Origin of the sequence: Methanobrevibacter sp. (assembly GCF_015062985.1) — an archaeon.
GTDB lineage: Archaea > Methanobacteriota > Methanobacteria > Methanobacteriales > Methanobacteriaceae > Methanocatella.
The window spans coordinates 99,074-155,697 of record NZ_SUTI01000002.1 but is presented as its reverse complement, the minus strand read 5'-3'; the positions used below and the strand labels follow the sequence as shown (position 1 = coordinate 155,697).

Below are 56,624 nucleotides of genomic sequence, written 5' to 3'. Positions count from 1 at the left end.
GAAACTGTATTTTGGATGAGTTTGGCCGGAATTTTTAAATACTGTAAACTTCTAGCGATTCTATGATTATATTGGCCCTTATTGTTAACTACTATAATTGTCATTTTATACTCCATGAAAATATAATGATATTATTTTTGGTTTTTTTATTTATTATAGTTAACTAAGTATTTTTAATTCTGATTAAATAAGTAATATTTTTAATGAATTCCAGTTGTCGATTCAGAAATATCTGAAAAATTGTAACTTAACAAACCACTTATATACTACATTGAATAAATGAATATTACATGGAAATTAAAGATTTGATATTTATAATAGGTGCTATATTAATAGCCGTCGTATTGCTTAAACTGTTCATGTGGCTTTTGCCAGTAATTGTAGTCTTGATTATTGCATTCTTTATTTATGTTTTCCTGCAAGAACGTTATAATCAGCCTTGAAGGTCTTCAAATGCGGAAGTTGCAGCGACTGCACCTTCTCCGCAAGCCACAACCCACTGTTTCAATCCAATACAGACATCACCAATGGCATATACATAATCAATATTTGTTTTCTGGTTCTTATCTATGATTATGTGTCCGGAGTCATCCAATTCGACTCCCAATTGTTTTGCAAGTTCAGTGTGGGGTATGTATCCTACGCTTACGAACACTCCGTTTGTCGGGATTTCTTTAAGCTCTCCTGTTTGTGTGTCTTTCAAGACAACTGATTCAACGAGCATTTCTCCCTTTATCTCTTCAACGGTAGCATTCAGGATGGTGTTGATTCCCGCTTCTTTTATCATGTTCTGGAGGTGCTTTTGGGCTCTGAATTCATCCCTTCTGTGGACTAAAGTAACATTTGCTCCAAGATTTTTGAGATATAACGCTTCCTGAAGTGCACTGTTTCCCCCGCCTACCATGATGATGTCGCGGCCTGCAAAGAAGAAACCGTCGCATGTTGCGCAGTAGCTTACGCCCTTTCCCTTGAACTCCTCTTCGCCTTTTGCATCCAATTGTCTGTGTGAGCTTCCTGTTGCTAAAATGATGGTTTTGCTTTGATATTCATCCTTGTCTGTTTTGACTGTAAAGCGGTATTCGCCGCCTGTCTGTTTAATTTCTGTTACTTCTTCCATTTCGTTGAGTTCGCAGTTTATGGTTGCCTGTGCCTTCATTTTCTCAACCAGCTCAAGGCCTGAAATCCTGTCGAATCCCGGATAGTTTTCCATTTCCGGAACTTCACGGCCCAAGCCTCCTGCAAGGTCACGGTCTATAATCAGGTTTTTTGTTCCCTGACGGCCTGCATAGATTCCTGCAGTAAGGCCCCCCGGCCCTGCTCCTATGATAATGATGTCGTAGTGATTCATTTTTAAACCTCTTTTTTAATTATAATGAAAAAAGAAAATGTTATGCATCCTGTAGGATGCATATATTTTTATTGATAGTCGATTCCAATGGTTTTTGCAGTTTTTCTACCGTTGAACACATCAATGTCCAGAGCCATGTTTTTGAATGAAACGATTAATGTGCAGATTGCATCTCCGGTGACGTTTACGGCGGTTCTGAACATGTCCAGGATATGGTCTATTCCGAAAATCATTCCGATTGCTTCAACCGGCAATCCTACTGAATTGAATACCATGGTTAAAGTGACCAGTCCAACTGAAGGAACGCCTGCGGTTCCTATTGAAGCCATGACGGCAGTGAAAATTACTGTTATGAGTCCTGCCATTCCCAGATCCATACCATAGGCCTGAGCAGCGAACATTACTGCACAGCCCTGCATGATGGCGGTTCCGTCCATGTTGATTGTTGCACCCAATGGAATTGTAAATGAGGATATTTCTGATGAAACTCCCATTTCAGATAGCTTTTCCATGTTGATAGGTATTGTTGCATTTGATGTTGATGATGAAAATGCAAAAAACATGACTGATATAAACTTCTTGAAGAACCTGAGAGGGTTCAGCCTTGTAAACACTACAAGCAGTGACGGATAGACTATGAACACCTGTATTGCAAGGCCTATGATGACGCATATGATGTATTTGGCCAGAGGCAGCAGTCCTTCAAATCCGAGGCTTGCGAATGTTTTCGCCATTAGGCAGAATACTCCGATAGGTGCGAATTTCATGATGAGTGATGTCAGCTCCATCATGATGTGGTTTGTCTGCTCGAAAAATTCTGTGACAACCTGGACTTCATCCCTTAATTTGGCCAGGATTATTCCTATAAGCAATCCGAATATGATGACCGGCAGCATGTCCCCGCTAGCAAGGGAGCTGAACGGATTTTCCGGAACCATGTTCAGGATTGTATCTGTCACGGTTTGGTTGACTGTAACATTTGCAACGTCTGCACTTGCAGACATGTTCAAGCCTACGCCCGGCTGGATGATGGCACCCAATGCAAGAGCAATTGTCACGGCCAATGCTGTTGTGAGAAGATAAATCAGGATTGTCCTTCCGCCGATAGTTCCGATTTTCCGGATGTCTGAAATCGATGCGGCACCAACGACTATGGAACAGAATACGAGTGGCACGACCAGCATCTTCATAAGCTTGATAAATACGTTTCCTCCAAGATAAAATACATTGTCGATTAGTATGATGTCCTTGATGAACGGGTCTGTTACGAAGAAATTCAATATCAGCCCCACAATGAAACCAAGAATCATCCCAATCAATATCCAGTTACTGAGACTAATGCTTTTTAGTTTACTCATCATTGTTTTTCCCCTATTTTTCCTGGTATCATATTTGTTACTAATCAATAATATAATTTAACTGATTTTTTGTAAAAGTTGATATGCCATTAATGTTAAAGTATTACCATGGATAGAATAAACGAAGCGGTTCAGCTGTTTGAGGAGGGATACGTGTGCTCACAGGCGGTCTTTGCGGCCTTTTCCCCGGAGTTTGGGATTTCCAAAGAGGATGCCTTAAAGATAGGCGCATGCTTCGGCAGCGGAATGCGCAAAGCGGAAGTGTGCGGCGCATGCACAGGCGCCCTGATGGCATTGGGTTTGAAATACGGCGAAAGCAAGGCTGAAAGCAACGAGGTCTGCAACAGCTTTCTGGATGAGTTTGCAGATGTAAACGGTTCAATCATCTGCAGGGACCTTCTCGGCTGCGACATATCAACCGAAGAGGGTGTTGACTTCGCCCGCGAGAATAATCTCTTTGGGGAACTCTGCCCTAAGATGGTTGAATCAGCTGCAGAAATTGTTGAAAAATTGCTTTAGAATGCAGAAATTGTGGAGTTAATCGGACTGTGATGATGAGTGGGATGATTAACTCTCCGTTGGCTCAAAATGAGAAATATTTCATATGTTCAATTAAAATTTAAACATTAATTTTTTCGTAATGCTGGACGGCATTATGCCTTTTTTTTTAAATTGTGCTTTTTTGTGATTTGATATATTCAAAGACATATCTTCCGTCATCAGTTAATGTATAGAGTTTTCCTTTTCGCATTTTTGGTGTAGCGCAATAAACAAGATTGTTTTTTCGTAATTGTGATAACAGGTTGCTTATGTGGTTGGTTCTCACATCAATTGCATCTCCAATCTGTTTTGGGGTGTGCAAGTCCTCACCCAAATACAATATGATGTTTTTCCGGTGTTCTGATGCCAGAACGAACGCAACTTTTTCCAGTATCTCCTCGTTATTACACATATAGTATATTTTTGTTTAACTTAAAAGGCATGGTTATATATATTATTACACATATATTTTAACTTGTTAACACATTTTTAACACACTTACAGTGAGGTGAATCATATGGTTACATGTCAAAATTGCGGGTCTGAAGTTGATGAGGGAGCTAAATTCTGCAAAAACTGCGGATCCAAAATGGTTATCGAAGAAGAAAATGCAAATGGTAATGCCACTAGATTTTGTACCAGTTGCGGATTTGAAATGCCAAAGGACACAAAGTTCTGTCCCGAATGTGGAAATTCAACAAGTGATGTTCCGCAGGCAGTCAATGGCACCGGCAATGCAGTGGCAAATTCCAATAAAAGCCCGGAATTGGCAGCAATATTGTCCTTTTTAATCATAGGGGTAGGCCAGATTTATTTGGGATTGACTAAAAGGGGAATCATACTGTTTCTTGCAGCAATCATATCAGGAATTCTGATGTTGATTGTGATAGGATGGATTACATGGTTTATCGTTTGGATTTATGCGATATACGATGCATATAACTGTGGTAAAAAGTTGAACAATGGAATTGTGTTGGAAGACAGTTTGAATATGGATAATTTATTTTAGAGGTGATTTGAATGGCATTTTGTCCGAATTGTGGAAATCCGGTAGATGATGATGCAAAATTCTGTGCAAGTTGTGGAAATTCTATGGACGGGTCTGTCCCTGCAGCGACTGCACAGCAGGAGGAATTCAGTACAACAAAAGGATTGCTTGGTGACCTTAAAAAAGGAGGATTGAACTTTAAGCAGAAAATGGACCACTATGCTCATGGCGAACATAGGGATATCCAAAGACCTGAAGGCTGCTTGTATTTCATGAACGGATTGCAGGGCACATTGGCAGTATATGAGGATTATATTGAGTTTGATTTTAGCGGAAGTGCTGTGAAAAAGTATATGAGCGGTTTCGGTGGTGTTAAAAAGGTTTATTACCATCAAATCAACAGTATCCAAAAGAGGGATGCAACCGATGTCGTAAATGGTACAATTGAATTTGAACTTCCAGGAATGGCTGCAAGTGCATTCAGCCAAAATGAAAACCTGATTTCATATCTTCCGAAATATCAGGAAGAGGCGGAAAAAATCTATGACTTTGTCAATGATAAGATACTGTCCATCCACAATGCCAAGACCCAGCCCACTCAGGTAGTCCAAAACGAAGTGAGTCCGATGGCAAAGCTTAAGGAAGCAAAGGAATTGCTGGACATGGGTATTATTACGCAAGAAGAATTTGATGAAATCAAAGCCAAATGTTTGGCAGACATGTAGAACAGTTTCATCATCTCCTTTTTTTTATAGGTGCTGATGACGGGAGTTCGGTTAATCCGTCGCTGGTCATCATCATGCTTTTTTTTTAATTTTCAGTTTTTCACACAACAAATCATGTAAAAAATAGTTTACCGCCCATTTTGCTCTTTTTTTTAGTTTTATGCAGGGGATTGCATATGCTTATGTCTATTTTTAAAAAATATTCTATTTTTTAGAATATTGTTTAAATTCAGTATAGTTATTTTTGTAAAATTTAATTATTCTTTTATTTAATTTTATTTTTGATTCTATTTTATTCAAATATAAATCATAATGTATATATAAAGATTCAATCAAAGTAAATAGTGTATTCAATTTGAAATTAATTTGTTAAATATAGGTTATAGTATGAAATATAAGAACATGATGTTGGCGGCGCTTTTGCTGCTGGCCATTTTAACAATGGGAGCCGTTAGTGCATCAGAAGATGCGGACACTCTAGCGGTTAGTGATGATGGGGGAGATATTGAAGTTCAAGCTCCTGCAGCTGATGAAATTTTAACTGATAACTCGACTTTCATCGTGAATGATGAAGGCGATGACGAGGGGGATGATGACCCCTATATGGTTGAATTGATGGAAGAATTTGATTTTACTAAGCAAAACTTGGAAATACTCAACATAACATGTCCTGAAGACGAACAAAATGATTACTTTGTCTTTAAAACTCTTAATGATGATTGGCAGGAACTTTATAGTTTCAATTATAGAATCGATGAAAGCGATTATGGTACTGTCCTTCACATTACTCCTCTAGATTTGAATATTAATGAACCTGGAGGATATATAATTCTCATCTTTTCTACAAATACTCCTGACGATCTAAAGGAGGGGGAAGAAATTTATGAATCATGGAGAGGTATAGAAGCTATCGATTATAGTCAATTCAGATATATCAGTATGGACACTTTTGAACCTAGTGCGCTTTTTATGGACGATATATTTGCAGTCTACTGTCCTGTTGGAAGTTCAGGCACAGTTACTGTAGACGTTAGAAAAGATGGTGATGATGAATTTTTCGAAACATCCGACAAGAATGTCACGGATAAGGATGAAGAAAACAAGCTGTATTGGAACTTGGCAGAATTGGGGATGTATGGAGCAGACGGCAAATACTTTATCAGTGTTTACCATCAGGGTTTCAATGACAGCAGGCATGATGACATCAAAGAAGATGAAATTGATGTAAAAAGTCCTGTCAGTATAGACTCTTTTTCATATATTGATTCCCCTGGTCGTGGCGGATTTGTATTTGCAGAAATTCCTTCCAATTTTGAAGATGGTGAAATATGGGTCATGATTGATGGCGAGTTAAAAGTAAACAAAACCTTAAGCGAATTTGTTGAGGGTGATGGCAATTCCCCTTACTGGAGATATTCAGAAGGTCATGGAGGAACTGATGAATCTAAAAAATGGTATTACATAAACAATTATCACTTCGACTATGACTTTGAGGGCGGACAGGAATATGTAATAACTGCGATTTTAAGCATCAACCAACAGTCTGGCACTATTTTATTCACCGAAGAGTCAGAAATCAGAATGATCAACAGGAATATTGTGAGCGATGATGATGGTCATTCCATCGAAATCTTTGGCGATATCGGCTATTGGTTTGATGATTGGATAGAAATGATTGCAATTACCTCACCTGAAGGTTCTGATGGCACAGTAGAGATATGGGTTGACGATTATGATGAAGGCTGGAGATGGGAAGGTCCTTTAGATGAATTGAGCGATTTTATTGAAGAGGAAAACCAGTACTTTATTGTTCCTGGATTCTTTGAAGACCTGGAATCTGGCGAACATCAAATTTTTGTTGCTTACAAAGAAAATGGCGTTGAGCTCATTAGAAGCAGCGGATTTATTGAGTTCTATGATGATGGAGATGAAGAGGAAGACGGCCCTATAGACGACATTGAATTGGAGTTCAATGCAGAGGATGAGGAAGAGCTAGAATTTGAAATAGGTAACGATGAAACCATCGCGTATCTGCTGATTCCTGACAATGATGAATTTGAAGACACTGTGGTTACAGTCACCATTACCAAAAATGGGGAAGACTTTGCAACTTTCAATACAGAGGAAATGGATTATGAAACCGATGATGTTAAAGAGGCTAAAAAGTATCCGATTGCTCTGGACTTGACTCAACTCAATGATAAGGACCTTTTAAGCATTAGTCTTGATTGCTTCGATGAAGACGTTTGGGAATATGTCATCGAGATAGATGAAGATACTGCAATTTTCCACATGTATGAAGGAGATGAAGTCGAGTTATATGTTTTCGTTGGTAACATAACTCTTGGAGACTTTAATGATCCTGAGAGGATGGGTCCGCACCCTAGAGGCAATTTCATTGAATTCAGCATTCCAGGGTCATATGAAGGCACCGAAGGAAGCATAGTTGTAAGCGACGATTCCACTGTACTTTATAGAAAGTCATTGGAAGGATTCGTAGACCCTCAATTCGACTATTCTACTTTAGGATATAGATATATAGTTTCCTTAGATGAGTATAACTTGATGAGTCTTCCTGAAAACAGAATCATAACATTCACTTTGAATTTTGGAAGCGATTCATTAACATTTAAACGTATCAGACACGCTGATTACCTGTCTCAAATTGTTACTCCTGACGATGTGGCCAGAGTATATGACGTAACCATCAATGAGGAGGTCATGACCAGTGAAGATGATACTGCAGTAAGCATAGTGGGAAAAGATGCAAACCCGCAAACAATTTGGATTGAACTCGGTGAAGGCCAATTCAATGTCTATGTAAATGACCAGAAAGTTGAAGGCTTAGGCAATCTGATTTTCGAAAATTGGATTAACAATAACGGCGTATTGGATGCTGATTTGGAAGAATTAAGGGAAATGGATCTTCCGGATATGGAAATTTCTTTGGAAGAATTTGCAGAATTGAGCAGAGATGAAAAGATTTCCATACTAAAAGAGGAATTTCCGGATGATATTACTCTATTCCGCTTGACTAGTTTCCGTCACGGATGCCCTGAACTGCAGATTTCATTGGCTGATTTGAACATCACAGAGTCAGGCGAGTATAATATTAAAGTAACACACTTTCCGGGAGACCCTATTGAAGTTTGGAATCCTGACTATCCGCCTGAAAACAGTACAGAGTTAGTGGAAACTTTAGTTCTTGAAAAGACTATTTCCGTAGTTTATAAGCCATCTCCTTTCATTTCAGCACCTGCTGTAACAACTCGATACGGAAAAGATGTGAATGTTACAGTCAATTTGTTTAGGGATGTTAGAGGCAATGCATGGTTTACCATCAATGGCAAATCCGAAAAGGCTCCAATTACAAATGGTGTTGCAACCTACACAGTTTCCGGCTTGAAATATGGATTGTATACTGTTGACATCAGATATAAGGGAAGCGCTAAATATGCTGACGATACAATAACCACTACTCTTAAAGTGAATAAGCTCACCCAGCCGATAGTTTCAGTATCTGCAGAGGACATAGGATTTAATGAAGATGCAACCGTCATAGTTAATGTTGCACAAAAGGTGAACGGTAATATTCATGTCACTGTAAATAATGTTACCAAAAAGGCTCCAATTACAAATGGTGTTGCAACAGCCACATTCTCAGGTTTGGAAAGGGGCACCTACGAAGTAAGCGCTCTCTATAAGGGCACTGCTAATATAGTAGAAAAAACAAAAACAACAACCTTTAAAGTTGTTAAAGGAACACCAATCATATCAGTTGACGCACCTGACGCAGGCTTCGGATCAGATGCCGTAATCACTGTTAACATGGGCAATCGTGCCAACGGTAATGTGCATGTTACCATCAACGGAGTAACTGAAAAAGCTCCAATTACAAACGGCATAGCAACATATTCCATTTCAGGACTTAAACGCGGAACTTATGATGTAAACGTAATGTATAAGGGCAGTACCAATTACAATGCACAAAACTACACAACCACCCTTAACGTGGTTAAAGGAACTCCAATAACATCCATTTCAGTTAAAAACAATTATGTTGGCCGTGATGCCACAGTCACAGTTAAAATGGCAAGCAATGTCAACGGATTTGTTAAAATAACCATAAATGGTGAAACTGAAAGGGTTCAAATAGTCAACGGTGTTGCAACCTTGACCGTTTCAGGCCTTAAGGCCGGCACTTATGACGTGAGTGCATACTATGCAGGAAACGCAAACTTCGATGCCCAAACATTCACATCCAATTTGACCATTAACAAGCTTTCACCTGGAATTTCCATTTCAAAATCAACAGTGGACGGAAATCCTGTGATAACAGTGAAATTGGCTGAAGACGCTCCGGGCAACGTTTGGATTAAAGTCAACGGATCACAATACAAAGTTCCAATCACCAATGGTGTTGCAAGTATTTCCTTACCTGACCTCAAATCAGGTAGCCATGTCGTTGAAGCGACATATAACGGTAACTACAAGTACCTTGCGCAGACAAAAACAAAAACAGTTTCAGTAAAATAGGGTTTGACTTCCCTATTTTTTCTTCTTTTTTTAAATCATTTCATATTTTGGCCATTTTAGTGTAAACTATTCAATGTAAAATTTTTTTTCAAAACAGATATATGCTAATTTTTATAAAGGTTATATTAATCAATAATAAAATGGGAGTCAATAAATGATATTTAAAAAGGCAATTATATTTATCTGTCTTATTGTCTGCTTCCTCAGCATTGCTTGCGTAAGTGCGGTCGATGTGGATGATACTATTGCGGCAGGCAGTTATGATCAGATAGAAAATCAGGAAAATATCGGCATGGCCGATGAAGAAACTTTAAGTGCATCAACTGGAACTTTTACGAATCTGGCAGATGCAATAGCTAATGCAGATGGCGAACTAACCCTAACAAGGAATTATGCTTATGATGATTCAAGCATGATGATGAATTCTACACTTTCAGGTGATTCATTTTATATAAATGGGATTGATATTGACAAGGAAATCACAATTAACGGAAACGGATTCACAATCGATGGAAGAGATCAAGCAAAAATCTTTAATGTAAATCATGCAAATGTTGTGTTGAAAAATATCAATTTCATTAATGCTTATGGACCAGAAGATGGTGGTGCTATTGTCTGGGAAGGTTCCAACGGAGCTTTAAGTGGTTGTAGTTTTGTTGATTGTTCTGCCCGTCGTGATGGTGCGGCTGTTTATTGGTATAGTTCTAATGGTGTTTTGAGCAATTGTAGTTTTGTAAAATGTCATTCTTTAATGGGTGCTGGGGGTGCTATTTATTGGGGTTCTGTTGACTCTGTGACTGATTGCAGTTTTGTTGATTGTTCTGCTTCATTTGGTGGTGCTGTTTTCTGGCATGCTCATAATGGTGTTTTGAGTGGCTGTAGATTTGAGAATTGTTCTGCTTCAGATTATGGTGGGGCTGTTGATTGGATTTTAAGTTATGGTTCTTTGAGCAACTGCAGTTTTGTTAATTGTTTTTCTTCAGATGATGGTGGTGCTATCTTTTGGGATGGTTTCTATGGTCTTCTGAGTGGTTGCAGTTTTGAGAATTGTTGTGCTTCAGATGATGGTGGTGCTGTTTACTGGGATAGTGTTTATGGTAATTTGAGTGATTGTAGTTTTGCGGATTGTTCTGCTTCAAATGATGGCGGTGCTGTTTATTGGACTACTCATGGTGTCTTGAGCGATTGCAGCTTTGTTAATTGTTCTGCTTCAGATGATGGTGGTGCTATTTGCTCTGATGGAGATGATTTTGAAATTTATAACTGTAATTCTGTTAATTGTGTTTCTACTTATTCTGGAGGCGCAGCCTATCTTATGGGAGTTAGAAACATCATGGCTTATTGTAACTTTGTAGATTGTTCTGCCAGTAAGGGTGGTGGCGGTGCGATATGCTGGTACGGTAGCGACGGTACTTTGGGCGAATGTAATTTCAGAAGGTGTTCTGCTAAGAATGGTGGTGCTGTTTATATGTGTGATTTAGGTGATGTTTTGGTTCTTTCCAGTTTTGTAGATTGTTCTGCTTCATATGATGGTGGTGCAATTTACTGGGACGAATCTGATGGTTTTTTAGCCAATTCCACTTTTGTGAATTGCAGTTCCTCTGAATGCGATGCTGTTTATGGAATTGTGCCAACAGACTGCAAATTCATGGAAAAACCGTTCATTTCCATATCTCCGGTAACAGTCAAGTACGGCCAGAGTGCTAAGGTCATCGTTAATCTTGCAAGTGATGTTCCTGGAAATGTGAGGTTTATCGTAAACGGAGTTACAGAAAAGGTTAAAATCACAAACGGCAAGGCAACCTACACTGTCTCAGGCCTAAAAGTGGGAACATATGACGTTAAGGTTACATATGCCGGAAATTACAAATACATTGCAGATACAATTTCAACAAGCATTAAGGTGAACAAGAACAATCCGATCGTTTCAGCAAAAGCAAATGACTGCAGCTATGGAACCAATGCAATCATAACAGTTAACTTGGCCCAGAATGTGCCTGGAAACGTTAGAATCACTGTAAATGGCATCCAATATGTATGCAAAATCAAAGACCGTGTAGCATCCGCAAGCATTCCAGGTTTAAGCGTAGATTCATATCCGGTCACCATATCCTATGCGGGAAATGTCAACTATAATGCGCAGACTATTCAAAAAACATTGAATGTGGTCAAAGGAACACCAATCATTTCGGTCAGCGCTCCTGATGCTGCATATGGTAAAAATGCAAAAATCACTGTCAATTTGGCAAACGACGTTCCGGGAAATGTCTGGTTTACCATCAACGGAGTCAGTGAAAAGGTCAAAATCACAAACGCAAAGGCAACATACACAGTTTCAGGACTTAAAACAGGATCCTATGAGGTAACCGTTCGCTACGGAGGAAACGTCAACTACAATACACAGAATGTAAAAACCACTTTGAATATCGTTAAGGCAAATCCGATAACTTCAGTTTCAGTCACCGACATAAATGTTGGAGACACTGCAGTCGTCACAGTCAAAATGGCAAGCAATGTCAACGGAAATGTAAGGATTACCGTCAATGGCGTTACAGAAAAGGTTCAAATCGTCAATGGTGTTGCAACATTGAACGTTGCAGGTCTAAAGGCAGGCACTTATGATGTCAGTGCAGTTTATGCGGGAAACGCCAACTTCAATGCACAGACAAAAACAGCCAGCCTCGAAGTGACCAAATCTTCACCGGAACTGACAGTCGTCAAAAGAACCGTTGAAGGAAAAACCGTGCTTATTGCAAGCATAGCTGAAGATGCAACAGGATATGTTAATTTCGCTGTAAATGGAGGCACATACAAAGCCAAAATCGTTAATGGTGAGGCAACACTAACATTGCCGGATTTTGCACCTGGAACATACACTCTCAAATCCAGCTACGGCGGTAACTACAAGTACCTTCCTGAAACCAAAACAAGAACAATAACCATTAATTAGGGATTTGATTTTTCCCTATTTTTTTCTTTTTTTTAAAGTTTTCAAATGTCATAATTCTTTCTTGGGGCTCTGATTATTTGTTACTTTCATTCACAGTTTGTATTTTAATGAATGATTTCATCGATATTATTAACTCTGCGTTTTTAGTAAACTAATTTTCACAAGTTCATGAGGATTAAGTTTCAAAAATCATGTAGGAATTGTTATATACATATGATTGACACAAATTATATTTGATTAAATATTATTTTTCGAGGAGATACAATGGATAACAACAAAATAATAATAGCTTTGCTTGTGATTATCATTCTTCTTTTGGTTGGCATAATTGCAACTATGCCGAATCTCATAAAAACGGACAGTGAAGCTGAAACAACTGATGATGCTGCAGTAAATGAAACCGCAAACGTTCCGGAAGTGCCGGACACAATAACAGTTGAATTGGATCAGTTCGATACCAAGGTCACTAAAACCGTTGGGGAGTACACTGTACAGGCGCAAAAATGGAGAGGCACTTCAGCCGGAGGATTTGAAGTTTCATTAAGCAAAAATGGTCAACAAATGGATAGGAACTCCTACCAGTCCAGAGCATATTTCAATGACGGCAGCGGATGGAAATGGAGTAACTGGGACACTGGTGAAACTGAAGGTGCAACATTGCATAAGTATCCTGTGTCAAACAGTGTTGAAATCAAGGAAGTTGAAGTAACATTTTAAGGTAGGTGTTAAAAAATGGACAACAATAAGATTATAATCATAGTTTTGATTGCAATCATTGCAGCCCTTTTGGTTGGAATTTTTGCAATGATGCCAAACATGAGCAAACAGGATACAAAGTTAACTTTTGAAAGTAATGCCACATTGACTGAGGGAGATTCCATTAAAATCAAGTTGACAGATGCTAATGGGACAGCTATTGCCAACCAGACTGTTAACGTCACAATAACTGATAAAAACAATACCAGCGATTATCATTCAGTTGTCACTGATGGTGATGGAGTTGGAAAGTTAAAATTGGATAAGAATTCCGGAAAATATAATGTAACAATCAGTTATGGCGGAAACGACAATTTCACCGGTTGCAATGCAACTCAGAAATTAACAATTAAGGAAAAAGAGAAAGTTGTTGAAGCTCAAACAAGCTCTTCTTCAAGTTCTGCAAGTTCTTCAAGTTCAGAATCTTCATCAAGCTCAGGATATGACATTAATAATTTGCCACCATCAAAAGACCCTTATCCTGAAACAGCAAGATATTATGCGGGTGAAAATTATGTTATGCAGGAATATGCAGACGGTTATGTGAGGACTGTAGATATAAGGACTGGTGAAGTATACAGTAATGGATTCAGATAATAAAATAATCATTTCAACATTGCATAAGTATCCGGTGTCAAACAGTGTTGAAATCAGGGAAGTTGAAGTAACATTTTAGAGGGGTGTTAAAAAATGGATAGGAATATGATTATGATTGTGGCTTTGATTGCAGTTATTGCCGCCCTTTTGGTCGGGATTTTTGCAATGATGCCAAACATGACCAAACAGGATACGAAATTAACTTTTGAAAGTAATGCCACATTGACTGAGGGTGATTCCATTAAAATCAAGTTGACTGATGCTAATGGGACAGCTATTGCCAATCAGACTGTTAACGTTACAGTGACTGATAAGAACAATACCTGCGATTATCATTCAGTTGTAACGGATGGTGATGGAGTTGGAAAGTTAAAATTGGATAAGGATTCTGGAGAATATGCTGTAACAATCAGTTATGGTGGAAATGACAAGTATAATGGATGTAATGCTAGTGAAAAGATTACCGTTAAAGAAGAGGTTGTTGAAGCACAACCCGCTAGTACAAGCACAACATCATCCTCTTATGACTCTGGAGCGTTTTACAGTCCTCAAGCAGGCAGAGTAATTTATACGGGTGAAGTATTGGACAGTCCTGGAGGTTTGCATAGGCATCTTGGAAATAATGTATGGGAGCCGGTATGAGTCCTCAATGAGGTGTTGATTTTTAATTTAAGTGGGTGAAATTTCATCTACTTACATCTTTTTTTCATAATATTTTTCCAATATCAATTCTTTTCCATGGTTCAAACCAGCCTCTAACTTCAACGTTTTCATTCAATTTTGCGCAACTTTTTTCCAATATCTTCAATCCAGCACTGTAATTGAAGCTATTCATATAATTTCTTGTAGATAAGCTTAAATATGACATGAGAGTTATTATAATTTGGGAAAATTAGGGGTTGTTTACTATCGATGATAAAACTTTAAAAAAATATGCATATGTAAATATCAGTTCATATCGTGTCAAAACTGTTAAAGCTTTAAAGAATGAAATCAAAACACCAACTGTCATCGCAAATGATACTGGAATCAGAACAAACCATATTTCAAAAGTGTTAAAGGAATTAAAAGAAACCGGCATAGCCGAATGCATAAATGAAGAAGCAAGGAAGGGGCGCCTGTATCGTCTCACAAGTGTTGGTGAGGAAATAGTTGATAAATTAGAGTAACTGTTTTTAAAAAGAAGTGGTGTTAAACAGACTTAAATACATTACTGAAAAAAGAAGAAGTTCCATCATCTGATTTGCTAAAAAGCGGATAAAATGCACAAGTTATATTATCTTTGTGCGATAATAGGTTATCATGGAATCGTTTGGTGAAAATAAAAAATCAGAAGAGGAACTTATGGAAGAGGCATTGGAAAAATGTAACATTTTTGAAGGCATATCCTGCAAGGCCATTTTTCCGGACACTGAAATAAGATTAAGCACCAGAAGCGGTTGGGTAAAAGGTGCCGCAACATTAAAATTGGGACTTATTGGATTGACCGCTACAAGCGGCTTCAAACAGGAAGAACAAAATAGGCAGGTAATCACCACCATCCAGGTAGTTGACAGGGGCATTGTATTTAAGAGGGCTGCTAAAGACAGTAAAGATTTAAGAATCCCCTATGGAGACATATTATCTGCAAAAAGAGACCCGAATGACCAGAACATAATCATCATTCGCTTAGTTGAAAACCAGGACATTAAAATAATGTTCTTCATGGGTGTGGAAACCAGCATACAACAGGATTTTTATGTAGAAAACCATTTTATAAATGTCATCAACGAACGGACTAGCGGATCCCAATTTGAAGAAACCGGTCAAGGTCTGGACAATGCAAGAGCAGAAACAAAGCATGAATGCAGTTCACTAACTGATGATTTGGAAAGGCTTGCAAACATGTACAAAGAAGGTTTATTAACTGATAAAGAGTTCACATTAGCAAAGAAGAAGTTGCTTGAGGGGTAATATGAAAACTTGTCCAAATTGTGGTTCAACACTGGCAGACAATGAACCCTACTGTGAAAATTGCGGTTTTGATCCTGGCTTTGACAGCGGTAGCTGGAATTATGGGCAACGCAGATCTGCAAGAAAATCTTATAATTATGGTAAACCTGTTAAAAGTCAGGAGCCATCTGCTGGAGAGGCATTTGGTGTAATTATAATTATTATAGCTATTGCAGCTTTAATATTCGCCATATTTTTGCCATTTTATAATAATGATAATATTATCGTAATGATTATATTTTTAACTGTTTTTGTAATTGTTAGTTCGGCTTGTATGTTATCTTAACCTTAAATAAATAGGATAAAAAGAAGTTAGCTATTCTCTTTATTTTTTTAATGTAAAAAATATTCACCATTTATTTTTTTTCAAAACAAATATATACTATTTTAAAGATTATGTTCGCAACACTGTTATCATTAAAGTTAAATTAGATAAAGATACGCCAGGTAATGTCCAAATTATTGTAAATGAGGGTTCTCATAGTGTTAAAATCGGCAATGGCTTAGCACATTAACCATTTCCAATTTAAAAGAAATGACATATAACGTCACTGTGAAATATGCTGGAAACTACAAATACAATGCAGAAACGCAGAAAATCAGCTTTAAAATAATAAAAGACACACTGGAATGGGAGTGACTGCTAAATCAGAAAACGGAAAAACAATAATAACCGCCAGCATAGCCAGTGATGCAACAGGAAACTTAAGGATAACCTATGAAGGCGTAACATATGTCGAAAAAATAACAAACGGTTTAGCTACTGCTATTGTTGATGAAATAATGCCGGGTTCACATCTTGTTGAAGTAAAATACAATGGAAACTACAAATACACTGCAGCAACAAAATTGAAAACAATAACTATCTAAAATAGAGATTAAATCCTCTATTTTTTCTTCTTTTTTTATTTATTCTTTATACACAATTTATATTACGGACAGGTTATAAAGTATTAGTGTGGGGTGTTATATGGAAAATAAAAACATAATCTTGATTTTAATTGCAATTATTATTGTACTAAGTGTTCTTATTGGGGTAATGTATTTGCAATCAAATGAAAAATCAACAGATATAGAAATAAAACAAACAAATCAGTCTGTTGATGATAATCTTTTTTCAGTGAAAGTGCTTGACTCAAAGGGTAATGTTTTACCTTATGTGGAAATTAATCTTTCTATAGAAGATAATAATGGGAATATAATTGTTGATGAAGAAGTTCCATTGGATTCTGATATTGGAAATACGTTTGATTTTGATTTAGAAAAAGGAAAATATATTGTTAAAGTTTCTTTTAATGGAAATAAAGATTATTTACCAAGTAATGCCGATTATAATTTAAATGTGGAAACTGTCACTCCCACACTTACTGATGAGGAAGTTACTGCATTGAGTTATCCGGAATATAATCCTGATTTAGGATACTATCGATCAACTGGTATTGGCCAGGATGAAATGCGTGTTGTTGAATTAGCTAGCGGTCGGTATGTTGTAGTTGCCGGAGATGGATATTATGACTATAGTGGCCAAGATGCTCAAGGAAATATAATTACAGGTAGTTTTTTAGGACATGGGGGCACTAAGATATATTAAACCTCCATTTTTTTTATTTTTAAAGAGATATCATCATAAATATGTAATTACTGGATGAATCATAGAATTTGTATCAGAATTGTTATATACATATGATTGACACAAATTATATTTGATGCAAAATATTGTTTTAGGGTGATAGTATGGATAGAGATAAGATTATTATTCTGGCTTTGATTGTAATTATCGCCGCTCTTTTTGGTTGGTGTAGTTGCAATGATGCCGAACACAAAAAAACAAGATACAAAATTAACTTTTGAAAGCAATGCCACATTGACTGAGGGGAATTCCCTTAAAATCAAGTTGACTGATGTTAATGGGACAGCTATTGCCAACCAGACTGTTAATGTTACAGTAACTGATGAAAACAGCACTAGTGGTTATTATTCAGTTGTCACTGATGGTAATGGGACTGGAAAGTTAAAATTGGATAATGATCCTGGAAAGTATAATATAACAATCAGTTATGGTGGAAATGATAATTATACTGGTTGCAATGTAACTCAGAAAATAACAATTAAAGAAGAAATTAAAGAAGAAGTTGTTCAAGCTAGATAGTTTCAATAATTTATTATTTTTTTATTTCAACATTAATTTTAATGAGTGCTATTTTTAATATAATCGCACATTAATTACACTCGAACCTGCTTTCATAAGTTCATGGGGATTGTGCCGGTGTTAATGTGATGTTTTGCAGGAATAAATTCATTGTTGTTAGTATAATAATTATAAAAAGAGAGAGAGTTTGGTGTTTAACCGACTTAATTAAACACCAGTGTTTTTTTGAGGAAAATTATATTTTGGCAGATTTTAATTTTTCCTTCGACTTGTATCAAATTAGCAAATTGTGAAAACCTAATTCAACACAATTCTAATTTTGGAGAGTGTATTATTATTTGACTAATAATGTGAGAGTTTTTAGGTATACCTAAATTCAATCTCTATTACATACTTGGTCATGATAGTATATAAAGCTTTCTATTTTTTTAGGCACACCTAAATTTAAAGATTTTTTAATAAAAAAAGAGTTTTAAGGAAAATGTGAGTTTCCCTACAATAATTTCTGTATTTCTTCGCGAACGATCTTGTTGACCATACCGCCGTCAGCCTTTCCTTTAAGCTGCTTCATGCACATTCCCATTAAAGGACCCATTGCACCCATCTGACGTTCTTTTACCATTCCTTCATTGCTTGCCACAATGTCGGCAATGATTTTAGCCACGTCATCTTCACTGAGCATGGTCAGGTTGTTTTTCTCAGCGATTTCAGCAATATCCATATCAGGAGCCTTTATTGTTTCAACCGCAAGTTTACGTACGCTGTCTTTTGCAATCTTGCCTTCAGCTAAAAGGGTAAATATTCCCTTGAAGTGGTCAAGTGTCAATACATTGACATCGAGGCCTTCCCTTTTGATTTCCCTGAGGTCATATGCAAGGAGTGAAGCGACCGGTGTTGCATCAACGTCAACACCCGCAAGGATGTCTTCGAACATGTCGGCTTCCTGCCTTTTGACAAGCTGTGTCGCCAGGTCTTCACTTAACTTGTATTCCTCAATGATTCTTGCCTGTTTCACGTCAGGAAGTTCCGGAAGGTTGTTTGCAATAGGTTCGATTCTCTCAGATGTAATCTTGAACAATGGAATGTCGGTTTCAAGATACATCCTGTTTGCAGTCGGAAGCGGTCTCATGTATTCGGTGTTTCCGTCATCCAGTGCCTTACGGGTTTCTTCAACAACACCGTCAATGCCCAGTTCAGCTCTTCTTTTAACCTCTTCCAGTGCGGATATTGCAATATCCTCATCATGAGCTACAATGATGAATGCATCGTCATCGCCGATGTTGAGGAAGTCATTTACCTTATCAACTTCTTCCTGTGTGATTCCGTATGCAGGCAACTCATCTGAGTGGAAAATACCTGCAACTCCACGTTTTTTGGCATAGCTTGCAATTTCAGTACCGAATCTTCTTCCAGGTTGAACTTCGCGGCCTATCAAACCGTCATAACCTTTAAGCACAACTGCCTTAATTGTTTCGGCGGATTTCAATATTTTGGATCCGGTGTCTTCAAGCACTTCATCAAGGTCATGAATTTCATCTAAGACTTCAGCATTTCGGGCATTGAGTTCCTTTTTGATGTCGATTAAAGCCAGTTGTCTTTCAACCTCACGGTTTACGATTTCAGCCATCAAGTCAAGGTCCTGAACACCTTTGATTTCCACACGTGCGCCTTCAGCAATGGAAATGTTCAAGTCCTGCCTGATTGTTCCAAGACCTCTTTTAACGTTTGTGCTTCTTAGAATCTGGCCGAGCATATATGCAACTTCCCTTACCTGATCAGGGTGGTGCATTGAAGGGTCTGTTGTAATTTCTGCAAGAGGAATTCCCAGTCTGTCCAGCCTGAACTCTGTGAATCCGTCTTTGGTTTCAACTCTTCTTGCAGCATCCTCTTCAAGGCCTAAGCTTTCAATAACGACTCTGCCGTAAGGGGTGTCAAGGTATCCGTCTGTTGCAACCATACCGGTTCTCTGGAATCCTCCTGTGTTACTTCCGTCGATGACCTGTTTTCTCATTGTATGGAATTCATCAACGATATGCATGTTCATAAGGCATGCGATTGTAATGCAGATGTCAAGCGCTTCCTCATTCAGGCTGTGAGGTGGTTCGTCATCGTTTTCGACAAGACATGTGTGCTTTTCAAAGTTTTCATATTTGAAATTCAATCCCCTCAAGGACTCCTGAAGGGCAGCCCTGTCGATTTCTCCAAGCTCTGATTGGGTCGGCCTTAATTTTCTTTGAATCAGTTCGTCAAAATCATCATCAACAAGCTCTGTTTTACAAGGACAGAACAACTTATGCTCACTATTCAGTTGCTGGTGAATCTCAAGTCCCATTTTCAATCCTAATTTTTCGTAATCCATCATAACCACCTTAATTTAAGAAATCCCTGATTGAGGATTTTTTACTAAATTCACCTGCAATATCTGTTTGCATAATCTCTTTCACCTTATCGTAATCGTCGCTTTGACCTAATGCCCAGCATAACTTGACGTATGCGGTTTCAGGAGTCATGTCCCTTCCGGAGATTACTCCCGCATCAATGATGTTGCGTCCGGTTGAGTAGACATTCATATTCACTCTTCCGTAGAGGCATTGTGAGGTCATGACGATTGGAATGCTTTCATCCTGTGCCCTTTTGAATGAGTCAATCAGGTCATTCGGAACATGTCCAAGACCGGTTCCCTCAATGACAAGGCCCTTATAGCCTTTATCAATGTGATATTCGATGTAGTCAGTTGAAATTCCCGGGAAGCTTTTGATGAATCCTACTTTGTCCTCAATGGAGGTGTTCAGTTCAAGTTCATTGTCTCCCCTTTTGGCATACTCATATTCCGGATTGATGCTGATCTGCCTGTTTTGGATTTTAGCTATTGGCTGAGCGTTGATGCTTCTGAAGGTATCCCTTCTTGAAGTGTGCATCTTCCTTACCTTTGTTCCCTTGTGGAGGTAGGTGTACTCGTCATTCAGGCTTCCGTGCATGCAGACGCAGACTTCTGCAATGTCTGATTTTGCAGCAACTACTGAATCGATCAGGTTGATGTTTGCATCGCTTGAAGGCCTGTCTGAACTTCTCTGAGCTCCGGTAATGATGATTGGAACAGGAGTCTTCAGCATGAAGCTCAATGCGGCTGAGGTATAGTGCATTGTATCGGTACCGTGAGCTATCACGACACCGTCCGCGCCATCTGAAATGTCATTGGCAATTTCTTCTGCAGCCCTGACCCAGTATTCCGGTTTCATGTCTTCACTCAGAATATTGTAGAGCGCCTTAACGTTGTAGTTTGCATAGTCCAGGAGTTCAGGATTGGCCTTTACAAGGTCTGATGCGGTAAACTTGGGATGCACCGCTCCGGTCCTGTAATCTATAACTGAGGATACTGTACCACCGGTTGAAACGATTGAAATGTTCTGTTTGCTTTCGTCATGAGGGATTTCAGTTTCGTCATAGCCTATTTTTGGCTTGTCACCTTTTTCGATTAGCTCGCATGTGGTATTTTCAATAGCCACACCAATGTTGTAGCCGCTGGATAATTTCAAAACCAGATATCCGTCATCGGCATCCTCCGGTCGGTCAAGGAGGATACCGGTATATGTGATGTCCTCCTTATGGACTTTGATGGTATCCCCAATGCCTAAACCGTAATTTTTAAGATAATTTTGAGAAATTTCTTTATATGTCATCAAATCACACTATTAATTGTTTTTCAGCCATTCAGCTCCGGCTTCAAGAACTTCAATGTTCACATCAATGACTTTAGGTTTGGATGCAAACATTTCGCGAATGGCGTTTTCGTAAGATTCGCGTTTTAAAACGTCAGTCAGTTCAGTCAGTGCGCCTAAAAGTGCGGTGTTTGCAGTTCTTGCATTTCCATGTTCTTCTGCAATGTCGACACAAGGCATTGCAATGACCTCAACGTTTCTGTCAGTTTCAAATTCACCGATTTTAGAATCGTAAAGTATAACTCCGCCATCCTTGACGTCCTGTGAGAACTGTTCAAGGGATGGCTTGTTCAAAGCAATGAGAATGTCAATGTCATCAACAACAGGGGTTCCGATTGTTTCATTGGAAATCACTACGGAACAGTTGGATTTTCCTCCCCTCTGTTCAGGTCCGTAGCTAGGATACCAGGAAACGTGCTTTCCTTCTGAACATGCCGCTTGGGCAATGGTGAGTCCTGCACTTAAAACGCCCTGGCCTCCGAATCCGGAAACCTTGATGCTGACAGGTTCTATGTCCTCATCGACATATCCTGAATCCTCTCCTCTGCTGACATTGAATATTTTATCCAATGATTCTGTTGAAAAGTCACTTTTTGGTCTTTGGACAGGTTCTTTTGTGTAAATGTTATTTCTGAAGTTTTTAACAGGAAATTCCTTTTCCATCTGTTCTTCAATGAATTTTTGAGCACTAACAACATCCTGCTTTAAGTTGGTTGGGCAAGGTGAGAGCACTTCAACGAATGAATATCCTTTTCCTTCTTTCTGCACGGTCAGCGCCTGTTTGATTGCGAATTTTGCAAGCCTGATTTTCAAAGGATTTGAAAGGGAAACCCTTTCAATGAATACAGGTGCTTTCAGGGTATTGATCAGTTCGCACATGTGTGTAGGGTGTCCTGCATAATCAGGGTCTCTTCCGGTCTGGCATGTTACGGTCTTTTCGCCGATCAATGTGGTCGGAGCCATCTGTCCGCCTGTCATACCGTAGACTGTGTTGTTTACAAAGAACACTGCCATTTTTTCTCCACGGTTAGCTGCCTGCAGGGTTTCGTTCAAACCAATTGAAGCTAAATCTCCGTCTCCCTGATAGCTCATTACGATGGCATTGTCTTCTGCTCTGGAAATTCCGGTAGCTACTGCAGGTGCCCTTCCGTGTGCTGTCTGGAAGTTTCCGCAGTTGAAGTAAAAGTATGCGTATACTGAACAACCTACCGGTGAAATCATTACACATCTTTCCTGGATTCCAAGTTCGTCCATGCACTCTGCAATCAGTTTATGCAATATTCCATGTCCACAACCTGCACAGTAGTGAGTAGATTGGATATTTGTTCCTTTTCTTGGATACTCTTCTAAAAGGGATTGTGGATTTCTACGTATCTGTAATTCATAATCTTTATTTTCATGTTCACTCATTTTTCCACATCCTCTAATCAATTATATTTGGACTGGCCTTTTCCTCGCTTCTTTTGGATAGGTCCATGTCTTCATCTTCGAATCCTGCTATTTCATAAATTTTGGCAAGGATCTGTTTAAGTTCAATCAGGTTTCCACCCATTCTGTTGACAAGATGGGTGTCATCCTTTCTCAGTGCTGCAAACTGTACGTCTGCAAGCAATTGGCCGTTGCTCATTTCAACGGAAATGAAGCTTACTCCCTTGTCGGACAATTCTTTTATTCTGTCAACCGGGAACGGGGATAATGTGATTGGCCTTAAAAGTCCAACTTTTATGCCTTTTTCACGTGCCTTGTCCACTGCAGACCTTGCAATTCTGCTGCTGATACCGAATGATACAAGGACAATATCTGCATCTTCAACCTGATATTCGTCATAGATGACTTCTTCTGCTTCTATTTGAGCATATTTTTCCTGAAGCTTGTAGTTGAAATCCTCCAGGTCATTGAAGTCGTTGAAAATTGAAGTGATGAGATTTTCCATTGTTTCCTCATTTCCTTTGACTGCCCAAGGCTTGTCATCTTTAGGTTCGATTGCTTCGCTTGGGAAAACCAGAGGTTCAGCCATCTGGCCTAAAGTACCGTCAGCCAATACGACTACAGGGTTTCTCCATTTGTCAGCAAGCTCAAACGCTTTCATTGTCAAATCACACATTTCCTGAACGCTGTTTGGAGCTAAAACTATGTTTTTGTAGTTACCGTGGCCTCCGCCTTTAACGATTTGGTTGTAGTCTCCCTGTTCAGGTCCGATGTTTCCAAGTCCAGGTCCTGCCCTCATGATGTCTACAATCACTGCAGGAAGTTCCGCCCCCGCAAGGAAAGTAAACCCTTCCTGCATCAGGCTGATTCCAGGTCCTGATGATGAGGTCATTACTCTGTGGCCTGTTCCTGAAGCGCCGTAAACCATATTGATTGATGCCTCTTCACTTTCAGCCTGGACAAAGTTTCTTCCAACCATCGGGAAGTATTTTGATGCCTCGTGCAAGATTTCGCTTGCCGGAGTGATTGGGTATCCGAAGAAGCAGTCGCAGCCGGCATACATTGCGCCGATGATGACTGCAGTATTTCCTTTTACCATTTGATTGCTCATTTAATCTCCCCCTTTTACTTTGGCCTTAATCATTTTTGCAACGGAATCATCAACGATCTTTTTATATTGATGTACTTCTAATGCTAATGGTTCCGGACAGGTAAAGTAACAGTCTTTACATCCGGTACAGCCGTTTCCACTGTAATATGCAAATTGATATCCTGCGTTGTTCATGTCTTGTGAAAGTAATATTGCATTTTGAGGACATCCGACTATACATCTCATACAGCCTTTGCAAATTTCCTTATTGATAACTGGATAAGATATCTCTTCTGTCATTTTATCATCTGAATTAATTTTCATTGTCTTTTTCTCTGATTTCAACCCTTCTTATTTTACCGCTGATGGTTTCCGGAAGTTCATCCACATATTCAACCATCCTAGGGTATTTATAAGGAGCTGTAACTCTTTTAACATGATTCTGAATGTCTTTAGTTAATGAATCTGATGGCTCGAAGTCAGGCTGCAGCACGATGCTTGCCTTTACAATCTGACCTCTCACTTCATCAGGATAAGCGGTAATTGCGCAGTGTGCAACTGCTTCATGTGATAGGACAGCGCTTTCCACTTCGTACGGTCCGATACGGTAACCTGAAGATTTGATGATGTCATCGTTTCTTCCAACGAAGTGCACATAACCGTCTTCATCCACCCATGCGGTATCTCCGCAGTGGTAATATCCGTCATGAATCTGCTTTTTGTACTTTTCTTCATCGTTCACATAATCTTTGAATAATCCTGGATTTGGCCCATCATTGAGTTTGAAGCAAAGCTCTCCTTCGTCACCGATTTCCACTTTATTGTCGTTTTCATCCAATAGCTCCAAATCGAATAATGGGGAAGGCTTGCCGATGGATGCAACTTTTGCATCCAGCCAGATGAATGTTCCGATTGACAATGTTGTTTCGGTCTGGCCGAACCCTTCCTTGATTCTTAAGCCGGAAAGGTCATAGAACCTTTCGGACACTTCGGGAGGCAAAGGCTCTCCTGCGGTTGTAACGTATTTTAAATTGGACAGATCATAGCCCTCAATGTTTTCCTTGATTATGAATCTGTAGATTGTTGGAGGGGCACAGAATGTATCCACCTTATACTGTATAATCTTTTCAAGCAGCTTCAATCCGTTGAACCTGTCATAGTCATAGATGAATATTCCGGTTCCAGCAATCCATTGCCCATATAGGTTTCCCCATACGGCCTTTCCCCAACCTGTATCCGCTGAGGTATGGTGGATTCCGTCTTCTATAACATTATGCCAGTATTTTGCGGTTGGAATGTGGCCCAGGGAGTAGGTATGCTTATGTGAAACCATTTTCGGAAGTCCGCTGGTTCCTGAAGTGAAATATATTAGGAAAATTTCTTCGGCATAGGTCTTGTCTTCGCCGGTTGGCCTTTCAAAGACAGGGCTTTCATTCATTAGGGCTTCGTTGAAGTTTATCCAACCTTCTCTGTCGGTTTCAATTGCTAATTTAGGCAAATCAAGGCCTAATGACTTTTCAGCCGCTTCATAATCGGGAAGTAATGTGTCCTCCTCTACTGAAACGATCATTTTCACATTCGCTTCCCTTATTCTGAAGTCAATGTCATGAAGCTTCAGCATATGGGTTCCGGGAATTGCTATTGCACCTATTTTATGCAGTGCAACCATACAGAACCACCATTCATACCTGTTCTTAAGGGTCAGCATTACGCAGTCGCCCTTTTTGATTCCTTGGCTTTTGAACAGGTTTGCTGCTCTGTTGGAATATTCCTTCATCTCCTTGAATGTGAAGGTGTGTTCCTCATCGTTGTCATTTACCCAAATCAATGCAATCTTTTCCGGATCGATTTCGGCATACTTGTCCACCACATCAAATCCGAAATTGTAATCTTCATCATAGGTAAGCTTAAAATTTTCAAAAAAGTCTTCATAAGAGTTAAAGTCAACTCTTTCTACAAAATCTCCAATCACTGATGTCATTAAATTATCTCCTGTAAGTATTATATGATTACTGCTAAGAATTTAGCGGGCTTGTCGTTAAGCGCTACCATTGCGTGTCTATGTGTTGAGTCGAAGAATATGCTATCCCCTTCGTTCAGCACGATTTCATTGTTGTGTATATAAATTTTCAAGGAACCCTCAAGCACGTAATTGAATTCCTGGCCGGGGTGTGAATTTAGTGAAGGCACAGGGTTTTTCTCAGGGTCAACCACAACAAGGAATGTTTCAGCTTTCTTATGAATGAATTTAGAACATAGGTTTTCGTGTGTATATTCTTTTCTTCTGTCTACTGAAACTCCCTTATTTGCGCGGGTAACATCAAATATGCTCATTCTGCTTTCTTCACCAGTTAATAATAATCCTAAATCAACTTTAAAAATGTGTGCAAGTTCGTATAAGAAACTTGCTGGAATGTCTACTTCAGCATTTTCATATTGGATATAAGTTTCTTCTTTAATATTCAATTCTTCAGCAATTTCTTTAATTGTAATATCTGATAGTTCTCTCAATTCTCTAATTCTATTTCCAATATCTATATTGTATTCATTCATTCAAAAACACCTATTTTTTTAATTGATTTGTTGTGTTATTATAATATAATATTATAACATATAGTAACTCTGTATATGAAATTATATAAATCTTATTAAAAATCGTGATAATTCGTTATAAATTTTCATGGATTAAAATTTTGTTTGAGTTGAGAAATGAACGGCGGCATTCCATTAACATGTGGCTGCCATGCAGAAATTTTGATATTTTTTAGGAAAGTATTTAAATACTTTAAAAATATAATGTTAATTTAATTATTTTTAGGAGATTAAAAATGACATCTAATGAGATTGGTACTAATGTGATTTTCAAAAAACAATTAGGTTTAAACTATGAAATTGACCAGAAATATGTTGGTTTGAAAATGAAGGAAAATAATATTTTATCTTTTAATTTCAGAGTACCAGGTGCTTTAAAAGATGAAGTTGAAGCATATTTTAAAAGGTTTAAATTGGGAGAACCGATTTTAGTTGATATTGGTGGAACCGGTGATATCAGATGTGACTTTAAAGGACTTTCACCAGTTTTAAAAAGCAAGGATGAATTCGACCAATATTTCATATCAGCCACTCTTCAGGAAGATAAGGTATATAATCCTGTTGAAGAAGAGAAATGTGAAACCTGTAGTGGATGCGGATTCCACTAATTTTACTTTTTTTACAATATAGTTTTAAACCATTCTATGGTTTCTATTAACTGATTTTCAAAGTTTTCAGAATCTATTTTAACGTTGATTCTTTCCAGATTGCTCACGTCCGCAAGGGAATGCTTGATGTCCCCTTTTCTTTTCGGAAGGTATTTTGCCTCGATGTCGCTGTTGAGGGTGTCCTTTATGATTTCATACAGTCTGTTGACGCTCATTCTTTTGCCTGATGCTACATTGACGATTCCGTTGAAATCGGACTCGCAGGCATTTATGTTTGCGCGCACAACATCCTTAACATAGACGAAGTCCCTTGTCTGCTCGCCGTCGCCGTAAATTTCAGGCTGTGATCCTTCAAGAATGGAGCCAATGAAATTAGGTATGACAGAAGCATACTGGGAATTCTTATTTTGCCCAGGTCCGAAAACATTGAAATACCTTAGGGAAGTGTAGTTCAGGCCGTAGCTGTCATAAAATGATTTCAGATACATTTCACAGCTGACCTTTGAGGCCGCATATGGTGAGGTGGGCATCGGAGTTTCACTTTCTTTAAGGGGCATGTTCCTGTTCTGCCCATAAACCGAAGACGAAGATGAAAGGATTATCTTTTTGACATCGTTTTTTACAGCGGAATCCAGAAGCTTTACGGTGGCATTGACATTTATTTCGCAGCATTCTACCGGCTTGTCCACGCTTAATGGGACACTTGCCATGGCTGCAAGATGGAAAATATAATCGATTCCGCTTGTTAAATCGTCAAAATTAACATTGCGAATGTCTTGTTTGATTATTTTCAGATTTTCATGTTCTGGATTGTTTAAATTATTAATATTGCCTGTGGATAGATTATCAATAATAATAACTTTATTATCCTTTAATAGCTCATTGGAAATATGAGAGCCGATAAATCCAAGTCCACCGGTTACTAGAATATTTTTATTTTTCATTAAGCCACCATTAATTAATTTAAATTATAATTAAGCAATTATATATTATTTTTAAGTAACAATCTTTATATATTTTTATATTTATATTTATTATTTAAGAGGAGTCTAATAATATGTTTGATTTGATAGGTAGTACCATATTCTTTGCTTCCTATGGCAATGCGTTGGGACTTGGCAATTTGGCTATAAGTTCATTTGACATGCTGGTAGCTTATATTGTGGCCATCATAGTCTCTATTGTAGTAGCTTTGCTTTTAAGACTTCCATTATTGCCTGGCAAACCATATAGGTACTCTTTTGATGTAAGTGCTGTATATCCAACTCCGATAATAGCTATTGGTGTTCTTTCCATATTTTTTGTTTTGAATTATACTTTCATGTATAACGGTTTGGTTCTAGCTATTGTCATTGGTGTTTTATCTGCATTATTTGTGAAATATCTATTTGATTTTGTATTTCCAAAGCCTCTAAGTGAAGATAATGGGGAGGATATTGATGAATGAGGTAATTGGAATAATAATTGCTGCAATTCTTTGTTGGTTGAATTTTGTTATTGTGGATACATATTTCGGACTTCCCGAACAGCCTGGCGTTAGAGGGGCAGGTTTAGTTGGAAAAGATGTTGAAAAGAGGGGAGGAGATATTGCTGGCGGATATTTCCAAGGAAACATTTTATGTTCTCCTGATGCGTCTGCCGGTACATTGTTGGCTTCTATTGGATATCTGCTTTTAGGAATTCCTGGCGGAATAATAGCCGCGTTCTTTGTATTTATGGGAAACAGGCTATGCGCCGATCCGGGGTATGCCGGAACTTGCGGAAGTTTGACAGCAACATTGATCTTGTTCATTTGCTGTTCTTTCCTTGGTTTTAAACCTGAAATGTTCATTGTAGGAATGGTCATTGCCATATTGACAGTTCAGGGCATTGATCAGGTTAGGGCTTCTGTAATTTTAGGCAAAATCGCCGAAAAATTCAATAGGCATGCTAGAGAGTGATAATATGTATGTAGAAATAATTGGTATCATAGTCATATTCGTAGCATTGAGAGCTTTGATAACAAGAAACAGGGCTGAAAGGCTTTTGTACATAAACGTTATCGGCTTTGGAGTATCTGCCATTATAGCATTGGTGATTAACACTCCGTTTGCTCTTGTTGTTGCGGCTGCATTCTTCATTTGTTCTACAATTAGTGCAAATGCAATTGCATATACTTTGAAAAGGCTTGATGATGAAATACTGCTGGAGTGATAAGATGGAGTTTTTCGTATCAATAATTGCAATTGCTTTAATGTTAATCGGTGCATTCGGCATCATATTTCTTAGAAAGCCATTGGATAAGGTCATAATGTTTACAATACTTGATGCAGGTTTTGTTTTGGTGATTGTATTGTTCAAATACTTGGATGTGGCGATGTTCGCGGCTTTGGCTGACCCGTTATCCACATTGATATTTATCCTGGCCATTGTGAAAATTAATGAGATTAGAAGAAACAAGCTTGCAGGCGGTGATGCAAATGATTAGCGTTTCATTGTTCTTCTACTTCGGAATATTCCTTGCAATTGTAGGAAGCATTGCTACTGCATGGGGTCCTGGAGTCAATGACCCGATAATCAGGACAATCAACACTGAAGTGGCTTCAATCGGAGTTTGTTTGGTTTTATTATGCTACAATCATGTTCTGGCATTATTGACATTGCTTGCCACAACAGTAATTATCAGTTTAATTTTATTTAGAGCTATTATTCGTTTAGAAGAGATGGGGGCAGACGTATGAGAATCGGAGTTTTATGGAACAAACTGGCTGACCCGAAAAACATTCCCCGTCTTTTTGCATTCAGTTTGGGAATTATATTAATAGTAGGACTTATAGTGCCTATGGCCTTAAATCCAGATCAATTATATGTTAGACCAGCTCCTCAAGAGCAAATAGATGACGGTTTGGCCATCGCTCCTTATGACCGGGGTGGTGAAGTCCTCAAAGAGCCGGGAAATATTCATCCTCAATACCCTGAAAATGCAGCCATGCTGGGTATGATTACAGGATACATGTCTCCAATATCACAATGGGTATCCTCTATATCCCCATACTTTGGAACATCAATATATTCATCTCCTGGCGGACTTATAGATGAGATATTGTATTATACAAGAGGATTCGATACTATTCTTGAATCTTCAATATTGATGATGTCATTCATCATTGCGTCATGGCTTTCTGTAAATTATACAATGAACAGAAAAAATGATGAAAAAAGGATTAAGGATGACGTTAAAAAGGCCATATCTGACTCAACTAAAGTGGCTAATGAAGTAAAGGCCAATGATGCAAAAGCAAGGTCAAAACAGTTAAGGAGGGATAACTGATGGTGTATATACCGCTTAGTGTTCCAAGTGCATTCATAAGCATGTATCTGCCTGCGATTTACGCCGGTCTGATAGTTGGATTTATAGGAACAATGGCTATTGCACTCAAGAGGGAAGAACTTCATATTCTTATCCTGACAGACCTGGTTGGTCTTGCAATGATTTTTGTGGTATCCGCTGTAGGAACCGACTTGGCGGAAGCATTGATTTTGCCGGGTCTTGTGGTGGAGCTTGCAGAAACTTTGGCCATATCTGAAATTTTGATTACAAGAGAAATGAGAATAATAGAGAATGACCCTAGAAGGAACCTGTCCAAGTCATCTTCACTGTTCCCTCAGCCGTTCGCTTTGAACATGGAGATCATGAATACCGCTCCTAACTTTATCGCATTGGTTTTAATCGGTTACGGTATTTTCCTTACAGGATTTACCGGAGGGGCAGTAGCCGGTGGAGGAATTGTATTTTATGCATTGTCCAAAAAGGCAAAAGGTCTTCCGGTGCTTGTGTTGGATGGTATCGCAGGAGTTTCCGGAATTTCATGGTGTTTATGGATAATCGGTTTCCTGCTGTTCTTCGTAACACCCCAATACTGGTTGTTCAGTTTATTCTTAGTTGCATGTGGATTATTATTAAAAGTAGCTACCAAAGTAGGACTTATGGGGCTGCTTATGAAAGAGGACATTGACCGGGAGTAGGTGATGAGCATGGATTTTGTTACACTTGGAGGAAATTTGCTTGGAATAATTCCATTGGGAGATATTGTACTTTACCTTACTCCATTTAACCTGTTCCTTTTTGCGGTTTTACTGGGCTTTACTGTAATGATAGGATTGAGCAAGCCTGAAACCCAGATAGAAGGTACAATGTATTATTTGAATAATACTGAAGTCAAGGTCGGTCCTAAGGAATTCAAACAAAGAAGATTTTTGGCAGTGCTGTGCGGAATTGCATCTGCAGGTGCTATGATTACAGGAGATTTGTTCAACTTCACATTATTCATGGCATTGGTTGGTATTTTGAATATCGGTATAGTGTCAGCCGTAAAACAGACCAGCGTTCTTAACTCTGCATTCAACTACGGTTTGATAGCCATGATGTGCAGTTTGCCTCTCTTTGGCGGTGCAGCCATCATTCTTGCAGCGACAGGAACATTGTCACTTGCAGTATTGTCCCAAATGCCTGCAAGTCCGATGGTCGTATTCGGTGCTGCGTTGATGTTGATTGGAATTTTGGGTGAAAGCGGAGTCGCGCCGTTTTTCGCAAGCAAGGCGGAAATGTTCAGAACCGCGGGGTCCCCGTTCATTGTTATCATTCACTTGAGTTCCTTGTTTATTATTGTAAGAGCTGTTGAAATTTTATTATTGGTATTGTGGTAGTGGTAGTATGGATAGTCAAAAAAGCTTATATATAGTATTATTGGTATTGTCAACAGTAGCCATTCTTGCCTGTTTGGTCATAGACTTTGAGGCATGGATAGTTTATGCTGTAGCTATCTTCGGTATACCATTATGGATTTTGTCTTTAGGATTGTTAACAATGGCCAAGCCAAGACCTGAAGATGCGGAAGAAAGGGTGAAAGAACCGTTTACTGGATATTAGAGTGGTATTATGAATTTAATGGCAAATATTTTAATTCAAGTAATTATTGCATTTCTGGCGGGAAGCCTGCTTCTTGGTCTGCACAGAAAAGTCATGGCACGTGTTCAGAAACGTCCGGGACCTCCTATTGTCCAGCACTTGTTGCACTCCCTGAAATTCTTCTTCAAAGAGACTGCAATTCCAAAAACAGTTTCAAAAGTGTTTTATATAGGTATCGTATTTATATTGGCGCTGATTTGGGTTGTAGGTGTTATTGCAGGTCCTGTAGCTCATGATTCATTACTTATCTTGTTCGGCGTTTATGCAGTCTACAAGATTGTTGAACATAATGCAGGGTCAAGTTCAGGTTCACCATATGGTAAACTGAGCTGTGTAAGGGCGGTATTGTCTGCGGCAACCGAACTTCCGTTGTTTGCTGCAATTGTATTTGTCTATCTGGTGACAGGTTCAATGAACATTGACAAAATCATTGCTTTCCAGTCAGTTCATGGGCCACTGGCATTTTCAATTCCGCTTGCGGCTTTGATGTTCTTCATGCTGATTATTACAAAATCCCCGTATTCTCCTTTTGCAATAACAAAGGATAAGGCATTGGTTTCAGGATTCGAAACAGAGCATTTCGGATTTTTAAGAGGATTCATGCTGTTTTCAGAATCAATTGCATGGTATGTGCTGTTGTGGGTATTCCTTACAATATTCTTCGGTCCGTTGGATGCTGTAGGATATCTGATAGGAATGATTGTAATCACATTCATCACAGGATTCATTAATGCTACAACACCGATTTTAAGTCCAAATCATTCAGTCATGACTCAAATTACCATAGGGGCGATATGCTTCTTTGGAACAGTAATAATGATATTTACAGGAGTGGTAGCATGAATAGTGATAACGTAATCGTATATTTGACTTCATTGGTTGCAGTCGGCATAATTGTTGTCGCATTATTGGCTGCGGCTTTCCACTCAGCAATTGTCGTTCCGATAATCATTATCGGAATTGTGTTGGCAATATTCACATATTTTGCTAAAGGTAATTTTTCACATAAGATTGAAGTTATAGAGAAAATATGTTTTGTTATAACATTATTGGCAATTATTTGTTCATTTATATTGCTTTATAAACCAATGTAGGAGATATTATGATAGAGTATATGATTTATTTACTGGTATTCGCTGTCGGATCCATTCTCGGTTTGCTTTACAGTTATAAATTGCACGGCGAACCTTATGTTGCAGCACCCGAGTTCAACATACCTGCAGCGGTAATATCAATCATAGGATGGTGTCTGGCAATTGATTCAGGCAACGTAATTTTATCCGCAATCGGATTTCTCCTGGCAGGGTTTATAATGGGAGGAAGGCCTGGATACGGTAGAAAGGAAACCGCAGTAGGTTTGATAGTTGCAATTATTATATTTTTTATTAAACAGGGCAGTATGATGTGATTGGAATGGATGATGATGCAAAATTAAATTTAATGCAAAAAAGAATAATAAAAAGTTATGCTTGGCAAAGAGACATTATTGTTCCGCTTTCCAAGGATTTCGATTGCACTGTTGATGAAGTGGAAGATCTGTTCTTCTCTTTATTTGATTTGGGCACACTTGAAGCGCTGCACGGCACCTTTGAATCAGCAAGGGACATCTGCTTATATCAAAAGTTCAACGCAGATTTGAGGTTGTGCTGGTTCATAGGCACTTTGGAGATAATCCCCGCCGAAGAAGGCAAAAAATTAAAGATGAAGTTAGTGCAGGAAGTTAAAAACGGCAGAAGCTATGATGAAGTGCTCAAAGAGGGCAAACTAGAGTTATATGAATTGTTAAAGAAAGAAGCTAAATATTAATGTTTATTATATTATAAAAGAAAAGAGGGAGTACAATGTTAGATGCTATAAAGGACGCTGTGAGGAAGAGCTCAATTCATGTCTGCATTGTAAATTGTGGAGGATGCAACGGATGCGATGTTGAAGTTGTCGCATTATTGTCTCCGAGATACGATTTGGAGCAGTACGGAATTTATGTTCAGAACAATCCTCGTGAAGCTGATGTCCTGTTGTTGACTGGAGCAGTTACAGAGCAATGGGTTGATAATTTAAAGAGAGTTTATGATAAGGCTCCTGAACCAAAAATTGTCGTAGCTGTTGGAAACTGCCCTCAATCTGGAGATGTATTCAATCAGGAAGGTGGCCATGTCCATGCGCCCGCTTCCGATTTTATTCCAGTTGATGCGGCCATTCCGGGATGTCCACCCAGACCTAGCGAGATTTTAGAAGCTATTCTGGCTGTGGGTCCACAAGCTATTGCAGATCGTGGGAGGGAAGAGAAATGATAGTACCTATTGGTCCGATTCATCCTGCCTTGAAGGAACCGATAAGGCTCAAGCTTCAAACTGAAGGCGAACGTGTTGTTAAGGCAGAGATTGAATATGGTTATGTTCACAGAGGTATAGAAAAGATAATCGAAGGACAGACCTGGCAGAAAGGAATATATCTTTCTGAAAGGGTTTGCGGCATATGTTCATATGAGCACACACAGACTTTCGCAGAAACCATGGAACAGATTTCCGATGTAGACGTTCCGCTGAGAGCCCAATTCCTAAGGGTCATTACAAATGAGCTTGACAGAATCCAAAGCCATTTCCTGGCGAATTCAACATTCTTCAAATCAATGGACCATGAGACATTGTTCATGCATGTTCTGGAATTGAGGGAATATGCAATGGATTCCATCGAATTGTTGACAGGAAATAGGGTTAATATGGGCTGGAATGTCGTTGGTGGTGTAAAAATGGATGCCGATGAGCGCCACTTTGAACCGATACTTGAAAACCTCAAGAAAATCGAAGAAGGCTTTGAAACAACCCGCGCACTGTTTGCAGAAGGTCCTGCATTGGCATTGAGATGTAAGGGCATAGGTGTAATGACCAAGAAAGAGGCCATAAAAGGCCGTGCCGTCGGTCCTATAGGAAGGGCTTCTGATGTTAAAGAGGATTATAGGGTTGGCCATTATACTTATGACGATCATTTTGACTTTAAGGTAATCAGAAGAAAAGAAGGAGACAATTACGCAAGGACATTAACAAGATTTGATGAAATTCCAGAATCAATCAGCCTAGTCAGACAGGCCATTGAAAACATACCTGAAGGTGAAATACGTACTCCCGTTGACCTGAAATCTGGATATGCAATGCGTAGAAATGAAGCTCCCCGTGGTGAAGTTACCTATATGATTGAAACCAACGGAAGTTTAATCAAGCACATTTCCATCAGGACTCCGAGCATTTCCAATATGGATTCCTGTGCAAAGTATATGATTCGTGATGTTCCGACAGTTGCGGACGCCGTTTCAACCTACGCATCATGCGACCCTTGTGTTGCCTGCGCCGAAAGGGTGGCCATAACCGACGAACATGGAAAAACAGAATACAAAAACATTCATGAGGTGAAATAGATGTCATCTCTGATGTGGTATATTTATGATTTTGCGAGAAAGGCATGGGCTGATGCATTTGCAGATGCAAAAACAGACCCTGAAATTGTTGAAAAACCCGAAAGATTCAGGGATTTCCCAAAAGTTAACAAGGAATATTGTATCGGCTGCGGAGCCTGTACTGTTTCATGCCCATCCCCGAATGCAATCAAGATTATAAGGGAAAAGGACGATGAAACCGGTGAAGGTTTGACCTATCCGGTAATCACTCCAGGCGCATGTATCCGATGCGGCTTTTGTGCAGAGGTTTGTCCAACAGAGCCTAAAACTTTGGAATGCGGTTTGAATCATTTGATTAAACCTGAATTCAATCTTATTCCATCAAAAAGACAGTACATCGTTGACGATTATTTATGCATCAAATGTAAGAAATGCATGAAGCAGTGCCCTGTCGATGCGATTCATCTGGTGGACGGCAGGCTGGTCGTTGACCAGCTCAACTGCATTTCCTGCGGTGACTGCCTTGACATATGTCCGGTCAATGGTGCAATGAAAGGAGTCTTCGTGGATAATCTTCAGGACCAAAAGGAACTGATCCTTTTATGCGTAAATTACCTGGAGGACTATATCAATGATAAGGAAGAGGATTTGAGGTCTTTAGAAAAGAACGACCTCCTGCAATATGATGTTCCCCTTTCCGACATATGGGACGATGCATTAAAGATTATTCCTGATGAGGAAGTTGCCCTGGAAATTATTACTAATGCAGTAAACAGGCTTAAAATCAGAATCATCGATTGGGACAAGGACAGATGTGAAAAATGTCAACTGTGCATTAAGGATTGCCCTACAGGATGCATTTCATTCGATGAAAAAGAAAATACAATTGTAAGAGATAAAGATAGATGTTTGTGCTGCAGCATTTGCTACCAGACATGTCCGTTTTCAGTTATCAAATATTTCATTTCCAAGTTTTCACTGGATGACGGTGAAAACATTCATGTCACTGTAAAGGCATCTAACTTAAACGAGAATATTGTGGAGTGAGTGTTATGATTGATAGTTATACTAAAACACCAAGACCATTGAGACATGTTGATGTTGATTATGTAATTGACCAGACAAGATGTGAGGACTGCAAGGATAAGCCTTGTCTTGGCTCCTGTCCGATTGATGCGATTTACATCGACAATGAAGATGGATTTGTAAAGATTAGAAATACATGCTTTGGTTGTGTGCTGTGCCGTAATGCTTGCCCTCATGATGCCATTTCTTTGGATGTCCATATGGATCCTCCTTTAAAGGAAAACGTTCCAAACATCAATGTCAAGTTATGCAAGGCCTGTGGAGCATGTGTGCAGGCATGTAAAAACGGTTCAATACATATAGTTTCAGATGGAAAGGAGATTCCTCACAGTGAAATTGATAAGGATACCTGTGTGCGCTGCGGATACTGCTTCAGGGTATGCCCGACCGATGCAATCAAATACGGAGAATTGCTTCCTAGAACAGTTAAGGGAGGTAAGGCAATCGTCGTTAACCAGGATAATTGTATCGGATGTATGACCTGTACCAGGGTCTGTCCGTCAATGGGTGCAATAAACGTTGCAAGAACCAACAAGCTTCCCTACATTAATCCGGGATATTGCGCAAGATGTGAGGAGTGCATGCATTCCTGTCCGTCAGGAGCAATCAAATATTCATCACGTAAGAAGGCTTACAAGATGTACAGTGAAATCAAGTCCTTCGATATCGTATCGGGAATCGTTGACCACGACATGAAACTGCTGTCCCTGGATTTGATCAGCTTAAACAAGGTCTTGCAGAAGGTAGGTCGTGCAACCGCTTTGGAATTCGACGACTTGAGCTTTGAAAACTTCGTGGAACACAAGGTCAATGATGATATGGAGAAGGAATTGAGGATAAGTCTGGATTCAAACATTGAATTGGATAACTTCACCAAGCTCTTCGGTTCATATCTGATGGACAGAAACATTGAAGTCTATGAAAACAAGTGCATTGCATGTGGAGAGTGTATTAATGTCTGTCCTGTTGATGCAATTGAATTGAATGGACCTAATCCGATTAGAATCGAGGATAACTGTGTTTACTGCGGAAAATGTGTTGGCCAATGTCAGTTTGATGCAATTGGCGCATATGATGATTATTTCTACAGCAAGGATGCTGACCTGTATTACGCAAGGTCATATCTGCATGACCAAAGATTGGGGGACTTCTCGCTTTCATCCACAAAATGCCAATCATGTGCGATTTGTGTCAAGAACTGTCCTGTCGAAGCATTGACCTTGAATGGTGACGATATAGAATTCGACAGTGAAAAATGCATTTACTGCAGGGAATGTGAGGCGATATGCCCTCTTGATGCAATCAGAATAGTTAATTTCAGGTGAATCATGTTTGAAAAATCTTTCATCACAGACTGTGAAGGCCCTTTGACTTTAAATGACAATGCTTTTGAATTGTCTGCCAGTTTCATCGATAAGGGGGATGAACTCTTTAAGATACTTAGTCTATATGATGATTATCTGGCTGACATTGTTAAGAAAGAAAACTACAAGGCAGGAAATACCTTAAAGTTAATATTGCCGTTTTTTGTAGCTGAAAATCTTAAAAATGATGATCTGGTTGATTTTTCCAGAAAACATATCTATACAGTAAAGGACTCCAAATTTCTTTTAAGCTACTTGCAGGAAGCCATGAATACATACATTGTCAGCACCAGTTATGGTCAATATATTGAGGCCGTATCCAATTATATGGAAGTACCGTTTGAAAATACATTTTACACAAAGGTCAATCTAGATAACCTTGCCTTGAATGATGAGGAACTTGAAAAAATCACTGAATTCAAGGGAATGATTTTGGAAAATCCTGAAGACTACGAACTTTTCGATGACATTTTCTTCAATGAAATTGCAGAAATGGGATTTTACGAAGGAATCAGGGATGTTGATGTTGTCGGTGGAGAGGGCAAGAAGCTGGCCATCGATGAAATCATTCGAAGGGACGGAATTGATGCAAATGAAATGTTATATATCGGAGACAGCATAACCGATGTGGAGCCGCTGGAGTTTGCGCGTAAAAATGATGGGGTAAGCATATCATTCAACGGAAATGAATATCCTCTTAAGGTGGCTGAGATAGCTATCGTTTCTCCAAGTGCAATCGCAACGGCAGTAATAGCCAATATTTATGCAAATCATGATAAGAATAAAGTTTTAGAATTTATTAAAGATTATAGTGATTCAAAAGATTATGAATCTTTATTTGACGACTACAATATTGAATCTGAGATTAAGGATAGATTTTTCTCAGTTTTTGAAAATGAAGAGTATCCAATAATTCAAATTATCGCAGAAGACAACTTCGATGAAATCCTAAAGTTAAGCAAGGAAATGAGAAACAATATTCGCGGTCAGGATATAGGTGGATTAGGATAGGTGAATAAAAATGAGTTATGAAAAGGTGGTAGACACATTCTTCGAAGCTTTTGAAGGAAAGTACATTAGGGCCCTGATTACAGGACCGACAGAAAAGATTGTAAGGAGGGCAGCTTATGATTCAACTTCAACACCAAGTGCCGTAATCGGCAGGGTTGAAGGGGGTGTAGAAGGATTTCTGGATGAATCCCAAACTCCCGACGGCAGATTCGGCGCCATTGTCCAATACTGGATGGACGGAGATAATGTTGAAAAATTCGCATTTGAGCTTTCCTACAGGCTCAGGCAGGATGTGCTGGTAAAGCCGTTCACACGCATTTTTGACTATTCCGATAAGGACAGCGATGTTTCCATTGAAATGATGGATATTGTAGGTCACTGCGGTGATGGATATGAATGGATTGTAGAGGAATACGGGAGAAGAATGATTAATGTCCCGATTGCGGTTCCAGATTTCCAGATAGAAGAGAAATTCAAAATCAATGATGGAATAATGGGAGGCAATTTCTGGTATCTGTGCTCAACCCAGGATGCTGTTCTCGATGCGGGTGATGCTATAATTGATGCAATCATGGACGTCCATGGGGCTACCGCTCCGTTTGACATTTGCTCAGCTGCATCAAAGCCCGAGACAAACTATCCTGAAATCGGTCCGACCACAAATCACTTTTATTGTCCGTCCCTTAAGGAATCATTGGGCGACATTTCCAAAGTTCCCGAAGGCGTAAACTACATTCCGGAAGTTGTGATAAATGCAATAGATGAAAAATCTATGAATGAAGCCATCAGGGCAGGAATTGATGCTGCTTTGGAATTTGATGGCGTAGTTGGAATATCTGCAGGCAACTTTGAAGGAAAGCTTGGAGATAAGAATATTAATCTGTTAGATATTTTGAAGTAGGGTTTGAAATGGAAATATTGGATAACGATCTTAATGCGGAAGTAATAGGTTTTGGAGCATTAAATGTAGACAAGCTCTATTCAGTTGAAAATATCGCAGGCAAAGATGAAGAAAGCTTTATAAAAAGTAAAACTGATACTCCGGGAGGATCTGCAGCAAATACTATTATAGGATTGTCCAGATTAGGATGTTCAACATCAATCATAGGCAAGATTGCTGAAGATGAAGAAGGAGATTTGATTGAATATAATCTCGCCGTAAACGGCGTTTACAGTAATAATTTGATTTATTCAGAAACAGGTTCAACAGGCAAATGTCTGGGTTTTGTAGACTCAAATGGTGAGAGATGCTTGTATATCGATCCGGGAGTCAATGATGAGATTCAGATTGGTGAAATAAATCCCCTCAACATAATGAGATGCAAGATAATGCACTATACATCCTTTGTTGGGGATTCCTTCAAAACTCAAATAGAACTGCTGGAAAAGCTTAGCAAAGACACAATATTGAGTTTTGACCCAGGAATGCTCTACGTGCAAAAGGGATTTGATGAGCTTAAGCCAATACTTGAGCGAACAGACATACTGCTCATCAATGAACCTGAATTAAGATTATTATGTAATAATAATGATGCTTCCTTAAAGGAACTGGCTATCGGTTTCCTTGATTTGGGAATTGGAACGGTTGTTGTCAAGCAGGGCTCAAAAGGAGTATTTGCAATGGACAACTCAAATGAATGCTTCGCTGAAGCTTATGAGTGTGATGTTGTAGATACCACCGGAGCCGGAGACAGCTTCAACAGCGGATTTCTCTATTCCTATCTCAACGGTTTTGATTTGGAAAAATCCTGCCAAATAGGAAATTGGGTTGCAAGCAAATCGATTGAAGGATTCGGAATGGATAAGTTTCCTTCCTTAAAGGATTTAAAGGAGTTCTTTTAGGGAATAGATTAAAAAATTAGTTAGTTGGTATTAAAATGAATGTATCTTTTATAAAACAGATGAAGGATATGGAACGTGAAGTTCTTTTGAAGTCTGTTGAATTAGATGATGATGGCGAGGATTTCCAGTTTGAGCTGGAGGACTTCAGTTCAGAACAGGAGATAATTGCTATAGCACCAAGATGTGTTAGATGTAACACATGTGTAAGTGAATGTCCAGTTAATGCAATCGAACCAGCTAATATTTTTAGAATAGCTAAGATAACTGATAAGTGTGTTAAATGTGAGATTTGTGTTCAGACTTGTCCGGTTTCAGCAATTAAATTGATTAACAACACTGTCAGTTATGATGATGAGGATGAACGTGATGTTATTGAATATAACCTGTCAAACGTTAGAAGTCCTCACAGAGTCGTTCGTATGAACAGCATTTCAATTGATTATTCTGATGATAACAATTGGGCCGATTGTGCGAATTTATGTCCGACAAATGCATTCACTCTTCAGTTTAAAGAGTTTTTTGAGGGTATGGAGACAGGTATAGAGTTGATTGATGATGAATTGTACCCTCACATTAATGAAAAGTTGTGCATCGGATGCGGAGCTTGTGTCGAGATTTCACTAAATGACTTTGCGGTTAAATTGGATAGGTATATAGGTCCTATTATCCACAGTAGGCAAATAGATATCAATCATGATTTATGCGTAAACTGTTTCTTATGTGAAGAGAACTGTCCGACAGGAGCTATAGAATTAGTGGATGGTGAAGTTGTTTTGGACAATGATAAATGTGTCAGGTGTGTCGAATGTACTAATCATTGTCCTGTTGGAGCTCTGAAAAGAGTTGAAATTGAATAAAATGGGGTCTGTTTATGAAAGCAAAAGAATTAATGGATAAGGATTTCGTATACTTAAACGCTGATGATAGCGTAGTGGAAGTTTCAAAAGTAATGGAAGAAATTAGACGTTTCACCTGTCCGGTTGTCAATGACAATAAACAGTTGATCGGATGGGTAACTTCATTTGACATTACTAAAGGTTTAAGGGAAGGAAATGAAAAGATTTCTGAAATAATGAGCGGATATGAAGAAATTGCAACTGTTAATGAAAATGATCCTGCAAGAAAAGCGGTCATTTTAACAGCAAACAATAAGTTCGTTACCGTACCGGTTTTAAATGATGAAAAGCAGGTCATAGGAATGGTTCGTGCATGTGACATTGTTGAATTGTTGTCAGAGTTATATGACATCAAGGTTGTAAAGCTTTACAAGGCAATGCAGAACCAGCTCAACGGTGTAACCTGGGAAGAACTGATGGCAGCATCCGCTTTGGTGTCCAAAAAGACTACCGGCAAGAAGATTTCTCCTGAAGAATATGAGGCAAACATAATGAATTCCACTTTCGGAGAAGCTATCTGGGCAACAGGCGGTTTGGAAAAATTCTTCGCAGGTTTGATTTCTGTTGGAGAACTGGTTGTTGCTCGCAGAGTAGGAAAAGCGAGAAAATAAAATTCAAGTGATTTTAATGGGGGAATATAACGAATATCAAGACAAAACAATCCTCATAACTGGTGGAGCAGGCTGTGTTGGAAGTAACCTGACAAGAAAATTTGCAGATATGGGTGTTGAAAAGGTAATAATCCTGGATAATCTGTCCTCAGCATATGAATGGAACATTCCAGACAGGGAAAATATTGAATTCATCAGGGGCGATATCCTGGATGATGTCGTACTTAAAAGGGTATTCAAGCAAAAACCTGATTATGTATATCACCTTGCGGCACATTTTGCAAATCAGAACAGTGTTGAAAATCCCGAAAAGGATTTGATGGTTAACGGAATAGGGATTTTAAAAGTGCTTCAGTATGCGCAGCTCACAGGTGTCAGCAGATTTGTTTATTCCTCATCAGGATGCGGCGTTTATGGACTTGATTCAAAAATGCCGTTTGAAGAACATGATATTTCCATTTCACTTCACACCCCATATCAGGTAACGAAACTTCTAGGAGAACTCTATACTAACTACTTCCACAACTTATATGACATGAACATCGTAAATGCAAGATTCTTCAACGTATTCGGTCCGGGCGAAGTTCCTGGAAAATACAGAAACGTGATTCCTAACTTCATGTACTGGTCCAAAAACGGTCAGGCATTGCCAATAACAGGGGATGGGACAGAAACAAGAGACTGGACATTTGTAGATGATATCTGCAATGGACTGATAGCCATGGGAATTGAAGAGGAAGCAATAGGCGAAGCCATTAATTTGGGTTCAGGCAAGGATCACCGGGTAATCGACATGGCAAACAAAATCAATGCATTAACTGGAAATGAAGCCGGAATAAACTATGTTGCCCGCCGTGACTGGGATGCAAAAACAAAATTGCTCTCTTCAATTGAAAAGGCTAAAGACATTTTAGGATATTCTCCGAAGGTTTCCTTTGATGACGGCCTTAAAATGACTCATGACTGGTTCTGTGAAAATTGGGATGATATTCAGGAATCTGCTGAGTTCTAACTTTTTTTCAAAATGGATCTTATCCATTTTTCACATTTTTTTTAAATTTTCTCAATTGGCAAATATTTTATACTTTTATTCAGATATATATTAATAATTTAAAATTGTTAGGATAATATTCAAAATATTATTTTACATATTTTAGAGATTTATACATTGATTATTAAAATATTCAATAGAATTTTTTAAAATAATTAATCAATTCATGAGAAAATATAGGAAAATTTGTGATATGTATGGTTGAAGAGAATAATAATATGCTACTCGGCACTGGTGATAAGCCAACTCCATTCAGATTGGTGCTGCTAGCTATTCAGCATGTTTGTGCAATGTTTGGAGCTACAATTCTAGTTCCTATTGTTGTAAACACCACTGCAGGAGCAAACATTTTATCAATTCCGGTAGCATTGGTTTCATCTGGTTTAGGTACATTGATTTATTTGATTTGTACCCGTAATAGAAGCCCGGTATATCTGGGAAGTTCATTTGCATTCATTGCTCCCATGATTGCAGGTTATGCAATAGGGGGTACTGGAAGCGTATTTACGGCTTTAATGATTGTGGGTATTGTTTATGTTATCATTTCAATGATTATACGTATTACAGGCCCAGGTTGGATTAACAAATTGCTTCCTCCCGTTGTGGTTGGTCCGATGATTATGGTAATAGGGTTGTCCCTGGCTCCAACAGCAATTAGTGAAATCGGACTGGATTTGACTACAGTTCCTTGGCAGAATCTGTTGGTTGCATTCATATCATTTTTAATGACTGCCATAGTTGCAGTTCGAGGAAGGGGAATACAGCAGGTCATTCCATTCCTGATAGGTATTATTATTGGATATATTGTAGCGGCGGCATTGGGTATGGTCGATTTCACTCAGGTGATGGCTGCTAAAGTATTTGAAATCCCAAAATTCTATATGCCTTTCGTGAATTATAACCTGAACTTTGCAGCAGTCCTGACAATTGTTCCTATTGCCCTTGTGACAATGGTGGAGCATGTCGGAGACCATAAGGTATTGAGCGAAATAATCGGACGTGACCTGATTGAAGACCCTGGTCTTCAAAGAACATTGCTTGGTGACGGTCTTGCCACATTTTTGGCGGCATGTTTAGGGGGTCCTGCAAACACCACCTATGGTGAAAACACTTCCGTTGTGGGCATGACCCGTGTAGCATCCACCTATGTAATAGGTCTTGCTGCTTTGATTGCCATTGCTTTTGCATTTTTAGGCCACTTGACTGCATTATTGACTGCCATTCCCACACCTGTTTTAGGAGGTATTTCTGTATTGCTGTACGGATTCATCTGTGTGAACGGTCTTAAAATATTGATTCACAACCAAGTTGACTTCACCGACACAAAAAACGTTGTTGTAGCAGCCACCATGCTTGTCTTAGGTTTAGGAGGCGCATCCTTATCTCTTGTTCTTGGAGATCTGTCCATCGCAATTTCAGGAATGTCACTTTCAGCAATTGTAGGAGTATTGTTAAACTTGTTAGTGCCGGAGGAAAAACATGAATGAATTTGTCCTAAATCATCCATTAATAACTCATAAACTTGCAATCTTAAGAGACATCAATACAGGAACAAAGGAATTTCGCGAACTGGTAACCGAAATTTCAACCATTCTTGTTTATGAGGCTATGTGGGATGCAAAACTTGAAAAAGCAACAATTGAAACTCCACTTGAAAAAATGGAAACCGGAATGTTGAATGAAGACAACTATGCTGTTGTTCCAATCCTAAGGGCTGGAATGGGTATGGTTGACGGTGTTCTAAACGTAATTCCCAATGCAAAGATAGGCCACATTGGACTTTACAGAAACGAGGAAACTTTCGAACCTGTTGAATATTACTATAAGATGCCTGAAGGAATTGACAAAAGGGAAGTCCTTGTAATAGATCCTATGCTTGCAACCGGCGGAAGCGCATCTGCAACAATATCCAGACTTAAACAGGATGGAGTGACAAAAATCAAATTGCTATGCATTGTAGCGGCACCTCAAGGAATTAAGACAATTGAAGAAGACCATCCGGATGTTGAAATATTCTGTGCCGTTGTCGACAGGGAACTTAATGAAAACGCATACATCATGCCGGGGCTCGGAGATGCCGGAGACAGAGTATACGGAACAAAATAGTGAAGTTTAGCTTCACTACCTTTTCTTTTTTTTGATAACATGTGGAAACTAATCTGGCCGATTTTGGTCGTCATACTTTCAAACACCTTCTATAATATTTGCATGAAATCGATGCCGGGAGATGTTAATCCATTCGCAGCATTGATGATTACATATTTAGTTGCAACAATCATATCCGCAATTATCTTTGTGTTCATGGTCGGACCTTCAAACGTGGGCGTCGAGATTTCAAAAATCAATTGGACTTCAGTTGTTTTAGCGCTGGCAATCGTAGGCTTGGAAGTTGGATATGTATTTGTATACCGTGCAGGATGGGCAGTCAGCACAGCCAGCGTAGTTGCAAATATCGGTTTGGCCTGTGTTCTTTTGATTGTCGGATATTTCCTGTACAGGGAGAATGTCTCAATCAATCAGATTGTGGGAATAGCCGTCTGCATGTTCGGTCTGATTCTAATTAATATCTGATGTTTTTTTTTTTGATTTATTGTCCGGAGTGCGGGACATTGATTGATGAAGGTTAGGGATACTGTCATAAGTGATGATATAATATTTACTGCATTGATGAAGATTTCTCGTAAATATCCAAACTATACATATAATTTCTTTAGATAAACTAACTCCTATTTATACACATTTTATAAATTAGGGGATGTAATTACTCTGAATTTTAATAGTTAATGGTACAAATATAAGGCTCAAATATTGTCAATGGGGACCTACGGTTACTTTGCTGAATATAACACGGGTATCTACAAGCCCACAATCCGCTACGGCTGAAACAAGAAATACACAAAACAAAAACATGTTCAATAACAATCAAATAGGGATTGACATCTCTATTTTTTCTTCTTTTTTTAAATTCATTAATAGCCTAATTGTTCATAGAATGTCCTAATTTAATGGCATTCATTTCGATTTGAGAGGATGAAATCTAAATTTCAAACATTGCTCTTTTTTCTTGATATTTTTCAAGTTTAATAATAACTTATTTATTATATCTAAAACAAATTAAATATCATCTTACCTTTGGAGGATTTATATGAATAAAAGTGATTTGAAAAGAGATTATTTTATGCTTAAAGGGCCTCTGGCCAAAAAGGGATATGATTGGTGGTGGCATTCTTTAACTGCATACAACAAAAAAACAGGCGAACCAAGACCTTTTTTCATCGAATACTTTGTTTGCAATCCGGCATTGGCAGAAGAGGAACCTACTCTTGGTCAATTGCCTGAAAACAAACAGGCAGGTAAAAAACCATCCTACTGCATGGTTAAAGCAGGTACTTGGGGTAAAAATCCAAAGCAAATACATAATTTTTACTCCATGAAGTACTTCGATTGTCCTGATGATGAATTGAACATTAAAGTTGGTGACTGTAGTTTAACAGAAACCCATATGAGCGGATTTTCAAGAGTAAGTGAAGAGGAAGCTCGAGACCACCCGGAATACATGTGTGATGCCGGGGATATGATGTGGGATTTGGATATTGATAAGAAAATCACTTTTAATGTGGGTTATGGTGCTAATTCACTATTCAGAAAATTGAATTCCTTTGAAATGTTTTGGCATGCTGAAGGTATCAAAACAGAGTATAGCGGAACCATCTGGCTTGATGGTGAGGAATATGAAGTGATTCCTGAAAAGTCATACGGATATGCCGACAAGAACTGGGGAGGGGACTTCACATCTCCATGGTTATGGATTTCATCATGTAACATAACCAGTTTAATCACTGGCAAAAAATTGAACAATTCAGCATTTGAAGCCGGAGGTGGAAGGCCAAAGGCATTCGGAATTTCAATACCTCGTAAATTGCTGATCGGATTTTACTATGAAGGCACCATGTATGAATACAATTTTGCAAGATTCTGGAACATGGTAAAAATTGATTTCGACTTCGAGGAAGGTGAAGAAGTCCACACATGGCACATTAATGCAAGCAACAGAAACTCCAAAATGGAATTGGTTCTTTACTGTAAACGTGATGAAATGCTACTGATTAATTACGAAGCTCCAGACGGTCAAAAAAGACACAACTGCCTATGGAATGGTGGAAACGGTTGGGGTGAAATCAAATTATACAAAAAGGACGGAACACTAATAGACCATGTAAAGATTGAAAATGCAGGATGTGAATACGGGGAGTATGATAAGTAATGATATTCACTGACATCCTTGCGTTGATTGTTGTTTATATTTATGTAGCTGTCATTTTCGTGATAGCCGAATTGGTTTTAAAGACAAGGCCTGAAGTTTCACGTAAGTTCCTGCATATTATGGTAGGTAACATGATATTTGCCATGCCGTTTTTCTCAGACCCTTGGGTAATGGTATGGTTCTTAACACTGCCGATTACAATAGGACTGTTCTTCCTTACAGAATACTCACCAATCAAAATACAGAATAGCGTAACCGAATCAGGACATGCATTAGGGTTATTCTTCTATGCATTGATTTGGACTGCACTGATTGCAGTATTCGCCACCATTGCTCCGGCAAATGACCCTAAATTCTACATCTGGATTGTAGCATTGGCGATTGTTCCTATGGTTTACGGTGACGGTTTCGCAGCATTGATTGGTCAAAAGTTCGGTAGATTGAAATATACCGTTTTCGGCGGTCAGAAATCCGTTGAAGGATCCCTTACAATGTTTGTGATTACCTCTGTAATGAGCGTTTTCGTATGGATGGTCTTCTCATCTATCGGCTGTACAATGCCTGAATTCAATATTGTTTACATATTGATGATTTCTGCAGTTGCAACAGTCTGTGAAGCATTGAGTTATGGTGGAATTGACAACTTGACAGTTCCTGCATTAACCGCTATTTTATATTATTTGGTAGCTGTATTGTAAGCTACTTATTTTTTTTTTATTTTTCATTTGCTGATATTTGCATTTCAGCAGCTCTTTTTTGCATCTTGGAGGCATCGCCAAATAGTCATTTATATATTACTTTACTAACTAGTTATATCGAATGGTGATATTATGAATTTAAGGGAAGAGGCAGAAAAAAGAGTCGATGCGAAAATTAAGTTTCAAGAAAACCTATTTAAATATTTGATTGTAAATATTATAATAGCCGCGATTAGTTTTGTATTTTTACACAGCTTTTGGCTACTTGCAGTTGTAATGTTCTTCTGGGGAATTGAAGTTGTAGATGATTTTTTAAATGCATATTCTCTTAATAATCACAGAGAAAAAATGATTCAAAATGAACTTTCAGGAATGGGTGATTAGATGAGCGATACTTTAAGGGCAATAGCTGAGGAACGTGTTAATGCAAAGATTAAATTTTATAGAAACTTCACATCTTACATAATTGTGAATGCATTTTTGGCTGTAATAAATTTTATTTTCACTCCGGATTTCTGGTGGGTGGCATTCCCGATAGTCTTCTGGGGAATTGGAGTCTTTGTGGACTTTATAAAAGCATTTGTGGTCCATGATAAATTTGATAGCGAATCTTACAGGGAGAGCAAAATCGAAGAAGAGATGGAAAAATTAAGGAAGTAAATCATGAAGGTAAATCTTTTTGTTTCAAGGGATATTGAAGAGCCCCATGCCGATATTCACACTAATGAACTAACCGACAACATCACAAGGGCAATGTCAATTCTGGAAAGCGAGGATTCAAATGAAATGCTGGCCGTTAAGAAGGGTTCGGATATTGCGCTTTTGGAATATGATGATGTATACATGTTCAGAGTTGAGGATAAGCAAGTAAAGGTATATACTGAAAATAGCGAATATCTGGTTAAAAAGGCATTGTATCAGGTTGAGGAGAATCTGACAGGTGATTTTGTAAGGATTTCCAAAACCACAATCGTCAATTTGAGAAAAATTGAAAGGGTTGCCCCTTCACTTAGGGGGATGATGTTCATTGAACTTAAAAACGGTCTAAAGGACAATATCTCAAGGAAATATTTGCCGGAGTTTAAACAAGCATTGGATTTATAGGTGATGACATGAAGATAAAATTAATTGAGGGATTGGCATTGGGTGCATTCGTAGGATGCTTTATTGTCATGTTTGTCATGGTTTTAATTGCTCTTCAGCAAGGGCCCCAAAACGTTAGTTTCACAGGCACCGAAATAATAAACGCATTTATAGGATCAATTGTTGTAGGTTGGGGATTTTCCATAACCGGATTGATATATGACTATGAAAAAGTTCCGTTTCCGCTTCAGATAGCATTCCAAATGGGTATTGGAATGACAATATTATTCATTGTTGCAATTTATCTCCAATGGATGCCGGTCAATCTTGGAATGGGGATTATTATTGAATGGATAATAATAGCATGCATATTCGCAGCGATTTCATGGTGTGGTTTTTACATATATTATTATTTGGTAGCTCGTGATTTGAATAGGAAACTGGGTAATCAGTAAATTATTTTTACTTTTTACTTTTTCCATATAGATTTCAGAATTCCTCAGGTCTTTTTTTCAAAACAAGTTTATTCTATTTAATTTCTTATATTTTTAAATCAGTAGTTGTGCCTTTTAACTCTCAAATGATTGGTGTTATTTTAAATTTAATCAACTTTAAAACAGCACTCGCTACAGCTTTTGCCTTGGAATTTCACAACCCCTTTTATTGACGGCAGTATTGCTGCAATATCTATCTAATTTTTAATTCAAAAAAAAATGAGTTTGAGGAAAGATTATTTCCCCATATCTATTTTAACATAAATTTCTTAATGCCAATTATGCTTAGGATTATGGCTATTATATATCCTATTAAAGAAATCAGCGGCATGTCTAAGACTCTTGGTCCGAATGAAACAACTGAAGAACCGATTATAAGGGCACATATCAATGCGATTATTGAAACCTTGTCGTTAATGTCGATTTCAAGCCTTAATTGCAGTTCCTCATTTTCAATCTTGTGAATGAGTCTTGTTAGAAGTTTAGGCATTGACTGAAGCATATGCCCATACATGATTATGTTGCTTTTCTTGCCTTTTAAATAGTTTTTAGGATTCATTTTTTGTCTGGCAATTTCTGCAGCAACAGGTTTGATTGATGCGAAAACATCGATTTCAGGATCAAGATTTTTTGCAATGGATTCAATCATTGACAATCCTCTTGCCATTGTAACGACTTCATTTGGCATAATGACTCCATAGTCCTGCATAAGGCCAAGCAGTTCTTCCAATACTCCATCGAAACGATTAAGGGAAACGCCGAAATACCTTCCGAACATATCGTTCATGTCCCTTCTCAATGTTGCGGTATCGATATCATAATCCAATATGTCCATGTACATTAACTGATTTATCAATCCGTCAACGTCCTGGTCTACAAATAACAGCATTACTTCGGAAAGGTTTCGTTTGAATTCTTCATCCAAGAATCCCATCATACCTTCATCAAGATAACAAACGACATTATCGTCTAAAATCATAATGTTTCCTGGATGAGGATCTCCGTGGAAGAAACCGTCAATGAATATCTGTTGAAGATATGAATCAAGCACATTTTTTGCCAAAAGCTTTTTGTCGAATTCATCACCTGTGCTTGCATAAACGTCATTCAGTTTTGTACCTTCAATGAATTCCATTGTCAAGACTTTTGAGGAACAATATTCAGGGTATGTTTCCGGAATGTGAATTGATGGATTGTCCACAAAATTCATTTCTATGCGTTGCATATTCATGAATTCATTGTTGTAGTCAATTTCCTTATGAATTGAACGGTCGAACTCCTCCATAATTCCCGGCAGGTTTATTTTTCTTAAATCGGCGTTCCATTTATCTGCACGGTTGGCGATATATTTCATTATCCTTAAATCAAGGTCAACCTTATCAGTGATGCCTTCCTTTTGGATTTTGACTGCAACACGTTCTCCGGTGATTAGTTTCGCTTCATGGACCTGACCTATGGATGCGGTTGCCAAGTGTTCATGATGGAAATCCTCAAACAACTCATCGATATTGCCGTTGAGTTCCCTTTCAACTATTGCTTTGACCTGTTCATATGTTATTGCCGGATTGTCATCCTGCAGGTTGGCCAATTCAGTTGCAATATTCTCTCCGACAACATCAGGTCTTGTACTTAACAGCTGGCCTAATTTGATGAAAGTGGTTCCCAATTCCTGAAGCATAAGCCTTAATTTAACGGGAATCTCATCATCCAATAAAAGACTGTTTGATTCGTCATCGTCATCGCTTCTTCTTATTTTGCTTTTTGCGGTTTCGCCTAAAATCTTGTCGAAGCCGTATTTTTTAAGGGCGGCTCTGATTTCGCCCAAACGTTGTTTTGTTTCCTTATCCATATTAATCCCCTACTTAATTGCTTTCAGCAACCCCTGACGCCAGGAATAATATTCCTTCCATAATCAAACATATTCCAACGATAATTGCAACATATAAAGGTTGTGCAAGTGATGCGAAAGCAAGATAAACAGTCACTATACCCAGGATTAAAACCAGTACTGATACTATTCTGGATAATGTATCCAATGCGAAGAAAATTCCGAAAATACCAATGAATATCAATACAAATGCAATCAAGTAGAAATGATATGCAACAATGAAAGACAATGCATCTATTTTATATATGAATAGTAATCCCAGCAATATTGCACAGATTCCAAGCAGTATATCGAGCAGTGAAACATGAGCCATCATGCTCCATACTGAAAATCCGTCAATAATGGAAGCAAATCCGAATGCGATTAAACATATTCCTGCAATCCAGGACACTGCCTGTGCACTATAGATGGGGTAAACTGCAAAAATTATACCCAATATTATAAAAAAAATTCCTAATAATTTCTTAACGTCCATATTAATCACCAATATGTAATAATTATGTAAATGCCATTATATATGTTTTAACTAATTAAAAAATGGTGAACAACATTGAATATATGGTGAAATTTCCATATAACCCATATCTTACAATTTAAATAAGCACTTCAAGCTAAACTTTATGTTTGTCTTTCAGGTATTCATCAGTTTTCACACTCAAATGTCAAAAATTTAATATATCGTTAATCATAAAAGTGTTACATGAAATTCCATGATTGACAAATTTAAAAGTAACTTGAATAACGATAAAAAAATAGCAGCCGTATTGACAATTTTGTTTATATTCAATATTCTTCTTTTCATAAATCTCTTTGGATATATGACTATTGTAAAACATGTGGATGTTTCCGTATTGCATGAGTTGGGAACTATTATCTCAGCAATCATCATTTTAGGATTTATCTCAACCAGGCTTCCAAAACTCAAAGAGGCTACTGATGGATCGATTTATGAAATCGCATATCTGGTAATTATTGGTTTGCTGAGCATTACTGTTTCTTATTTTAACAAATCTACAAATGGGGAGTCATTGTGGGCTCCGTTTTTAGAGATGTTTAGGATGTTATCTGTGATATTGATTTTAACATTCGTAGCTACTAAATCCAAAAGTTTCAAGGCTACCATCAGGGGCAAGACTTCAAGAAACACCCTGATATGGCAAGTCTTTATATTTTCAATACTTGGAATTTTATCATCCTATTTCACTCTGGATGTAAATGGAATACCTGCCAATGCAAGAGGATTGGTTGTGATGATTGCATCATTATTCGCAGGAACATATGTCGGAATTCCAGTTGGATTGGTATCCGGTGTTTGGAGATACTTCCTTGGAGGGCCTACTGCGCTTCCATGTGCCGTTGCAACAATACTATGCGGTTTTGTAGGGGGAATTGTCTATAAATGGAGTGATGGCAGATTTTTAACTCCATTTAACGGAGCACTATTGATGTTTCTCTATAGTGGATTCGACATGTTTATAGTATCTATTTTGACCCCTGGAGGCCAGGGATTAGTCATCGCCAATGCACTTTATGCTCCAATGACATTTACTGCAGTACTTGGAATAATATTGTTCACCATGTTCCTAACCGAGAAAAAAGAGGAAGCCTTAACTGAAATTAAAAATGATATTTCAACCAATATGGATATTACTGATGCGCATACCGAAAGAATAATTGAATTGTCACGGGAATTGCGGGAATATAAAAACAAACTCGATGAATTGGAACAGAAAATAAAAGAAAATCAAAAATAAGTGTTTAGATACGGGAGCTATGAAAAAACAACCATAACCGAAAAGTTAATGCGCAACAGATTAATTCCAATAAGCCATATGGAAGTATGTATTTGATGATTGTTTCTCTAAACAAGAACAAATAATAACTGTGATTTTCACGATGAATCAAAATTCAATAAAGAATATTGAACAAACAACTAATGTTATCAAATTTTAATAAATTATTCTTATAAATTTTTAATTTTATTAATCAATTAAAAAATATCTTGTTTTTTTCAAATTTTTAATTGAAAATGGGTTTTTATTTTTTACGAGGATAATAATTTATTATTTTTTTTAAAAAAATGATTTAATTTCTGAACATTAGTTCTATATTTAATAATAATATTCTTCATAAATATATAAAAAATAAAAATTTCTAATCATCAATATAAAGATTTATATATTAATAGAAATAAAATGGTATTTGTAAATAATTCAATTTATTTACTAAATGATGGCTAATCTATCATTTTAGAAAAGAAAATTTAATACTATGGGGTTAAAATGAAATATAAAACATATGTATTTACAATATTGTTAATGTTTTTAATCAACTTCAAAACCGCACTCGCTACAGGTTTTGCTTTGGAATTTCACAACCCCTCCACATTCAGGGCACAACCACTTTTCACGGTCATGGCTCATCATGCGTCCAATGCCTGTAGTTTTGATTCTTTTGGCGCTGTCCAAGGTATTCAAATCATGTCTTTTCACATACTTCTTTGAGTGCTTTTTGATTTGGGGACATGGAAACTCGCTGCAGCGACCGCAATAGCTGAAATTCTTGCTGTCAAAGCAGGTTTTAATCTTGCATTTTAAACTGGCCTTTGTTTTCCCATCATCACTGATCAGACAGCCTGCACATGGATTTTGGTATTTTTCACAGCTTATGCAGTTTATGCCGCATGGCGCAAGCAGCTTTGGGTTGATTTCATCGGGCATTTTCATGTTAGCACTCCTATAGATAATTTATATATCTATTCAATAATAAATATTACCTCATGAGAATATTGCTTGTTCAGGAATCCGATTGGCTGGAGAGAAATCCGCACCAGCAGCACCATCTGATGGAGAGAATGGCCTTGAGGGGTCATGAGATAAGGGTTATCGACTATCCAATCGACTGGCCAAATGATGATGGCGGCGGTTTGATTTATCACAGGGAGATCCATGAAAACGTTTCAAAAATCAAGCCAGGAGCTAATATTGATGTTATACGGCCGGGGTTCATTAAAATCAAGGGCCTTAACTATGCAGCACTGTTTTTTACTCATAAAAATGAAATTGAACGTGAGGTTGAAGAGTTCAAGCCGGATATAATATTGGCGTTGGGCATTCTGAATTCATATAATGCATCAAGGATAGCCAAAAAAAATGGCATTCCGTTCGTATACTATTTCATTGATGTGATATACAAATTGATTCCGGAGAAGGCATTTCAGAAATTGGGAAAGCTCTTCACAGAAAGGACCATTCGCAATGCTGATCTTGTCATCACGATTAACAGAAGGCTGTCGGAATTTGCATATTCTGTTGGTGCACAGCCGGAATCCACAATCCTGATAGAAGCGGGAATTGACCTGGCAAGCTACGACCCCAATCTTGATGACTCCGTTATACGTGAAGAATATGGCATAGCCAAGGATGATATAGTGCTCTTCTTCATGGGGTGGATTTACGAATTTTCCGGAATGAAGGAACTTGCACGCGAATTGGGAAAAAATAAGGAGAAGTATCCACACTATAAGCTTTTGGTCGTCGGTGACGGGGATGCGTATGATGAGATGTGCAGGATAAGGGATGAGTATGACATATCAAATCAGCTTATCCTGACAGGAAAGCAGCCATTTGAAAGGATACCTGAATTTTTGGCTTCAGCCGATTTCTGCCTTCTTCCAGCATACATCGATGAAGAGATAATGCAGGATATAGTTCCGATTAAGCTCTATGAGTATCTGGCGATGAAAAAAGTTGTCATTGCAACTGAACTTCCTGGAATTTCAAAGGAATTCGGCTATGGCAATGGAATTGAATATGTTCAGGAAGCAAGTGAGGTTTTGGATAAGGCTGGAGAAATTTTGGCCAGCGGCAGGTATGGGGAAATTTCTTCAAAGGCAAGGGAATATGTGAAATCCAATGACTGGGAAGCCATCACAGACAAGTTTGAGGATGCAATGAAAAAATTATTATGACTGATTTTTCCCGATTTTTTCCATTTTTAACGATACTTTTATAAATGCATAAAACAAATATTTGATTACTGTTATTTTTATGGCAGTGATAATTACTTTTTTTGGGATAAGTTCCCATATGGATGTGGCCCAAGTGGCTGAACAAAAAGGTGTTATTTATGTACAAATATATAAGAGAAGCATGGAAAAACCCAGATGAGTCTTACGTACGTGAACTCATGTGGCAAAGAGCTCCTAAATGGAGAAGACAAAAAGCAGTTCAAAGAATTGACAGACCAACCAGGCTCGACAGAGCTAGAAGTTTAGGTTACAGAGCTAAAAAAGGTTTCGTTTTAGTAAGGACCAGAGTAAGACGTGGTGGAAGAAGAAAAACTCGCCGTTTCAACGGTCGTAAACCTAAAAGAATGGGTGTAAACAAAATTACCCAAGCTAAATCTATTCAAAGAATTGCTGAAGAACGTGTAGGCAAAAAATACCCTAACTTAGAAGTTTTAAACTCTTACTGGGTATGGTCTGACGGTAGATATAAATATTACGAAGTAATTTTAGTTGATCCAAACAGTCCTTCAATTATCAACGATAAAAAAATCAATTGGATTTGCTCCAAAAAACACACTAACAGAGCTCTCAGAGGCTTAACTAGTGCTGGTA

General features: G+C 38.3%; 67 protein-coding genes (1 of these 67 cut by a window edge). 51 read left to right on the top strand and 16 right to left on the bottom strand.

Going from position 1 to position 56,624, the window contains the following annotated elements:
• Positions 1-104 carry the beginning of a GMP synthase subunit A gene (locus E7Z77_RS01760; RefSeq protein WP_292749509.1) on the bottom strand. Its footprint begins 469 nt before the window's first position, so 104 of the gene's 573 nt are visible here — the first part of the coding sequence; the start codon lies at positions 102-104; the stop codon falls past the left edge of the window.
• A gap of 186 nt (positions 105-290) precedes the next feature.
• Between E7Z77_RS01760 and E7Z77_RS01755 the strand changes: the two genes are divergently transcribed.
• Positions 291-443, top strand: coding sequence for a hypothetical protein (locus E7Z77_RS01755; protein WP_292749508.1), 153 nt, complete (start codon positions 291-293; stop codon positions 441-443).
• Here E7Z77_RS01755 and E7Z77_RS01750 read toward each other — a convergent pair.
• Entirely contained in the window at positions 434-1,348 is a 915-nt protein-coding gene (locus E7Z77_RS01750) for an FAD-dependent oxidoreductase (RefSeq protein WP_292749506.1), read from the bottom strand. The genes E7Z77_RS01755 and E7Z77_RS01750 overlap by 10 nt on opposite strands.
• A 68-nt stretch (positions 1,349-1,416) precedes the next feature.
• Positions 1,417-2,709: a dicarboxylate/amino acid:cation symporter gene (locus tag E7Z77_RS01745; protein WP_292749494.1), complete on the bottom strand. Its 1,293-nt coding sequence runs from the start codon at positions 2,707-2,709 to the stop codon at positions 1,417-1,419.
• 150 nt (positions 2,710-2,859) lie between these two features.
• Between E7Z77_RS01745 and E7Z77_RS01740 the strand changes: the two genes are divergently transcribed.
• Positions 2,860-3,225 carry a C-GCAxxG-C-C family protein gene (locus E7Z77_RS01740; protein ID WP_292749492.1) on the top strand — a complete coding sequence of 122 codons (366 nt, stop codon included), beginning with the start codon at positions 2,860-2,862 and terminating at the stop codon, positions 3,223-3,225.
• Between the two features lie 148 nt (positions 3,226-3,373).
• Here E7Z77_RS01740 and E7Z77_RS01735 read toward each other — a convergent pair whose 3' ends face one another.
• A complete protein-coding gene (locus E7Z77_RS01735) occupies positions 3,374-3,658 on the bottom strand; it encodes a hypothetical protein (protein ID WP_292749490.1) in 285 nt (94 codons plus the stop codon).
• A 105-nt stretch (positions 3,659-3,763) separates the two neighbouring features.
• Here E7Z77_RS01735 and E7Z77_RS01730 point away from each other — a divergent pair, with 105 nt between their 5' ends.
• From E7Z77_RS01730 to E7Z77_RS01700, 7 genes are all read left to right on the top strand, one after another.
• Complete coding sequence (locus E7Z77_RS01730) at positions 3,764-4,255, top strand: zinc-ribbon domain-containing protein (protein ID WP_292749488.1); 492 nt, start codon at positions 3,764-3,766, stop codon at positions 4,253-4,255.
• 11 nt (positions 4,256-4,266) lie between these two features.
• Positions 4,267-4,959, top strand: coding sequence for a zinc-ribbon domain-containing protein (locus E7Z77_RS01725; protein WP_292749486.1), 693 nt, complete (start codon positions 4,267-4,269; stop codon positions 4,957-4,959).
• A 387-nt stretch (positions 4,960-5,346) separates the two neighbouring features.
• Positions 5,347-9,495 (top strand): Ig-like domain-containing protein, encoded by a 4,149-nt coding sequence (locus E7Z77_RS01720; protein WP_292749484.1) that lies wholly within the window; start codon positions 5,347-5,349, stop codon positions 9,493-9,495.
• Positions 9,496-9,649: 154 nt separating this feature from the next.
• Positions 9,650-12,445 (top strand): Ig-like domain-containing protein, encoded by a 2,796-nt coding sequence (locus tag E7Z77_RS01715; RefSeq protein WP_292749482.1) that lies wholly within the window; start codon positions 9,650-9,652, stop codon positions 12,443-12,445.
• Positions 12,446-12,709: 264 nt separating this feature from the next.
• Positions 12,710-13,162 carry a hypothetical protein gene (locus E7Z77_RS01710; RefSeq protein WP_292749480.1) on the top strand — a complete coding sequence of 151 codons (453 nt, stop codon included), beginning with the start codon at positions 12,710-12,712 and terminating at the stop codon, positions 13,160-13,162.
• A gap of 15 nt (positions 13,163-13,177) precedes the next feature.
• Positions 13,178-13,798 carry an Ig-like domain-containing protein gene (locus E7Z77_RS01705; protein ID WP_292749478.1) on the top strand — a complete coding sequence of 207 codons (621 nt, stop codon included), beginning with the start codon at positions 13,178-13,180 and terminating at the stop codon, positions 13,796-13,798.
• A gap of 93 nt (positions 13,799-13,891) precedes the next feature.
• Positions 13,892-14,440: a hypothetical protein gene (locus E7Z77_RS01700; RefSeq protein WP_292749476.1), complete on the top strand. Its 549-nt coding sequence runs from the start codon at positions 13,892-13,894 to the stop codon at positions 14,438-14,440.
• 64 nt (positions 14,441-14,504) lie between these two features.
• Here E7Z77_RS01700 and E7Z77_RS01695 read toward each other — a convergent pair whose 3' ends face one another.
• On the bottom strand, positions 14,505-14,666 hold the full coding sequence (locus tag E7Z77_RS01695) for a hypothetical protein (RefSeq protein WP_292749474.1): 162 nt from the start codon (positions 14,664-14,666) through the stop codon (positions 14,505-14,507).
• 31 nt (positions 14,667-14,697) lie between these two features.
• Here E7Z77_RS01695 and E7Z77_RS01690 point away from each other — a divergent pair, with 31 nt between their 5' ends.
• From E7Z77_RS01690 to E7Z77_RS01665, 6 genes are all read left to right on the top strand, one after another.
• Positions 14,698-14,967, top strand: a complete 270-nt coding sequence (locus tag E7Z77_RS01690; RefSeq protein WP_292749472.1) for a transcriptional regulator — start codon at positions 14,698-14,700, stop codon at positions 14,965-14,967.
• 133 nt (positions 14,968-15,100) lie between these two features.
• Complete coding sequence (locus E7Z77_RS01685) at positions 15,101-15,751, top strand: SHOCT domain-containing protein (RefSeq protein ID WP_292749470.1); 651 nt, start codon at positions 15,101-15,103, stop codon at positions 15,749-15,751.
• Between the two features lies 1 nt (position 15,752).
• The gene (locus tag E7Z77_RS01680; RefSeq protein ID WP_292749468.1) at positions 15,753-16,076 is read left to right on the top strand and encodes a zinc-ribbon domain-containing protein; all 324 of its coding nucleotides are present in this window, start codon (positions 15,753-15,755) and stop codon (positions 16,074-16,076) included.
• Positions 16,077-16,426: 350 nt separating this feature from the next.
• The gene (locus tag E7Z77_RS01675) at positions 16,427-16,660 is read left to right on the top strand and encodes a hypothetical protein (protein WP_292749466.1); all 234 of its coding nucleotides are present in this window, start codon (positions 16,427-16,429) and stop codon (positions 16,658-16,660) included.
• 100 nt (positions 16,661-16,760) lie between these two features.
• Positions 16,761-17,381: a hypothetical protein gene (locus tag E7Z77_RS01670; protein WP_292749464.1), complete on the top strand. Its 621-nt coding sequence runs from the start codon at positions 16,761-16,763 to the stop codon at positions 17,379-17,381.
• A gap of 216 nt (positions 17,382-17,597) precedes the next feature.
• Entirely contained in the window at positions 17,598-17,939 is a 342-nt protein-coding gene (locus tag E7Z77_RS01665; protein ID WP_292749462.1) for a hypothetical protein, read from the top strand.
• 493 nt (positions 17,940-18,432) lie between these two features.
• On the opposite strand, the gene gatE is transcribed toward E7Z77_RS01665, so the two are convergent.
• The 7 genes from gatE to E7Z77_RS01630 are packed head-to-tail and all read right to left on the bottom strand — an operon-like array spanning position 18,433 to position 26,729.
• On the bottom strand, positions 18,433-20,298 hold the full coding sequence (gene gatE / locus E7Z77_RS01660) for a Glu-tRNA(Gln) amidotransferase subunit GatE (protein ID WP_292749460.1): 1,866 nt from the start codon (positions 20,296-20,298) through the stop codon (positions 18,433-18,435).
• A 10-nt stretch (positions 20,299-20,308) separates the two neighbouring features.
• On the bottom strand, positions 20,309-21,619 hold the full coding sequence (gene gatD, locus E7Z77_RS01655) for a Glu-tRNA(Gln) amidotransferase subunit GatD (RefSeq protein ID WP_292749458.1): 1,311 nt from the start codon (positions 21,617-21,619) through the stop codon (positions 20,309-20,311).
• A gap of 12 nt (positions 21,620-21,631) precedes the next feature.
• Positions 21,632-23,068, bottom strand: coding sequence for a 2-oxoacid:acceptor oxidoreductase family protein (locus tag E7Z77_RS01650; protein ID WP_292749455.1), 1,437 nt, complete (start codon positions 23,066-23,068; stop codon positions 21,632-21,634).
• Positions 23,069-23,081: 13 nt separating this feature from the next.
• Entirely contained in the window at positions 23,082-24,197 is a 1,116-nt protein-coding gene (locus E7Z77_RS01645; protein ID WP_292749453.1) for a 3-methyl-2-oxobutanoate dehydrogenase subunit VorB, read from the bottom strand.
• Positions 24,198-24,476, bottom strand: coding sequence for a 4Fe-4S dicluster domain-containing protein (locus tag E7Z77_RS01640; protein WP_292749451.1), 279 nt, complete (start codon positions 24,474-24,476; stop codon positions 24,198-24,200).
• A 13-nt stretch (positions 24,477-24,489) separates the two neighbouring features.
• Positions 24,490-26,157: an AMP-binding protein gene (locus E7Z77_RS01635; RefSeq protein WP_292749449.1), complete on the bottom strand. Its 1,668-nt coding sequence runs from the start codon at positions 26,155-26,157 to the stop codon at positions 24,490-24,492.
• Between the two features lie 20 nt (positions 26,158-26,177).
• Positions 26,178-26,729 (bottom strand): cupin domain-containing protein, encoded by a 552-nt coding sequence (locus E7Z77_RS01630; RefSeq protein WP_292749447.1) that lies wholly within the window; start codon positions 26,727-26,729, stop codon positions 26,178-26,180.
• 275 nt (positions 26,730-27,004) lie between these two features.
• On the opposite strand from E7Z77_RS01630, the gene E7Z77_RS01625 reads away from it, so the two are divergent.
• Positions 27,005-27,376, top strand: coding sequence for a hypothetical protein (locus E7Z77_RS01625; RefSeq protein ID WP_292749445.1), 372 nt, complete (start codon positions 27,005-27,007; stop codon positions 27,374-27,376).
• 11 nt (positions 27,377-27,387) lie between these two features.
• On the opposite strand, the gene E7Z77_RS01620 is transcribed toward E7Z77_RS01625, so the two are convergent.
• Positions 27,388-28,320 (bottom strand): NAD-dependent epimerase/dehydratase family protein, encoded by a 933-nt coding sequence (locus tag E7Z77_RS01620; protein WP_292749443.1) that lies wholly within the window; start codon positions 28,318-28,320, stop codon positions 27,388-27,390.
• A 113-nt stretch (positions 28,321-28,433) separates the two neighbouring features.
• Between E7Z77_RS01620 and ehaA the strand changes: the two genes are divergently transcribed.
• The 32 genes from ehaA to E7Z77_RS01460 all read left to right on the top strand — a co-directional run bounded on the left by ehaA (position 28,434) and on the right by E7Z77_RS01460 (position 50,076).
• A complete protein-coding gene (gene ehaA, locus E7Z77_RS01615) occupies positions 28,434-28,823 on the top strand; it encodes an energy-converting NiFe hydrogenase A subunit EhaA (RefSeq protein ID WP_292749441.1) in 390 nt (129 codons plus the stop codon).
• On the top strand, positions 28,816-29,316 hold the full coding sequence (locus E7Z77_RS01610) for a hypothetical protein (RefSeq protein ID WP_292749439.1): 501 nt from the start codon (positions 28,816-28,818) through the stop codon (positions 29,314-29,316). Before ehaA ends, E7Z77_RS01610 begins: the two co-directional genes overlap by 8 nt.
• A gap of 4 nt (positions 29,317-29,320) precedes the next feature.
• Positions 29,321-29,569 (top strand): DUF2109 domain-containing protein, encoded by a 249-nt coding sequence (locus E7Z77_RS01605; RefSeq protein ID WP_292749437.1) that lies wholly within the window; start codon positions 29,321-29,323, stop codon positions 29,567-29,569.
• A gap of 4 nt (positions 29,570-29,573) precedes the next feature.
• Positions 29,574-29,843: an EhaD family protein gene (locus E7Z77_RS01600; RefSeq protein ID WP_292749435.1), complete on the top strand. Its 270-nt coding sequence runs from the start codon at positions 29,574-29,576 to the stop codon at positions 29,841-29,843.
• Positions 29,836-30,096, top strand: a complete 261-nt coding sequence (locus E7Z77_RS01595; protein ID WP_292749433.1) for a DUF2107 family protein — start codon at positions 29,836-29,838, stop codon at positions 30,094-30,096. Before E7Z77_RS01600 ends, E7Z77_RS01595 begins: the two co-directional genes overlap by 8 nt.
• Positions 30,093-30,686 (top strand): EhaF family protein, encoded by a 594-nt coding sequence (locus E7Z77_RS01590; RefSeq protein ID WP_292749431.1) that lies wholly within the window; start codon positions 30,093-30,095, stop codon positions 30,684-30,686. Before E7Z77_RS01595 ends, E7Z77_RS01590 begins: the two co-directional genes overlap by 4 nt.
• Complete coding sequence (locus tag E7Z77_RS01585) at positions 30,686-31,381, top strand: EhaG family protein (protein WP_292749429.1); 696 nt, start codon at positions 30,686-30,688, stop codon at positions 31,379-31,381. The genes E7Z77_RS01590 and E7Z77_RS01585 overlap by 1 nt, the downstream gene beginning before the upstream one ends.
• Positions 31,382-31,390: 9 nt before the next feature.
• Positions 31,391-32,062: a hypothetical protein gene (locus E7Z77_RS01580; RefSeq protein WP_292749427.1), complete on the top strand. Its 672-nt coding sequence runs from the start codon at positions 31,391-31,393 to the stop codon at positions 32,060-32,062.
• A gap of 7 nt (positions 32,063-32,069) precedes the next feature.
• Positions 32,070-32,285: a DUF788 domain-containing protein gene (locus E7Z77_RS01575; RefSeq protein WP_292749425.1), complete on the top strand. Its 216-nt coding sequence runs from the start codon at positions 32,070-32,072 to the stop codon at positions 32,283-32,285.
• A 9-nt stretch (positions 32,286-32,294) separates the two neighbouring features.
• Positions 32,295-33,167 carry an NADH-quinone oxidoreductase subunit H gene (locus tag E7Z77_RS01570; RefSeq protein WP_292749423.1) on the top strand — a complete coding sequence of 291 codons (873 nt, stop codon included), beginning with the start codon at positions 32,295-32,297 and terminating at the stop codon, positions 33,165-33,167.
• Positions 33,164-33,418, top strand: a complete 255-nt coding sequence (locus E7Z77_RS01565; protein ID WP_292749422.1) for a hypothetical protein — start codon at positions 33,164-33,166, stop codon at positions 33,416-33,418. The genes E7Z77_RS01570 and E7Z77_RS01565 overlap by 4 nt, the downstream gene beginning before the upstream one ends.
• An 8-nt stretch (positions 33,419-33,426) precedes the next feature.
• Complete coding sequence (locus E7Z77_RS01560; RefSeq protein ID WP_292749420.1) at positions 33,427-33,732, top strand: energy-converting hydrogenase subunit EhaL family protein; 306 nt, start codon at positions 33,427-33,429, stop codon at positions 33,730-33,732.
• A gap of 5 nt (positions 33,733-33,737) precedes the next feature.
• Positions 33,738-34,130 carry a DUF1959 family protein gene (locus tag E7Z77_RS01555; protein WP_292749418.1) on the top strand — a complete coding sequence of 131 codons (393 nt, stop codon included), beginning with the start codon at positions 33,738-33,740 and terminating at the stop codon, positions 34,128-34,130.
• Between the two features lie 35 nt (positions 34,131-34,165).
• Positions 34,166-34,615: an NADH-quinone oxidoreductase subunit B family protein gene (locus E7Z77_RS01550; protein WP_067041380.1), complete on the top strand. Its 450-nt coding sequence runs from the start codon at positions 34,166-34,168 to the stop codon at positions 34,613-34,615.
• Positions 34,612-35,736: a nickel-dependent hydrogenase large subunit gene (locus E7Z77_RS01545; RefSeq protein ID WP_292749413.1), complete on the top strand. Its 1,125-nt coding sequence runs from the start codon at positions 34,612-34,614 to the stop codon at positions 35,734-35,736. Before E7Z77_RS01550 ends, E7Z77_RS01545 begins: the two co-directional genes overlap by 4 nt.
• Positions 35,737-36,762, top strand: a complete 1,026-nt coding sequence (locus E7Z77_RS01540) for a 4Fe-4S binding protein (protein ID WP_292749411.1) — start codon at positions 35,737-35,739, stop codon at positions 36,760-36,762.
• A gap of 5 nt (positions 36,763-36,767) precedes the next feature.
• A complete protein-coding gene (locus tag E7Z77_RS01535) occupies positions 36,768-38,126 on the top strand; it encodes a 4Fe-4S binding protein (protein WP_292749409.1) in 1,359 nt (452 codons plus the stop codon).
• Positions 38,127-38,129: 3 nt separating this feature from the next.
• Positions 38,130-39,176 carry a hypothetical protein gene (locus E7Z77_RS01530; RefSeq protein WP_292749407.1) on the top strand — a complete coding sequence of 349 codons (1,047 nt, stop codon included), beginning with the start codon at positions 38,130-38,132 and terminating at the stop codon, positions 39,174-39,176.
• 10 nt (positions 39,177-39,186) lie between these two features.
• Positions 39,187-40,077, top strand: coding sequence for a formylmethanofuran--tetrahydromethanopterin N-formyltransferase (locus E7Z77_RS01525; RefSeq protein WP_292749405.1), 891 nt, complete (start codon positions 39,187-39,189; stop codon positions 40,075-40,077).
• Between the two features lie 8 nt (positions 40,078-40,085).
• Positions 40,086-41,018: a carbohydrate kinase family protein gene (locus E7Z77_RS01520; protein ID WP_292749403.1), complete on the top strand. Its 933-nt coding sequence runs from the start codon at positions 40,086-40,088 to the stop codon at positions 41,016-41,018.
• 35 nt (positions 41,019-41,053) lie between these two features.
• The gene (locus E7Z77_RS01515) at positions 41,054-41,875 is read left to right on the top strand and encodes a 4Fe-4S binding protein (protein ID WP_292749401.1); all 822 of its coding nucleotides are present in this window, start codon (positions 41,054-41,056) and stop codon (positions 41,873-41,875) included.
• Positions 41,876-41,889: 14 nt separating this feature from the next.
• Positions 41,890-42,525, top strand: coding sequence for a CBS domain-containing protein (locus tag E7Z77_RS01510; protein WP_292749399.1), 636 nt, complete (start codon positions 41,890-41,892; stop codon positions 42,523-42,525).
• Between the two features lie 16 nt (positions 42,526-42,541).
• A complete protein-coding gene (locus E7Z77_RS01505) occupies positions 42,542-43,537 on the top strand; it encodes an NAD-dependent epimerase/dehydratase family protein (protein WP_292749397.1) in 996 nt (331 codons plus the stop codon).
• A gap of 236 nt (positions 43,538-43,773) precedes the next feature.
• Positions 43,774-45,063 (top strand): uracil-xanthine permease family protein, encoded by a 1,290-nt coding sequence (locus E7Z77_RS01500; protein ID WP_292749395.1) that lies wholly within the window; start codon positions 43,774-43,776, stop codon positions 45,061-45,063.
• The gene (upp, locus tag E7Z77_RS01495) at positions 45,056-45,682 is read left to right on the top strand and encodes a uracil phosphoribosyltransferase (RefSeq protein ID WP_292749393.1); all 627 of its coding nucleotides are present in this window, start codon (positions 45,056-45,058) and stop codon (positions 45,680-45,682) included. Before E7Z77_RS01500 ends, upp begins: the two co-directional genes overlap by 8 nt.
• 39 nt (positions 45,683-45,721) lie before the next feature.
• Positions 45,722-46,147: an EamA family transporter gene (locus tag E7Z77_RS01490; protein ID WP_292749391.1), complete on the top strand. Its 426-nt coding sequence runs from the start codon at positions 45,722-45,724 to the stop codon at positions 46,145-46,147.
• A gap of 574 nt (positions 46,148-46,721) precedes the next feature.
• Positions 46,722-47,840, top strand: coding sequence for a tocopherol cyclase family protein (locus E7Z77_RS01485; protein ID WP_292749389.1), 1,119 nt, complete (start codon positions 46,722-46,724; stop codon positions 47,838-47,840).
• Positions 47,840-48,538 (top strand): diacylglycerol/polyprenol kinase family protein, encoded by a 699-nt coding sequence (locus E7Z77_RS01480; protein WP_292749387.1) that lies wholly within the window; start codon positions 47,840-47,842, stop codon positions 48,536-48,538. The genes E7Z77_RS01485 and E7Z77_RS01480 overlap by 1 nt, the downstream gene beginning before the upstream one ends.
• A gap of 132 nt (positions 48,539-48,670) precedes the next feature.
• Positions 48,671-48,922, top strand: coding sequence for a 2TM domain-containing protein (locus E7Z77_RS01475; RefSeq protein WP_292749385.1), 252 nt, complete (start codon positions 48,671-48,673; stop codon positions 48,920-48,922).
• Entirely contained in the window at positions 48,923-49,198 is a 276-nt protein-coding gene (locus E7Z77_RS01470; protein ID WP_292749383.1) for a 2TM domain-containing protein, read from the top strand.
• Positions 49,199-49,201: 3 nt separating this feature from the next.
• Complete coding sequence (locus tag E7Z77_RS01465; protein WP_292749381.1) at positions 49,202-49,642, top strand: LytTR family DNA-binding domain-containing protein; 441 nt, start codon at positions 49,202-49,204, stop codon at positions 49,640-49,642.
• Between the two features lie 8 nt (positions 49,643-49,650).
• A complete protein-coding gene (locus E7Z77_RS01460) occupies positions 49,651-50,076 on the top strand; it encodes a DUF3021 domain-containing protein (protein ID WP_292749379.1) in 426 nt (141 codons plus the stop codon).
• Between the two features lie 289 nt (positions 50,077-50,365).
• Here E7Z77_RS01460 and E7Z77_RS01455 read toward each other — a convergent pair whose 3' ends face one another.
• Together E7Z77_RS01455 and E7Z77_RS01450 are read right to left on the bottom strand one after the other, a co-directional pair.
• The gene (locus tag E7Z77_RS01455; RefSeq protein ID WP_292749377.1) at positions 50,366-51,964 is read right to left on the bottom strand and encodes an AarF/ABC1/UbiB kinase family protein; all 1,599 of its coding nucleotides are present in this window, start codon (positions 51,962-51,964) and stop codon (positions 50,366-50,368) included.
• Between the two features lie 13 nt (positions 51,965-51,977).
• The gene (locus tag E7Z77_RS01450; protein ID WP_292749375.1) at positions 51,978-52,478 is read right to left on the bottom strand and encodes a DUF308 domain-containing protein; all 501 of its coding nucleotides are present in this window, start codon (positions 52,476-52,478) and stop codon (positions 51,978-51,980) included.
• A gap of 235 nt (positions 52,479-52,713) precedes the next feature.
• Between E7Z77_RS01450 and E7Z77_RS01445 the strand changes: the two genes are divergently transcribed.
• Positions 52,714-53,757, top strand: coding sequence for a LytS/YhcK type 5TM receptor domain-containing protein (locus tag E7Z77_RS01445; RefSeq protein ID WP_292749373.1), 1,044 nt, complete (start codon positions 52,714-52,716; stop codon positions 53,755-53,757).
• Between the two features lie 570 nt (positions 53,758-54,327).
• On the opposite strand, the gene E7Z77_RS01440 is transcribed toward E7Z77_RS01445, so the two are convergent.
• Complete coding sequence (locus E7Z77_RS01440) at positions 54,328-54,729, bottom strand: DUF3795 domain-containing protein (protein WP_292749371.1); 402 nt, start codon at positions 54,727-54,729, stop codon at positions 54,328-54,330.
• Between the two features lie 53 nt (positions 54,730-54,782).
• Between E7Z77_RS01440 and E7Z77_RS01435 the strand changes: the two genes are divergently transcribed.
• Both E7Z77_RS01435 and E7Z77_RS01430 read left to right on the top strand, forming a co-directional pair.
• Entirely contained in the window at positions 54,783-55,973 is a 1,191-nt protein-coding gene (locus tag E7Z77_RS01435) for a glycosyltransferase family 4 protein (protein ID WP_292749369.1), read from the top strand.
• A 158-nt stretch (positions 55,974-56,131) separates the two neighbouring features.
• Positions 56,132-56,624: 50S ribosomal protein L15e (locus tag E7Z77_RS01430; RefSeq protein ID WP_292749367.1), on the top strand; the 493-nt coding region annotated here is incomplete at its 3' end.

Coding starts and splice junctions, on each gene's coding strand:
- E7Z77_RS01755 (WP_292749508.1), top strand. CDS start 291: ATGGAAATTAAAGATTTGATATTTATAATAGGTGCTATATTAATAGCC.
- E7Z77_RS01750 (WP_292749506.1), bottom strand. CDS start 1,348: ATGAATCACTACGACATCATTATCATAGGAGCAGGGCCGGGGGGCCTT.
- E7Z77_RS01745 (WP_292749494.1), bottom strand. CDS start 2,709: ATGATGAGTAAACTAAAAAGCATTAGTCTCAGTAACTGGATATTGATT.
- E7Z77_RS01735 (WP_292749490.1), bottom strand. CDS start 3,658: ATGTGTAATAACGAGGAGATACTGGAAAAAGTTGCGTTCGTTCTGGCA.
- E7Z77_RS01730 (WP_292749488.1), top strand. CDS start 3,764: ATGGTTACATGTCAAAATTGCGGGTCTGAAGTTGATGAGGGAGCTAAA.
- E7Z77_RS01725 (WP_292749486.1), top strand. CDS start 4,267: ATGGCATTTTGTCCGAATTGTGGAAATCCGGTAGATGATGATGCAAAA.
- E7Z77_RS01720 (WP_292749484.1), top strand. CDS start 5,347: ATGAAATATAAGAACATGATGTTGGCGGCGCTTTTGCTGCTGGCCATT.
- E7Z77_RS01715 (WP_292749482.1), top strand. CDS start 9,650: ATGATATTTAAAAAGGCAATTATATTTATCTGTCTTATTGTCTGCTTC.
- E7Z77_RS01710 (WP_292749480.1), top strand. CDS start 12,710: ATGGATAACAACAAAATAATAATAGCTTTGCTTGTGATTATCATTCTT.
- E7Z77_RS01705 (WP_292749478.1), top strand. CDS start 13,178: ATGGACAACAATAAGATTATAATCATAGTTTTGATTGCAATCATTGCA.
- E7Z77_RS01700 (WP_292749476.1), top strand. CDS start 13,892: ATGGATAGGAATATGATTATGATTGTGGCTTTGATTGCAGTTATTGCC.
- E7Z77_RS01695 (WP_292749474.1), bottom strand. CDS start 14,666: ATGTCATATTTAAGCTTATCTACAAGAAATTATATGAATAGCTTCAAT.
- E7Z77_RS01685 (WP_292749470.1), top strand. CDS start 15,101: ATGGAATCGTTTGGTGAAAATAAAAAATCAGAAGAGGAACTTATGGAA.
- E7Z77_RS01680 (WP_292749468.1), top strand. CDS start 15,753: ATGAAAACTTGTCCAAATTGTGGTTCAACACTGGCAGACAATGAACCC.
- E7Z77_RS01670 (WP_292749464.1), top strand. CDS start 16,761: ATGGAAAATAAAAACATAATCTTGATTTTAATTGCAATTATTATTGTA.
- E7Z77_RS01665 (WP_292749462.1), top strand. CDS start 17,598: ATGATGCCGAACACAAAAAAACAAGATACAAAATTAACTTTTGAAAGC.
- gatE (WP_292749460.1), bottom strand. CDS start 20,298: ATGGATTACGAAAAATTAGGATTGAAAATGGGACTTGAGATTCACCAG.
- gatD (WP_292749458.1), bottom strand. CDS start 21,619: ATGACATATAAAGAAATTTCTCAAAATTATCTTAAAAATTACGGTTTA.
- E7Z77_RS01650 (WP_292749455.1), bottom strand. CDS start 23,068: ATGAGTGAACATGAAAATAAAGATTATGAATTACAGATACGTAGAAAT.
- E7Z77_RS01645 (WP_292749453.1), bottom strand. CDS start 24,197: ATGAGCAATCAAATGGTAAAAGGAAATACTGCAGTCATCATCGGCGCA.
- E7Z77_RS01640 (WP_292749451.1), bottom strand. CDS start 24,476: ATGACAGAAGAGATATCTTATCCAGTTATCAATAAGGAAATTTGCAAA.
- E7Z77_RS01635 (WP_292749449.1), bottom strand. CDS start 26,157: ATGACATCAGTGATTGGAGATTTTGTAGAAAGAGTTGACTTTAACTCT.
- E7Z77_RS01630 (WP_292749447.1), bottom strand. CDS start 26,729: ATGAATGAATACAATATAGATATTGGAAATAGAATTAGAGAATTGAGA.
- E7Z77_RS01625 (WP_292749445.1), top strand. CDS start 27,005: ATGACATCTAATGAGATTGGTACTAATGTGATTTTCAAAAAACAATTA.
- E7Z77_RS01620 (WP_292749443.1), bottom strand. CDS start 28,320: ATGAAAAATAAAAATATTCTAGTAACCGGTGGACTTGGATTTATCGGC.
- ehaA (WP_292749441.1), top strand. CDS start 28,434: ATGTTTGATTTGATAGGTAGTACCATATTCTTTGCTTCCTATGGCAAT.
- E7Z77_RS01610 (WP_292749439.1), top strand. CDS start 28,816: ATGAATGAGGTAATTGGAATAATAATTGCTGCAATTCTTTGTTGGTTG.
- E7Z77_RS01605 (WP_292749437.1), top strand. CDS start 29,321: ATGTATGTAGAAATAATTGGTATCATAGTCATATTCGTAGCATTGAGA.
- E7Z77_RS01600 (WP_292749435.1), top strand. CDS start 29,574: ATGGAGTTTTTCGTATCAATAATTGCAATTGCTTTAATGTTAATCGGT.
- E7Z77_RS01595 (WP_292749433.1), top strand. CDS start 29,836: ATGATTAGCGTTTCATTGTTCTTCTACTTCGGAATATTCCTTGCAATT.
- E7Z77_RS01590 (WP_292749431.1), top strand. CDS start 30,093: ATGAGAATCGGAGTTTTATGGAACAAACTGGCTGACCCGAAAAACATT.
- E7Z77_RS01585 (WP_292749429.1), top strand. CDS start 30,686: ATGGTGTATATACCGCTTAGTGTTCCAAGTGCATTCATAAGCATGTAT.
- E7Z77_RS01580 (WP_292749427.1), top strand. CDS start 31,391: ATGGATTTTGTTACACTTGGAGGAAATTTGCTTGGAATAATTCCATTG.
- E7Z77_RS01575 (WP_292749425.1), top strand. CDS start 32,070: ATGGATAGTCAAAAAAGCTTATATATAGTATTATTGGTATTGTCAACA.
- E7Z77_RS01570 (WP_292749423.1), top strand. CDS start 32,295: ATGAATTTAATGGCAAATATTTTAATTCAAGTAATTATTGCATTTCTG.
- E7Z77_RS01565 (WP_292749422.1), top strand. CDS start 33,164: ATGAATAGTGATAACGTAATCGTATATTTGACTTCATTGGTTGCAGTC.
- E7Z77_RS01560 (WP_292749420.1), top strand. CDS start 33,427: ATGATAGAGTATATGATTTATTTACTGGTATTCGCTGTCGGATCCATT.
- E7Z77_RS01555 (WP_292749418.1), top strand. CDS start 33,738: ATGGATGATGATGCAAAATTAAATTTAATGCAAAAAAGAATAATAAAA.
- E7Z77_RS01550 (WP_067041380.1), top strand. CDS start 34,166: ATGTTAGATGCTATAAAGGACGCTGTGAGGAAGAGCTCAATTCATGTC.
- E7Z77_RS01545 (WP_292749413.1), top strand. CDS start 34,612: ATGATAGTACCTATTGGTCCGATTCATCCTGCCTTGAAGGAACCGATA.
- E7Z77_RS01540 (WP_292749411.1), top strand. CDS start 35,737: ATGTCATCTCTGATGTGGTATATTTATGATTTTGCGAGAAAGGCATGG.
- E7Z77_RS01535 (WP_292749409.1), top strand. CDS start 36,768: ATGATTGATAGTTATACTAAAACACCAAGACCATTGAGACATGTTGAT.
- E7Z77_RS01530 (WP_292749407.1), top strand. CDS start 38,130: ATGTTTGAAAAATCTTTCATCACAGACTGTGAAGGCCCTTTGACTTTA.
- E7Z77_RS01525 (WP_292749405.1), top strand. CDS start 39,187: ATGAGTTATGAAAAGGTGGTAGACACATTCTTCGAAGCTTTTGAAGGA.
- E7Z77_RS01520 (WP_292749403.1), top strand. CDS start 40,086: ATGGAAATATTGGATAACGATCTTAATGCGGAAGTAATAGGTTTTGGA.
- E7Z77_RS01515 (WP_292749401.1), top strand. CDS start 41,054: ATGAATGTATCTTTTATAAAACAGATGAAGGATATGGAACGTGAAGTT.
- E7Z77_RS01510 (WP_292749399.1), top strand. CDS start 41,890: ATGAAAGCAAAAGAATTAATGGATAAGGATTTCGTATACTTAAACGCT.
- E7Z77_RS01505 (WP_292749397.1), top strand. CDS start 42,542: ATGGGGGAATATAACGAATATCAAGACAAAACAATCCTCATAACTGGT.
- E7Z77_RS01500 (WP_292749395.1), top strand. CDS start 43,774: ATGGTTGAAGAGAATAATAATATGCTACTCGGCACTGGTGATAAGCCA.
- upp (WP_292749393.1), top strand. CDS start 45,056: ATGAATGAATTTGTCCTAAATCATCCATTAATAACTCATAAACTTGCA.
- E7Z77_RS01490 (WP_292749391.1), top strand. CDS start 45,722: ATGTGGAAACTAATCTGGCCGATTTTGGTCGTCATACTTTCAAACACC.
- E7Z77_RS01485 (WP_292749389.1), top strand. CDS start 46,722: ATGAATAAAAGTGATTTGAAAAGAGATTATTTTATGCTTAAAGGGCCT.
- E7Z77_RS01480 (WP_292749387.1), top strand. CDS start 47,840: ATGATATTCACTGACATCCTTGCGTTGATTGTTGTTTATATTTATGTA.
- E7Z77_RS01475 (WP_292749385.1), top strand. CDS start 48,671: ATGAATTTAAGGGAAGAGGCAGAAAAAAGAGTCGATGCGAAAATTAAG.
- E7Z77_RS01470 (WP_292749383.1), top strand. CDS start 48,923: ATGAGCGATACTTTAAGGGCAATAGCTGAGGAACGTGTTAATGCAAAG.
- E7Z77_RS01465 (WP_292749381.1), top strand. CDS start 49,202: ATGAAGGTAAATCTTTTTGTTTCAAGGGATATTGAAGAGCCCCATGCC.
- E7Z77_RS01460 (WP_292749379.1), top strand. CDS start 49,651: ATGAAGATAAAATTAATTGAGGGATTGGCATTGGGTGCATTCGTAGGA.
- E7Z77_RS01455 (WP_292749377.1), bottom strand. CDS start 51,964: ATGGATAAGGAAACAAAACAACGTTTGGGCGAAATCAGAGCCGCCCTT.
- E7Z77_RS01450 (WP_292749375.1), bottom strand. CDS start 52,478: ATGGACGTTAAGAAATTATTAGGAATTTTTTTTATAATATTGGGTATA.
- E7Z77_RS01445 (WP_292749373.1), top strand. CDS start 52,714: ATGATTGACAAATTTAAAAGTAACTTGAATAACGATAAAAAAATAGCA.
- E7Z77_RS01440 (WP_292749371.1), bottom strand. CDS start 54,729: ATGAAAATGCCCGATGAAATCAACCCAAAGCTGCTTGCGCCATGCGGC.
- E7Z77_RS01435 (WP_292749369.1), top strand. CDS start 54,783: ATGAGAATATTGCTTGTTCAGGAATCCGATTGGCTGGAGAGAAATCCG.